The sequence below is a fragment of the Erythrobacter sp. RANMB8 genome, from assembly GCF_056848235.1.
Map to the genome: position 1 here is coordinate 54,959 of NZ_JBREHG010000013.1, position 43,941 is coordinate 98,899.

The window sequence follows — 43,941 nt, forward strand, 5'->3', positions numbered from 1 at the left end:
CGTGCTCAAGCCCGGTGCGCTGGGCGATGTGGTGCTGTGGGATGGCGACCCGCTGGAAGCCGGCTCGGTCCCGACGCGGGTCTATATCGGCGGGGTCCAGCAGGATCTCACCAATCACCAGACCCGCCTGCGCGATCGCTACAAGACGCTTGATGAAAGCGCCCGGCCCAAGGCGTACGACTGGTAATGCGACTGGCGAACAGGGCGGTTGCGGCCGCGCTCGCGGCTGCGATCATGTGCGCCGCCCACCCCGTTCTCGCGCAGGACGGGGCGGGCGGTGATGCGGCTGCGGGCAACGCGCAAGACCCGGCATGGCACGCGCAGCAGCAGATCTATCTGCTGGGACTGACGCCAGAGGATGGCTGGCATTTCGTGGAAGGCGGGGTGCGCTGGCGCTGGATCACATACCGTGCATCCGATCGCAAACCGACTGTCGCGGACCGCATCACCGTCCATTACGAGGGCAAACTGCTCGACGGGACGGTGTTCGACAGTTCCTATGCCCGCGGAACCCCGGCCACCTTCCCGCTCGGGCGGCTGGTCAGGGGCTGGCAGCTTGCCATCCCGAACATGGGTGTGGGTGAGACGATCGAGATCGCCATCCCCGCAGACATGGCTTACGGCCCGGTCGGGCGCGGGCCGATCCCGCCCAACGCAACGCTGGTTTTCAAGGTGGAACTGATCGCGATCGAAGGCTAGATTCAGCCCCGGTATCGGGGACGGATCGACCATGGACACTGCAATCTGGAACCTTGTCGCGGCCAATGTCGCCTTTGTCGGCACGCATTTCGCGATGTCGCACCCGCTCCGTGCAGCCATGGTCAAGGCCTTGGGCGCAGGCGGGTTTCAGGTGGCCTACAGCGTGGTCAGCTTCGCGACGCTCGGCTGGGTCTACTTCGCCTTTGTCGCTGCACCCCCTGCCGACCTTGGCGGTTCGGGCGAGATCGGCTGGATCATCGCCACGGCACTGACCCTGCCCGCCATGATCCTGCTCGCAGGCTCCTTCATGGGCAATCCCGCGCTGCCGACCCCGATGGCCGAAGCTCAGGCGCGCGCCGAGCCCAAGGGTGTGTTCCGCGTCACCCGGCACCCGATGATGTGGGCGATCGGGCTGTGGGCGGCCTCGCACCTCGTGCTGTTCTGGAGCACGCGGACGATGATCACCGCGCTCGCCATGGGCATCCTCGCGCTGGTGGGCGCGAAGATGCAGGACGCCAAGAAAGAAGTGCTGATGGGCGATGCCTGGGCCGAGTGGTCCGCCAAGACCTCCTACTGGCCGCGCTGGGGCAAGCTTGCAGCGGTGGGCGCCCTGCCGCTGCTGGCGGGCACCGCGCTGTGGCTGGCGGGAAGCTGGGTGCACCTGTGGCGGGCGGGGATCCCGGCGGGGGTGTTCCGGTGGATCGGGTAACTACTCCCCAGTAAACACCGCAGCGCGCTTTTCGATCAGGGCCATCACGCCTTCCGCATGATCGGCGGTGGTGTGCATCATCGCCTGCGTGTTGGCGGCGAGTTCCAGTGCGGTGTCGTAACTCGTCTGCTGGCCCTGCCGCAGCAGGTTCTTGGTGTGGCGCAGCGAATGCGGCGGGAGCAGGGCGATCTTTGCGGCGAGCGCCCGCGCTTCGTCCATCAGCGCATCGGCCGGAACCACGCGGCTGACGAGGCCCCAGTCCTTGGCCGTGGCGGCGTCGATCACGTCGCCGGTGTAGAACAGCTCGGCCGCCCGGCTCATCCCGATCACGCGGGGGAGGATCCAGGTGCCGCCATCGCCGGGGATGATTCCGAGCTTGAGGAAAGTCACCCCGAACTTCGCGCTTTCCGAAGCGATGCGGATATCGGCGAGGCAGGCAACATCGCACCCCAGGCCGATCGCCGGGCCGTTGACCGCCGCGATCACCGGCACGCGCAGGCCGTAAAGGGCGCGCAGCATCTGATGGATATTGTCGCGATACCCGTCCGAAATGGCCGGAGTGGTGCCGCCGAAGGTGCCGGTCTTGTCGCGCATCGCCTTGATATCGCCGCCCGCACTGAACGCCCGGCCCGCACCGGTCAGGATCACCACGCGGCACTCCATGTCGCGGTTGATGGCGTTGGCGACGGCCACAAACTCGTCCCCGTCGCCCGGCGCGCCGAGCGGGTTCATCGTATCGGCCCGATCAAGCGTGAGGATGGTGACGGGGCCTTCTTTGGCGATCTGGATCAGTGACATGGGGAACCTTGTGACAGTGACGGGGGTTATTAAGCTTGCGTATAGGCGGGCAGTGCCAAGGGCAAGGCGGCCCGCCACCCGTGTGCGCTAATGATAGGGGGCAAAGCGGAGAACGATATTGCCGAGCCTGTCCCTGTTTGCCACCTCCCCGCCGCTGCTGAGCGCGGCGCTATCCGTAACAACGCCGCTGCCGCCGTCCCCGCCGCCTGCCCTTGCGACAGTCGCGCCGGTGGCATGGAGCCTGACCCCGCAGGAAACCCCGCCCGAAGATTCCGGCCCGCCCGCAGACGATACGGGGGAAGGCAACGAGATCATCATCGAGGGCGAATATGGCCCGCCGGCCGGCGACCCGGTCGAGAAATTCAACGCCGAAAGCTATCGCATCACGCAGGCGGTCGATGCCGCGCTGGTCGAACCGGTGGCCTATGCCTATCGCGATGGCCTGCCGCGCCCGGTGCGTGATGGCCTCGGCAATGTGGTCAGGAACCTCGGCGAGCCGAGCAATGCGCTCAATTTCCTGCTGCAAGGCAAGGTCGGCAAGGCGTTCGAGACGCTGGGGCGGCTGGCGATCAATTCCACGCTGGGGATCGGCGGGCTGATCGACGTGGCGGGCAAGCCGGGGATCGGACTGCCGTACCGCCGCAACGGCTTTGCCAACACGATGGGCTTCTACGGCGTGGGCCCCGGGCCCTATCTCTATCTGCCGGTGACGGGCGCGACATCGGTGCGCGACATCATCGGCAGCACGCTGGATCAGGCGCTGCTGCCCTTTGCCGTGGGCAAGCCCTTCAACCAGCCCGAATATGCCGTGACCTATTTCGTGGTGAACGGGCTGGATGCGCGGCTGGAGGTCGATGCCGAACTGGCCGAGATCGAAGCCTCGGACGACCCCTATGGCATGCGGCGCGACACCTATCTCGCCCGCCGCAAGCGCGAAATCGCGGAGCTGAAGGGCGAACCGGTGCCTGACGACAATGCCACGGACGCAGAAACCGCGCCCGATGCACCGCCGCTGTCACTGATCGAGCAGGTCCAGCTGACCGCGCGGAAAGCCCCCGCGGCCCGCTAGATCAGGCGCGTGCTTCCTCGGCGTCGATTCCGGCGCTGTTGTGCTTCAGCGCCTTCAGCACCGTGTCGACGATCTGCGGCGCGTTGAGGCCGGCTTCGTCATACTGCTTCACCGGATCGTCGTGATCGATGAAGATATCGGGCAGGCGCAGCGTGCGCACCTTCAACCCGTTGTCGGTGAGGCCGGTGTCGCTGGCAAAGGTCAGCACATGCGCGCCGAGGCCGCCGATGGCGCCTTCCTCGACCGTGACGATAACCTCGTGGCTGCGCATCAGCCGGGCGATCAGCTCCTCGTCGAGCGGCTTGGCAAAGCGCAGGTCGGCGACCGTGGTGGAAAGCCCCTTGGCCTCCAGCGTGTCGGCGGCCTTGAGGGCTTCGGTGAGGCGTGCGCCCAGCGAAAGAATCGCGACCTTGCTGCCTTCGCGCACCAGCCGGCCCTTGCCGATTTCGAGCTTGACCGGGACTTCCGGCAGCGGAACCCCGGTGCCGTTGCCGCGCGGGTAGCGGAAGGCGATCGGGCCTTCGTCATATTCGGCAGCGGTGTAGGTCATGTGGACCAGCTCTGCCTCGTCGGCGGCGGCCATCACCACCATGTTGGGCAGGGTGGCGAGATAGGTGATGTCGAAGGAGCCGGCGTGCGTGGCCCCGTCCGCACCGACCAGCCCGGCGCGGTCGATGGCGAAGCGAACGGGCAGGTTCTGGATGCACACATCGTGCACCACCTGATCGTAAGCGCGCTGGAGGAAGGTGGAATAGATCGCGGCGAAGGGCCGCATGCCTTCCGCCGCTAGCCCCGCCGCAAAGGTCACCGCGTGCTGTTCGGCAATGCCGACATCGAAGGTGCGGGCGGGGTGCGCCTTGGCGAACTTGTCCACCCCGGTGCCCGAAGGCATGGCGGCGGTAATTGCGCAAATGCGGCTGTCGGTATCCGCCAGCTTGGCCAGCGTCAGGCCGAACACGTCCTGATAGGCGGGCGCGCTGGGCGCACTCTTGGCCTTCTCGCCCGTGACGACGTTGAACTTGGGCACGCCGTGATACTTGTCGGCGCTGTTTTCCGCCGGGGCGTAGCCCTTGCCCTTTTCGGTGACGACATGGATCAGCACCGGGCCTTCGCTGGTGTCGCGCACGTTTTCCAGCACGGGAAGCAGGTGATCGAGATTGTGCCCGTCAATCGGGCCGACGTAATAGAAGCCCAGCTCCTCGAACAGCGTCCCGCCGGTCACCATGCCGCGGGTGAACTCTTCCGCCTTGCCGATGGTGTCGTGCAGGCGGCGGCTCATCTTCTTGACCGCGCGGCTGGCGAGGCTGCGGATGCCGAGATATTCGCTCGACGACACCATGCGCGCCAGATAGGCCGAAAGCCCGCCGACCGGCGGCGCGATCGACATGTCGTTATCGTTGAGGATCACGATCAGCCGGTTGCCCGCCGCAGCCGCGTTGTTCATCGCCTCGTAGGCCATACCGGCGCTCATCGAGCCATCGCCGATCACCGCGATCCCGCGCCCCGGCTCGCCCTTCAGCTTGTTGGCGATGGCAAAGCCCAGCGCTGCCGAAATCGAGGTCGAGGAGTGCGCTGCGCCGAAGGGGTCATATTCGCTTTCGGACCGCTTGGTGAAGCCCGAAAGGCCGCCGCCTTGCCGCAGGGTGCGGATGCGGTCACGCCGTCCGGTGATGATCTTGTGCGGGTAGCACTGGTGCCCGACGTCCCACACCAGCTTGTCCTGCGGGGTGTTGAACACATAGTGGATCGCCACGGTCAGTTCGACCACGCCGAGACCCGATCCCAGATGCCCGCCCGACACGCTGACCGCGTCGATCATCTCGGCGCGCAATTCGTCGGCAAGCTGGCGGAGCTGTTCGGGCTTGAGGCGGCGCAGATCGTCGGGTGTGTTGACCAGATCCAGCAGAGGCGTGTGAGGCGGCGAATGAGGCGGTTGATTCATAACCTTCAGCCTTACACACCGAAATCCGGCCTGTCGATGTAAGGCTTGATCGACGTCAATGCGTGCCGATCAGGCGCAGCTCTTGCAGAGCCCCCGAATCTCCAGCACCGGACGCTGCGCCGTGAAGCTGCGGGCGGCGGCGATGGCGCGCACCGCGCGGCTCACATCCTCGTCATCGACATGGGCAGCCTCGCCGCATTCGTCGCAGACCAGGAAGATGCAGTCATGCGCGCAGCCGGGGTGGGTGTTGGCGAGATAGGCGTTGGCACTTTCGACGCGCATGGCGAGGTTGTTGGCCACAAACACATCGAGGATGCGGTAAACCGAATTGGGCGCCACCCGCTTGCCGCGCTTGGCCGAAAGATTGTCGGCAATGTCATAGGCGGAAACGGGACGATCATGTTCCGCCAGTTCGGTGAACACAGCCTCGCGCATCGATGTCCACTGCTCGCCCGCCGCGACCAGCGCCCGCGATGCTTCGGCGACCAGTTCTGCGCCGGTCAGCTCGTGATGCGGGCGCCCGTGCGCCTCTAGATGTGCTCTTTCTGGCATATTTGCAGATATAGCCGCGGTGTGGAGCGAAGTGAACCCGCCCTGATGCACAGCGCCAGACGGGTCGGGGCTGCTCCGCCTATCCGGCGTCGCGCAGAAAGCTCGCCCGGTACTGGTTGGGGAACATGGTCTTGAGCGCCTCGACCTTGGGCTTGTCCCAGCGCAGGATATATCCGTGGCGCGGGTTGTTGGCCATGAAGTCCTGATGATAGTCTTCGGCGGGGTAGAACGCCTTGTAGGCTTCGATCCGGGTGACGATCGGCTTCTTCCACAGCCCCGACTTTCCGAGCTGGGCGATGTAGGCCTTGGCGACGGCGGCCTGTTCGGCATTCATCGGCACGATCGCGCTGCGGTAATGCGCGCCGACATCCGGCCCCTGCCGGTTCTTGAGCGTGGGATCGGCCACTACCGAAAAGAAGATGCGCAGCAGCTGGTCGTAACGGATCACGGCGGGATCGTAGGTGATCTTCACGCTTTCGGCATGATCGGTCACGCCGGTGATGATCATGTCGTACTTTGCGCTCGCCGCATTGCCACCGTGGAAGCCCGACACCGCCGAAGTGACGCCCTTCACGTGGCTGAACACACCTTCCACGCCCCAGAAGCATCCGCCGGCGAAGATGGCGGTCTTGAGGCCCTTCGCCTCCTTTGCCACGCGGGTGGCGGCAGGGGCATTGACGGGCTCTTCCGCCGCGATGGCCGGGCCGGAGCAGGCCGAAAGGGCCAGCGATCCTGCCGCAAGCAGCAGGGCGATTGCGCGCATTACCTCGTTCCCTGATGTCCGATCACGAAGTCAGCCGAAAGGGGTGCGGCCTTTGCCATCGGCGCTGCCTGCGCCGGGGAAGACAGGTCTGCGCTCCAGTTCTCCGCATTGGCACCGGCCACAAGCAGGGTGCCGACGACAAAGCCGATACCGAAATTGCGGACGAGGTCTGACGAGAAAAGGCGCATCGGGTGGCTCGTGATTCGTTGGCTCCGCCTGTCCCTGCCCGCAGCCGGATTGCGACGGGATGAACATGGCGGTCGGGTGCAATTACTGTCGCCCACCGCGAATAGTTACGCAGCGCCTGATAAAAAGTTGCACAGGGCCAGCCCGCGAGCCAAGCCGTGCGCGGGGTGCGACAGAGCGAAATCCCGAAAGCAGCCCCAAGAAGGCAAGCCGAACGGGCCAAAGGCCCGCAAGGCCGACCGGCCGCCCGCAGCTGCTCGCGCGAAGCGCGAAACGCAGCGAGGACGAGGGCGCGGAGGCGCCCTCGCAAAACATATCAGTGCCGGAAATGCCGCATGCCGGTGAACACCATCGCGAGGCCCGCTTCATCAGCCGCCGCGATCACCTCGTCATCGCGGATCGAGCCGCCCGGCTGGATCACCGCTGTCGCGCCTGCTTCGGCAGCCGCCAGCAGACCATCGGCAAAGGGGAAGAACGCGTCGGAGGCGACCGCGCTGCCCGCCGTGCGCGGTGCGGCCCAGCCATAGGTTTCGGCAGCTTCCCTGGCCTTGATCGCGGCGATGCGGGCCGAATCGCGGCGGTTCATCTGACCGGCACCGATTCCGGCGGTCGCGCCGTCCTTGGCGTAGACGATGGCGTTGGATTTGACGTGGCGGGCCACCGTCCAGGCGAACAGGCAGTCCTTGAGTTCCTGCTCGGTGGGCGCACGCTTGGTCACCACCTTGAGGTCGCCGGCGGAAATCGCGCCATTGTCGCGCGACTGGATGAGGACGCCGCCAGCGATGGTCTTGAGCGCGAGGCCGCCCCGGCGCGGGTTCGGCAGTGCGCCGCATTCGAGCAGGCGCAGGTTCTTCTTCTTCGCGAAAATCTCGCGCGCTTCGGCGGAAACGCTGGGCGCGATCACCACTTCGGTGAAGATCGCCGAAATCGCCTCGGCGGTGGCGGCGTCGAGTTCGGTGTTGACCGCGATGATCCCGCCGAAGGCCGAAACAGAATCGCAGGCCAGCGCCGCTTCCCATGCGTCGAGCAGCGATTGTCCTTGCGCCACGCCGCAGGGGTTAGCGTGCTTGACGATCACCACCGCGGGCTCCTGCCCGGCAAATTCTGCCGCCAGTTCGAGCGCGGCATCGGCATCGTTGAGGTTGTTGTAGCTCAGCTCCTTGCCCTGCAACTGGCTGGCCTGCGGAACGCCCGCCGTGCCCGCCACCTGCGGGACATAGATCGCCGCCGACTGGTGCGGGTTTTCGCCATAGCGCAGCGTGTCGGCGCGCTTGAAGGCGAGGGGCAGGGTGTCGGGGAACAGCGTCGGTTCGTCCGAAGCAGCGGGCGAGAAGGCGAACCAGCTGGCAATCGCCGCATCATAGGCAGCGGTGCGGGCATAGGCCTTGCCCGCCATGCGGGTGCGGAAGGCCTGCGTGGTCGCGCCGCCATTGGCATCCATTTCCGCCACCAGCGTCGCATAATCGGCAGGATCGGTGAGTATGGTGACAAAGCCGTGGTTCTTGGCTGCCGAGCGCACCATCGAAGGGCCGCCGATGTCGATGTTCTCGATCACATCCTCGCGGCTCGCGCCCTTGGCCACGGTCGCTTCGAAGGGGTAGAGGTTGACCACCACCAGATCGATCGCGCCGATCCCGTGGGCCTCCATCGCAGCGACATGTTCGGGATTGTCGCGCAGCGCGAGCAGCCCGCCGTGGACTGTCGGGTGCAGGGTTTTCACCCGCCCGTCCATCATCTCGGGAAAGCCGGTGAGGTCGGAGACATCCTTCACGGCAAGGCCTGCATCGCGCAGGGCCTTGGCGGTGCCGCCGGTGCTGACCAGCTCGACGCCGCGTGCGGCCAGTTCGCGGCCCAGATCAGCCAAACCGCTCTTGTCGGACACTGACAGCAGCGCCCGCTTGATCACCTTGTCGTTCATGGCTGAAACCTACCCTGTTTTCCTCAGCAGCCAGGAGAATTGCCCCCCGCTGCGCAATGCCAGTCCCTCGATCACCAGCTGTTCGGTGGCGTGCGGGCGGCCATCGCCGTCGACCCACAGGCTATCCTCGGCAGACAGGGTGATTGCGTCGGCGCCCGCCCTATCGCCGCGCAGGCGGAATTGCCAGAGCCGACCGTCGGGCAGCAGCAGGCTTGCCCCGCGCCTGTCGCCCGAAAGCTGCACCTCGACCCCGCGTCCGAGGTGGAAGCGGATGGCGAAGGCGATCTTGCCGCGCTTGCCCTTGCTGGAGGTGGGGATCAGGATGTCCTCGCCCGCCAGTTCGGTGCCGTCGCCCGCCAGGGTGAGGATGCGCTGATGGGTCAGGCCGAAACGGCTGGCATAACCATCATGCGCGGCCTCGATCCGGGTGGCTTCACGCCCCCTTCCGGCCACCATGCGGCGTTCGACCGCGACGGTCTCCACCCCTTTGCCGAGCTTGCCGTGGAGCAGCACCGCGGTGGAATTGGCATTGTCGAGCACCAGTGTCGAGAAAGCCGCCGTGGCCCGCAGCCCCTGTCCGATCCGCGCCGGAACCTGTCCGCCGGCGAGCGCCGATCCGCCGCAATTGACGATCACCCGTTGCGGCCCGTCGGACAGTTCGAATGCCAGCGTCGATGCGCAGCCGACCCGTGCGTGGCGCGCCCGCGGCGGCGGGGCGGTGTCGAATTGCAGCAGCGTCTCGCCCGCCTTGACGCGGCTGTAACCCCAGCTTCCGGTCGTCACCAGCGGGCGGGTGCGCACGCCGGAGGCTTCGATCACGGCATTGACGCGGTCGGCAAGGATCGCGCCCTGCCCCTGCCAGTTGCCCAGCGCGCCATCGCCGTGGCGCAGCGCCAGCAGCGGCGGCACCAGCAGTTCGCGCATCACCGCAAGCGCAGGCGGCGGCGCGATCTCGACCGCCTGGTAGCAGGCCAGCACATCGGTCAGCAGCCGGATCGCATCAAGCTGCGCGGCCGGGCAGCGCGACAACACGCCGCCATCCTCGCCCACCATGTCGCCCAGCGCCTTGACCAGACCGGCCTCGCCATACAGCCGCCGCGGCTTGCCATTGGGCAGCAGCAGCCCTGCCGCAACGATCCCCGCCCATCCGGCGACCCCGGCAAACCCGGCCCCTTCACGCGGCGCCTTCTTGTCGAGCCATGCGGCGGTGTCCCCGATGGCGGCAAGCACCCGCGCCTTGAGGCTCTTGTCATGGCCGGCCAGCACCAGCGGCGCGTGCACCAGCCATGCGACCAGTCGCAGGCCGGTCAGCTCGACATCCCATGCCGCACCCTTGCCGGGTTCGCGATTGGCGTGGAGCCATTGTGCGGTGATCCGCTCCGCGACGGCAGAGCCATCGGCGCGCGGCGCGCTGGCGGCGAGATCGCCCAGCCAGCCGAAGGAATGCAACACCCGTTCGACCCCGGGCGCATGATGGGCGGCAGGGGCGAAGTCGATCCCGGCGATCGGCAGGCGGGCGCCGTGGATCAGAAAATGCCCCGCTCGCAAGGCCGTGCCTGCAGCCCGGTCGCCGCGATTGGGGCTCTCGACCGTCGCGAGCACCCGCAAGGGCGGCGGGCGTCGGAACGGGGTCGCCAGTGCGTTGCCCGGCACGCCGAGACGGTAGGCGAGCCGGATCAGCGCCTCGCCCGGGCCGCTGCGCATGGTGATGGCATCGCTCAGCGCCAGCGCGCGCGAGGGTTCTTCGGCAGCCGGTTCAGCGGCAGGTTCGGGCGCTGACAGGACACCCGCATCCGCCTCCGCGGCGAGCGCCAGTGCCGGGCTGCCCGCGACCCGCTCCACCAGCGCTTCGGCGCGGGCGGCGGCAGGGGTGCGCAGCAGCGTTGCCATCAGCCAGCCCCCTTCAGCGCGGCGATATTGGCGGCGTAGCAATCGGCCCCGCCCTTGAACGTCGCCGATCCTGCGACCAGCACATCGGCCCCCGCCTCCACGCACATCCGTGCGGTTTCGGGATTGACCCCGCCATCCACCTCAAGATGGATCGCCCGGCCCGAACGGGTGATCATCGAGCGGATGCGGGCGACCTTTTCCAGCTGCGAAGGGATGAAGCTCTGCCCGCCAAAACCGGGGTTCACACTCATCACCAGAATGAGATCGGCCATGTCCATGAGGTTGTCGAGCACCTCGACCGGCGTGCCGGGATTGATCACCACGCCGGCTTTCTTGCCCAGCGCCTTGATCGCCTGAAGCGTGCGGTGGATGTGCGGGCCGGCTTCGGGGTGGACAGTGATGATGTCGGCCCCGGCCTCGGCAAAGGCTTGCAGATAGGGATCGACCGGCGCAATCATCAGGTGCACGTCAAACGGCTTGGTTGTGTGCGGACGCAGCGCCTTGACCACATCGGGGCCGATGGTGATGTTGGGCACGAAATGCCCGTCCATCACATCGATATGGATCCAGTCCGCACCCGCCGCATCGACGGCGCGCACTTCCTCGCCCAGCCGGGCGAAGTCGGCAGAGAGGATCGAGGGGGAAATCAAAGGTGCAGGCATGGCGCGGCGCAGGCCCTTTCTGACGCTCGCCCAGCCATACGGGAGCTGCGAATCGGGGGACAAGCGCCAATCGCGCCTTTTCCACGGCGGCGATTCGCAGGCTTGCGACGAAGCGGGCGGCAATTAAGCCGCAATTCAGGCGGGCTTTGCGATAAGCAGCATCGAACCGACCGGCCCGACGCAACGCCAATTGCGACGCGACGCCCTCTCCCCTCCATTCCACGAGACGCCCATGACCTGCTTTCCCGCTCCCTTTCCCCCGCCTGACTGGCGGCGCACTGCCGGCAAGGCCATGCTGGTTGTGGCAGCCGCCGGACTTGCCTTTGGCGGTTCGCTCGCGGGCACAGCGCTCGCCGCGCAGAACTATACCTATGCCCGTTCCGGCCCCAACGACATGAGCCTGTGCGCCCCGGGCAAGGGCCCGGCTGTGCGGGTTGCGGTCAGCGGCATCAAGTCGTCGAGCGGCAATCTGTTCGTGCGCGCCTATCCTGCCAACAGCAGCGACTGGCTGAAATCGAAGCGTTACGTGATGCGGGTGGATGCCACCCCGCAGCCCGGTAATGTTGCGGTGTGCGTCCCGCTTCCTGCGACCGGCGATTATGCGATCGCGGTGCATCACGACGTGAATGGCAACCGCAAGTCCGATCTTTCGGACGGGGCGGGGATGTCGAACAATCCCGGGATCAAGAAGGTCCTCGGCCTCGTGCCGCGGCCGCCTTCGGTCGACAAGGTGCGTTTCAGTGCGGACAGCGGTGTGACGCGGATGTCGATTTCTATCCAGTATATGTGAAGCGTCAGGCACCGCCGCCCTGTGCGCGGCGGTGGCGGTAGAGATCCCAGAGCACCTGCGGCGCAGCCAGCAGCGGGAACCGTTCGCGGAAGGGCGTGAGTTTCACCGGCATCCCCGTGTGCCGCTCGATCTTCCATGCGGCATAGCGCGCCGCGCCTTCGAAGGTGGTGCTCGCCTTGACCAGCCGCAGCAGGTTGAGCGGCTTGCCCAGCCGGGCGCGGCGTTTCCACCATCCGAGGATGACGCCGCGCTGCCAGTGAGGCAGGTCGGGGGTCAGCCTGTCACCCTCCACGCTGACCGGGATGCCGCCCGCTTCCCACGCCAGCGGCAGCAGGCCGGCGAAATGATCGGCGTTGACGGCCAGAATGTCGTTCTCGCGCCCGCTTTTCTCGACCCGGAATTCGGCCCTGTAGGTGGCCTGAAACAGGGCGCGCCAGTATTCTTCTGCCGTGCCGCTGGCAGGGCCCAGTGCCGCAGCGAGGCGGGCCGCGGTGGTGGCAGCAGCGGCAATGGCGGCGATCACCTCGGTCCTTGCGGCATCATCCGCAGCCCAGATCAGCGCGCTCGGCTGCACGAAGCGCGCCCAGATGGTGGTGTCGGTGGTCTCGCCGCTGGCCGCGCGGGCGAAGGTCGCCAGCCGCATCGTCGCGACCTTGGCGCGCAGGGTCAGGCCATCATGCCCGCGTTCGTGATAGCTCACCGTCGGCCAGATCGCGGCTTCCCCGGTGCCGGGCAGCAGGATGTAGAAATCGAGCACCCCGTCCAATGATCCGGTGCGCAGGTTCGATCCGTAGAACAGCACCGCGCGCGCACCTGCCGCATCGGCCAGCGCCTTGGCAAATTCGGCCACGGCAGGTTGGGCGGGGACGGAAAGGCGCGTGCCGATCCGCTCTGCCAGCGCACCGGTGTGCGCGGTCATGGCGTGACGAATGCGAGCTCCGGCCCCTGCTCGATCCGGTAATCGCCCGGCGGGAAGGCCTCGCCATCAAGGATGAACTGGTCGTCGATCGACAGGCTGAACTGGCTCGCGGTCAGCTGATGGATCCCGCGTTCGCGCAGGCCGTTGCGCAGTTTGCCGAGCAGGATTGCGGGGATCAGCGCTGTGGTGCGGCGCGAAATCTGGTCGAGCGCGACGAGTTTCAGGCCGTGCCGCAGGGCGCCGAAGGGATTTATTCCCGCGGGCAGACGTTCCAGCGTGGACGCGAACAGCAGCTGCCGCATCGCCGGATCGCCATGTCCGCTGTGCGCCATCGGCGCATCCGCCGTGCCCAGCCCGATCTGCATGCGTGCGCCTTTGCGCCAGGGATTGGCGCGGCTGGCGAACAGCGACTGGAGCAGCGCCCATGCCGCGGTTACCGCCACCACCATGCTGTCGAATGCGCCAAGCTTGTGCGCGCTCTGCCCGGCCTGCGTCGCCTTGGTGAATGCCCCCGCGCCGAGGATAAAGCCGGCCACCTGCGAGACGCCCCGGTTCTGGGCGGCACTGTCGTTTGACGACACCACCATCGGGCGGCGCCAGGTGCGCCCGCCATGGTCGAGCGCATCGATCGCGTCCTGCAGGGTCCAGTCATCGGGAATGCCGAGATCGAAGGTCAGAGCGTTGGTCTTGCCCTTGGGGAGCACGGCGATTGCGGGCCATTCGTCCCCGAAGATCGCCTGTCCGCAGGTCAGCACATCGCGCACAGTGCCATCGCCGCCGTTGATCACCAGCAGATCGATGCCCTTGGCCGCGAAATCCGCGAGCGCCTCGGGCAGCTGGGCGCGGGCGCGGGGCTGGGCGATGTGGACATGCGGACACAGCCCGCAGTCGAAGTCGGCCCCGAGATTGCGGTGGCTGCGCGGATTGTAGATCACGCCGACGGTTGGCGCCTGACCGGCATCGCGCACGCGGCGCGATCCTGCGCGCGGCTTCGACGCAGGGTCGACCCGCGGAATCTGCGCGAATTCGTAGATCGGCGTTGCCATAATCGTCCTATACGGGCGGGGGGATTAACTTTCTACCGTCATCTTTACGCGGAAAAGTCATATTTCCGGACCCTGCACATCGGCACCCCTGCCGTCACGACAAGACCCGATGCGACGAAGCCCTGTCAGCAGGCGACGAACGCCCTGGATGGTGATGGCGGCGGCAGCACGAGGGGAAATGGCGCACCCGACAGGATTCGAACCTGTGACCTCTGCCTTCGGAGGGCAGCACTCTATCCAGCTGAGCTACGGGTGCATGGTGCCATGCGGTGCGCAGTATCATTGCGCTCCGGCGGGCGCTTAGCAAGTGTCTGGTGGCGGCGCCAGACAATTGTTCCGCCGGGCCGGGCCTCACCTTGCCGGCCGGGGCAGGCTTAACCAATCGGCAAGGAGCCGCGCATAGGCTCTCGCCAATGGCCACGCTTCCGCCCGAAATGATTCTGCCCGAGAGCCCCTCCGGTGCGCGCCCGCGGCGGTCGCATGATGCTCTGGCGCTTGCCTGGGATGCGCTCCACGGACAGGCGGCACAGCTCGCGCTGCTCGCCCGGATTGCGCCCGAGCCCGAGGCTACCGGCGAGGGGTTGATGGCTGCGCTTGCGAGGGCCGATGCGCGCCGTCATGCCCATGCCTTGCAGGCTGTCGAAGATATCTCGGCGATGCTTGCAAGCGGGCTGGAGGCACTTGCCACCCTGTCCCGCCGCGGGCAGGACACGGCCGCCCCGGCGCTGACGCTGTGGCGCGAATTCCATGCCGCCCGCAGTGCGGTGCTGGCGATGGCCGGAGCCGGCACCACGGCTTGACCGTGTTCGCATTATGTTCCAGATAATGCGCTATGACCGGCGCACTTCCCCCGTTTGATTCGGCCCTGTCTGATTCGGCCCTTTCTTATTCGCCTGCTCCCACGGCCCTTGCCGCAGGCGATGTCGCGCGCGGGATCGGGCGGCTGTTTGCGCGCAACGACATCTGGTGCCTGCCCGAAGTGCCAATCCGCAATGGCCGGCGCGCCGATCTGATGGGGATCGATGCCAAGGGGCTGGTGGTGATTGTCGAGATCAAGGTCGCCCGCGGCGATCTGCTGGGCGATGCCAAGTGGCCCGATTACCTCGATTTCTGCGACCGGTTCTACTGGGGCCTGCCGCCGGGGCTGGACCGTGCGCCGCTGGAGAGTGCGGCGTTCCGTCCCGAAACCTGCGGGGTGATTGTCGCGGATGGCTATGATGCCGAAATCCTGCGCCCCGCCGCGCTCGAACCGCTGGCGGCGGCGCGGCGCAAGGTGGAGGTCGAGCGGCTGGCGCGGATCGCGATGCGGCGGCACACCGCGCTGATCGATCCGCTGTGCGCGGCGCTGGATATGCAGGGCTGAGTTTGCCCTGTCGCAGGACCGGGATTTGCGGCATATCCTGCGGCCATGCTCCCCGCCGATACCCCCGTTCCGCTTGCGCTGCTGATCGTCAGCCTGGCTGTCACGCTGATCGTCGCCTTGCGCTATCTGCTGACCAGCGGGCTGTTCGCGCTGGTCACGGCGCGGATGCGGCCCGGACTTTATGAGGGGCGGGGCGCGCAGATCGGGCGCGAGGTGCGCTGGTCGCTGCTGTCGGCGGCAATCTACGGCGCGCCCGCCGGGATCGTGCTGTGGGGCTGGCGGCATCACGGTTGGACGCTGATCACGGCCGACTGGGCCGCGCTGCCGCTGTGGTATCATCCGCTGTCGTTGCTGATCTACCTGTTCGTGCAGGACACCTGTTTTTACTGGAGCCACCGCTGGATGCACCGGCCGAAATGGTTCCGGATCGCCCATGCGGTGCACCATGCCAGCCGTCCGCCGACCGCGTGGACCGCGATGAGCTTTCACCCCGTCGAGGCGGTGACCGGTGCGATCGTGATCCCGGTTCTGGTGTTTTTCGTGCCGATCCATCTGGCGATGCTGGGGCTGGTGCTGACCATCGCCACGGTGATGGGGGTCACCAATCACATGGGCTGGGAGATGTTTCCGCGCTGGCTTGTTCACTCGGCGTTGGGCAACTGGCTGATAACAGCCAGCCATCACGAACGGCACCACGAGGAATACCAATGCAATTTCGGGCTCTATTTCCGCGTGTGGGACAGGCTGTGCGGGACCGACAAGGGCCTGTCGCGCCGGATCGTGGCCGAGGCCGGGCACGCGGCAGAGGCGGCCGCTTCGTGAGGCTGGCGGCGCTGGCTCTGGCCGGTGCGGGCGGGTTTGCCGTAGCCGCCCCTGCAATGGCGGGCGATGTGGTGATCACCGTGACCGATCTCAGGAACAGCAAGGGCGTGGTGCGCGCCTGCATGACCACGCGTTCGGATATCTTTCCCAAATGCATCAAGGATACCGGCGCGCACCGCACGGTCGTGCCGGCGTCGGGCAAGGTCGAAATCCGCTTCACCGGCGTGAAGCCGGGCGATTATGCCATCGCGCTGCTGCATGACGAGAACGACAACGGCAAGGCCGATCGGGCGATGGGGATGATGCCCAAGGAAGGCTACGGATTTTCCCGCGATGCGCCGGTGAAGATGGCCCCGCCCAAGTTTGGCGATGCGGTGATGAAGCTGGGCGAGGGCACCACGCGCGTTACCATCAAGATGCGGTATTTCCTGTAACCGGGACGCTTTGCGCGCCCCTGGCAATTCCATCGCTCCTTTAACGTGATGTTTACCACGCCGCGCCACAACGGCTGCGTAAATGTTCACAAAGGGGCGGACGACAGCCATGGACACTCTGCGCGGCACCTTCGATCCGGATGATACGGCGGATCGGGGCTGGGACGCATCCGACGAGGACATTGCCGAGCCGGCAACCCGCCGCGATCTCCCGCCCGAAGCGATCGGGCAGGACGAGCGCCGGATGCAGGTGCGCGCCTACAACCACTGGGCGAGCCTGCTGGGCGAGCGGATGTTCCCCAATATCGAGGATCTCGAACCCGGCCAGCTGCATGATTTCGGGCCCAATTCGGTGCTGCTCGATTTCTCCTACGGGATCGAGGATCCGGTGGTGCGCTTCCTCGGCGAGAAGCTCGCGGACGAATGCAGCGATACCGGCCCGATTACCCGCCTTTCCGATGTGCCGCCGCGTTCGCTGCTGAGCCGCATCACCGATCATTACATGCAGATCCTCGCCAACCAGGCGCCGATCGGGTTCGAGGCCGAATTCGTCAATCACCGCGGCCAGGCGATCCTCTATCGCGGGATCCTGCTGCCCTATTCGAGCGACGACGAGACGATCGACTTCATCTATGGCGTGATCAACTGGAAGGAAATGGCCGACCAGATCACCGCCGACGAGCTGCTGCTCGAAATCGATCAGGCGCTGGAGCTGGGCGCAGACAGCGAAATCGAGGACGAACCCCGGCGCCGCGCCGCCGATCCGGTGACCGACTGGGCCGATTCTCCCGCGCACGAGGCCGGTGATACCCCGCTCGCGCCGGTCGTTGATCCGGTCGAGGATGCCTTCGCCAATGTCGCCCCGTTCGATGGCGGGCCGGACGAAGCCGATTCTTACGACGATCTGCCGCTGCCCGATTTCGGCCAGTATGCGCTCGACGATGATGACGAGGAATATGACGAGGACGAAGGCGAGGGCGACAGCCCCGGCTACAGCTTTGCCTCGCTCGCCGATTACATCGAAGCGCCGGTGAAGAAGGCGATCGACCTGTCGGACTATGTGCCGCTGCCCGAAAGCGCCTTCCCCGAAAGCCCCTACGCCGAAACCGATGCAGGCTTTGAAGCCGGTTTCGGTGACGAACCCGACGTGGCGCAGGATTATGCTCCGGTCGCGGTGCCGGTTGCGGCGGACTTCGCTGACGACAATTACGCCGAGGACAATTACGCCGGCGAAGATTATGCCAGCGAAGACGGGGCGTTCGACGATCTGCCCGAGGATGCCGGCCTTTATGATTGCCTCGCCTCGGCCCGCGAACTGGCGCGCAACGCCGACAGCACCGAGGACCGCAGCCGCAACGCGCTTTATGCCGCGGTCAGCCGCGCCTATGATTTCAGCCTCGCCGCGCAGGCCGCGCCCGACGATTATGCCGAACTGATCGCCGAAAGCGGGCTGACGGTGCAGGAACGCGCGCCGATGACCCCTGTGGTCAAGCTGGTGTTCGGGCATGATTACGACAAGACGCGGCTCACCGAATATGCCGCCGTGCTGACCCACGCCCACCGGCTGCGGCTGGAGCGCGGGAGCCTTGCCGGGTTCCTCGCCGCATACGAAGGCGGGGTGAAGGCGGTGGTCAAGGCCGAGCGCCGTCTGCGCCGCGAGGAACAGGGCAAGCCGGTTGAAGATCCCGCCGCCGTGCGCGAGGCGCTGGCGCAGCAGCTGCGTGCGCTGGATGCGATCATGCTGGAGGAACTCGACGGCGGCGATGCGGAATTCGCGCTGGTGCTGATCCGCCGTGACGAGATCGGCTGTGCGGAAATCCTCGCCGAAGTGCCCGAGGATGTCGCTCTGATCGAACGGGCGGCGAAACGCCTGTTCGGCTGACCGCCCGCACCTGCTTCAGTTTGCGTTCAGCCGCCAGTCCGGTAGGGTTGCGGCGATGCGTGGCCGCTTCCCTTTCCTTGCCAATCTGCTGGCGCTGCTGGCGACCGCCGCTTTCGTGGCGCAGCCGTTGGCCGCGCAATCGATCCTGCGCGATGCCGAAACCGAGCAATTGCTGCTCGATATGGCCGCCCCGCTGATCGAGGCGAGCGAGCTGGAGCCCGGCAATGTCGAGCTGGTGCTGATCAATGACGGATCGATCAACGCCTTCGTCGCGGGCGGGCAGGCGGTCTATGTCCACACCGGGCTGATCAACGAGGCGGAAACCGCCAACGAGGTGCAGGGCGTGCTCGCGCACGAGCTGGGCCACATCACCGCCGGGCACGTGATCCGCTTCAACGAACGCACCAAGGCGGCCAACGGCATCACCATCCTGTCGCTGCTGCTGGGCGTGGGTGCGGCGCTGGCGGGCGCGGGCGATGCCGCGATGGGCGCGATCATGGCCGGCCAGCAGGCCGCGCTCGGCAGCTTCCTGTCCTATAACCGCGATCAGGAGGCCGCCACCGATCTGGCCGGCGCGCGTTACCTGTCCGGCGCGGGGATCACCGGCAAGGGAATGCTCAAATTCTTCGAGCGCCTGCGCAATTTCGAGATCCGGCGCGGTTACAGCCAGGCCGATGATGCCGCCTATGGCCGCACCCACCCGCTTTCGGGTGACCGCATCCAGACCCTGCGCGGCCTGCTGGAACAGGACCCGGCGTGGGACGCGCCGCCCGATCCGGCCTTGCAGGAACGCTTCGTGCGGGCGCGGGCCAAGCTTTACGGCTATCTCGCCGAACCGCGCCGCACCTTTGCCTATTTCCCGGTGAGCGACACCAGCATCCCCGCGCGTTACGCCCGCGCCTATGCCTATCACAAGGAAGCGCGGGTCGACATGGCGCTGGCCGAGGCTGACGCGCTGCTCGCGGCGGAGCCTGAAAACCCCTATTTCCTCGAACTCAAGGGGCAGGTGCTGCTCGAATCCGGCCGCCCGAAGGAGGCGCTGGAGCCGCTGCGGCGGGCGACCGAACTGACCCGCTCGCATCCGCTGATCGCCGGAATGCTCGGCCACGCGCTGATCGCGACCGAGGATGACCGCAATTTTGCCGAGGCCGAAACCGTGCTGCGCGCCGCGGTGCAGCGCGACCGCTACAATCCCTTCGCGTGGTATCAGCTCGGCGTGGTCTATGCCGCGCGCGGCGATATTCCCCGCGCCCGGCTGGCGAGCGCCGAACAGCAGGTGATGAACCGGCTCTATCCGCAGGCGCTGGCCAATGCGCAGGCGGCCGAGGCCAGCCTGCCCTATGGTTCGCCCGACTGGATCCGCGCACAGGATGTTGCGCTGGAAGCCCGCGCCGAACTGGAACGGGTGCGCAACCGGCGCTAGGGTTGCAGGCGAACACCCATTGTTGACGGAAAACCCATGTCCTCCACACCGCCTCCTGTCGAAGCGCCTTCGACCCTGCGCCACACTCTGCTGACCGCGCTGCTGGCGCTGGTGTTCGGCTTTCTCGGCGCGGCGACGTGGTCCTATTCGGGGCTGGCGGACAACCGCACCCGCACCTTCCTGCTTTCCAACCCCGACATGCTGCCGCAGATGGTCGAGGCATACGAGATGCAGGAGGCCGAAAAGCGGCTGGCGGCGCTGGGGGACGATGTCTTCACGCCCTTTCCCGGCGCGGTGATCGGCAATCCGGCGGGCAGCAAGGTGCTGGTCGAATTCACCGATTACAATTGCCCCTATTGCGAGGCGAGCCTCAAGGATGTGAACCGGCTGGTGGCCGAAGACCCCGATCTGAAGGTCGTGATCCGCGAATGGCCGATCTTCGAAGGCAGCGATTCTGCCGCCCGCATGGCGCTGGCCGCCGGATTGCAGGGCAAGTATCGCGCTTTCCACGATGCGATGTTCGCCACCGGCGATGTCGCGGCGGCGGCGAAAGCGGCCGGGCTCGACATGGCGCGGGCCGAAACCGACGCGGCATCCGATGCGGTCTCGCAGGAAATCGCCCGCAATCTCGAACTGGCGCGTTCGCTGGGCTTTACCGGCACGCCGGCATGGATCGCCGGGCGCAAGCCGATTGGCGGGGCGGTGGGCTATGACCGGCTGAAGGAAGCGCTGGCGGGAGGCAACGACGGGTGATGCACCCGCTGGCAAGGATGCTTGGCGCGCTGCTGTGCGCTGTGCCGCTGCTGGCCCAGAGCGAACCTGCACCTATCGACTACGCCGCCGAACGCGCCGCGATCGGCCGGTTTCAGGATGCCGACCAGCGCTTGCAGGATGTGGGCTGGCAGCTGGCCCGCGGCAATGCCGGGATTTGCCCGCGCACCGTGCCTTCGGTCGGGCTGCAATTGCAGGACATGGCGAGTTATGGCGTCCCCGCGATTGCGCGGCGGGCGCTGGGGCTGACCGGCGATTTCGCGGTGCAGACCGCCGCCCGCGGATCGCCCGCGGCGCTGTCGGGCGCTTTCACCCGCAACCGCGAGATCACCGCGCTCGAACGCTTCGACCCCAATCTCTGGCCTGCGGGCAAGGCGATGGACTGGCAGCGGCTGGTCACCGCGCATGATCACATCGATGCGATGCTGGCCGAACATGGCGGCATCACCGTGGGCTTTGCCGATGGCAGCGCGGCGCGGCTGCAACCGGTGGAGGTCTGCGCCACGCGGTTCGAACTGATGGGGGCGGGCGACAAGGCGGTGGCCGATGGCAACCGCGTGGTGATCGGGATCGAATTTCCCGCCTTCGCCTATGACGAGCCGGTGTTCGCAGGCGTGGTCGCGCACGAGCTGGCGCACAACGTGCTGGGGCACGATGCATGGCTCGATGCCAACGGGCGCAGCCGCAAGCATGTGCGCCGCACCGAGCGCGAGGCTGACCGGCTGATGCCCTGGTTGCTCGCCAATGCGGGTTATGATCCCGCAGCGGCCCGAACCTTCATGACGCAGTGGGGATCGAAGCACGATGCCGGGCTGCTGATGGTGCGCAAGCATGACGGCTGGGACGAACGGGCCGAATTCATCGCCGCCGAACTGCCGTTGATCGCCAGCCTGATGGCGCGCGAGGGCCGCGCTGACTGGGCGGTGCATTTCCGCCGCGAGATCGATCCGGCGGGCGGGCTGGCAACGGCACGCAAGCGGTGATCCGTTCCGTGCCAGCGCCCGACACCGCAATTTGCGGTGCGGTTTGCGACGAAATGCGTTAGACGGGCCAATCTATGGCAGTGCTCCAGATCCAGGCAGCGCCGTTCTTCGCGAGCAAGAACCGGGCGTTCTGGAACCTCCAGCTGGCGGGCTGGGGCGCGGCTTTCCTGTTGCGCGCGGTATCCTCGCTGGCGAACAAGCAGCCGCTCGATCTGCTGGCGCTGATTCTGGTGACGACGATCACCGGCTTTTCGATCAGCCTGATCCTGTCGGTGATCTACCGCCAGCTGATCCGCCAGCAACCGCTGGTGACATGGGGGGTGACAGCGCTGGTGCTGTTCGTGGCGGTGGTGCTGCACGCCTCGATCGATGCCTGGGTGCAGGGCGTCTATTACGCTGCCAGCCGCGACACGACCTTCGCCCAGCGCGTGATCGGCCTGCTCTATCTGCCGCTCACCCTGCTCGGCGGGTGGAGCGCGCTCTATTACGCGATCAATTTCTTCCTGACGGTGGAACAGCAGGCTGACCGGCTGGAGCGGCTGGAGGCACAGGCCACCGCCGCGCAGCTCGCCATGCTGCGTTATCAGCTCAACCCGCATTTCCTGTTCAACACCCTGAATTCGATCAGCACGCTGGTGCTGCTCAAGCAGACCGAGCCGGCCAATGCGATGCTCACGCGCCTGTCGGGGTTCCTGCGCCACACGCTGATTGCCGAGCCGGGCAGCCAGGTCACGCTGGCGCAGGAGATCGAGACGCTGCAACTCTATCTCGACATCGAACGCATGCGCTTCGAGGAACGCCTGCGCACCCATTTCGAGATCGAGGACGCCGCGCTTCAGGCGCAATTGCCTGCGATGCTGCTGCAACCCCTGGTCGAAAACGCGATCAAGTATGCGGTCAGCCCGCAGGAGGAAGGGGCGCGCATCTCGCTTACGGCGCGGGTGATCGGCGGGCGGCTGCGGCTGACGGTCGAGGATACCGGGCCGGGGGTCGATGAACCGCTGCGGCTGGAGCAGCGCGATCCGGCCGAATTGCGCAAGCCGCCGGTGCCCGGCCGGCCGGTTTCGACCGGCGTCGGCCTTGCCAATATCCGCAACCGCCTTGCGCAAGCCTATGGCGACAACCATCTGTTCGAAACCCGATCGGAAGCCGGGGGCGGCTTTACGGTGCTGATCGAGATCCCGTTCACCCGGGCCGACATTGCCGAACCTGCCCCAGCATTGCTCCCCGCGGTCGCTGGCAAGGGTGGCGCTGCCGTCCCGCTTCCTGCCCCGCAAACCACAATCGGAACCCCTGCATGACCATCAGAACCATCCTTGTCGACGACGAGAAGCTCGCCATTCAGGGCCTGCAACTGCGGCTTGCCCCGTTCGAGGACGTCGAGATCATCGACACCTGCGCCAACGGGCGCGAGGCGATCCGCAAGATCAAGACCGAAAAGCCCGATCTGGTGTTCCTCGACATCCAGATGCCCGGCTTTGACGGCTTTTCCGTGGTCAAGGGGGTAATGGATATCGAACCCCCACTGTTCGTGTTCGTCACGGCTTACGAGGAACACGCGATCCGCGCCTTCGAGGCCAATGCCGTCAACTACCTGATGAAACCGGTCGACGAACAGAAGCTCGCCGACACCATCGAGCGCGTGCGCCAGCGCCTTGCCGAGAAGAAATCGGCCGAGGATGCCGGGCAGTTGCTCGATGTGCTCGCCGAAGTCGCGCCCGAACGCGCCGCCGATTTCGTCGAGACCACCACAGCAGCCGCCACCGAAAGCGCCGACCGCTTCGAAAAGCTGATCAACGTCAAGGACCGCGGCCAGATCTTCCGCGTCGAGGTCGATACGATCGAGCATATCGAGGCCGCGGGCGATTACATGATCATCTCCACCGGCGACAATTCGCTGGTGCTGCGCGAGACGATGAAGGATCTCGAACGCCGCCTCGACCCGCGCAAGTTCCAGCGCGTGCACCGCTCCACCATCGTCAACCTCGATCTGGTGCGGCAGGTAAAGCCCCACACCAATGGCGAATGCTTTCTGGTGCTGGAGAGCGGTTCGGAAGTGAAGGTGAGCCGCAGCTACCGGGATGTGGTGGCGCGCTTCGTGCATTGATATTCTTGTTGGCGAAGGCGCCTCCGCGCCTTCGTCCTCGCTAGTCGCGCAGCAAGCTGCGCCCGCTGCGGGCGGGCGGTCGCCCTTGCGGAGCCTGCGGCTCCGGTACCCCGTCCCCGTTCGTGTCGAGCGAAGTCGAGACACCTTTGCGCAGCCTCTCGACTTCGCTCGAGGCGAAAGGCTAGGGTAAGGGCATGACCACCTTCACCCTCCCCGGCTTCGACCTTGCCAAATTCATCCGCGAAACCCTTGCCGAAGACTTGGGCGAAGGGCTCCCCGGCGGCGGGCGGGATGTGACGTCGGAGAGCGTGATCCCCGCCGAGGCGCGGTTCACCGGGGTGATGGACAGCCGCGATGCCATCGTGGTGGCGGGCCTCCCGCTGGCCGAGGCCTTCTTCCGCCACCTCGATCCCGAATGCACCATCGAAACCCTCGTCCATGATGGCGACAAGGTGCCCGCGGGCACCGATCTGATGCGCATCGCAGGCAAGGCGCGGGCGTTGCTGACGGCGGAACGCTCTGCGCTCAATATCGTGCAGCACCTTTCGGGCATCGCCACGCTGACCCATGCCTATGTCACCGCGATGCGCGGGGATGGCGGCAATCCGGCCTGCACGCTGCTCGATACCCGCAAGACCATTCCTGGGCTCAGGTTCCTCGAAAAATACGCCACCCGACAGGGCGGCGCGCAGAACCACCGCATGGGGCTGTGGGATGCGGCGATGATCAAGGATAACCACGTGGCGGTCGCGGGCAGTGTCGGCGAGGCGGTGCGCCGCGCGCGCGAGGCAGGGGTCGCAAAGATTATCTGCGAGGTCGACAGCCTCGACCAGATCGAGCCCGCGCTTGAAGCCGGGGCCAGCCACCTGCTGCTCGACAATATGGATCCGGCCACGCTGGCGCAGGCGGTGGACATGGTCGCAGGCCGCGTGCCGACCGAGGCGAGCGGGGGCGTGAACCTTGATACCATCGCCGCCAAGGCTGCGAGCGGCGTCGATTACATCTCGGTCGGAAGACTGACCCAGAGCGCGCCTGCCGCCGACATCGGGCTGGATTTCACGCCGGCATGATCGCGCTGTCACGGCGGCGTCCGGCGAGTATCACGATCTTCGCGGTGCTGTTCCTTGCCGCGGCCGTGTGTTCCTGCATCGACGGGCTGGTGCGGATCCCGGTGGCGCTGAAATCGCAGAACACCTTTGCCTGGCTGACCCGCGATTTTCTGATCGTGTGGCACAGTGCATGGCTGTCGATCGCGGTGATTCCGGTTGCGATGGTATGGCTTTCGGCAGTGCGCTTCGCCCGCTGGCTGGTGGCAGGCGTTACGCTGTTCAAGCTGGCGGGCTTCCTGCTGATGCTGCCGGGCTTGCCGATGCTGCTGCGGATGCAACCGCTGTGGGTCGCCTCGCTCGCGCTGGGCGTGCCGGCGGCGGCGCTGCTGTTCACGCCCGCCAGCAACCGCTGGTTCGCACACGGGGGAGGGGAAGATGTTGCGGTGTTCGAATAAGGCTCTCGTCGCCCTGTCGCTGGTGCTGCCCGCCGCCGCCCCGACAACGGCGAGCGCGCAGGCCTACCAGTGCCGCGCGCCGCAGGTGAGCAGCGTCCCCGCGATTACCCCCGATGGCCCGCGCCGCAGCCTGCCGGTGACGGGCTATACCATGGCGCTCAGCTGGTCGCCGGAGTTCTGCAAGCCGCGCGCCGACCAGCGCAGCCATGCGGCGCAATGTTCGGGCAAGAACGGCAGCTTCGGCCTTGTCGTCCACGGGCTGTGGCCCGAAAGCGGTGCCAGCTGGCCGCAATGGTGCGGCGAGGGCGCGGCGCTGACCCCCGCGACCATCCGCGCCAATATGTGCATGATGCCGTCCGAACGCCTGATCGCCCGCCAATGGGCCAAGCACGGCAGCTGCATGGTGCGGCGGCCCGACGCCTATCTCAAGGTGACGCGCATCCTGTGGGATTCCTATCGCATCCCCGATTACGACCGCATCAGCCGCGAAGAAGGCCTGACCGCAGGCCGCATCCGCGCCGCCTTTGCCGATGCCAATCCCGGCATTCCCGCAAGCGCGATCGGGGTGAAGCTCAACAGCCGTGGCTGGCTGGAGGAAGTGCGCCTGTGCTACGCCAAGACCTTCCGCCCGACCCGTTGCAGCGCATCGCGGTTTGGCGCGAAGGACAGCGCGGCGGCGAAAATCTGGCGCGGGCTTTAACCCATCGCCTCCAGCACATCTTCCAGCCGCGCCGGATCGCCGAGCGCGATGACCGTGCCGTCGGACCCGGCGTCGAGCGGGTTGCCCTGCCAGTCGGCCATCATCCCGCCCGCACCCTCGACCACCGGCACCAGCGCGGCATAATCATAGAGCTTCAGCCCCGCCTCGATCACGACATCGATGTGCCCGCTGGCGACAAGGCCGTAATTGTAGCAGTCTCCGCCGAACACGATCTTCTTTTCGGCCACCTGCTTGGCGACCGACATGAAGGCGTCGGCTTCTTCATTGGTGAACAGATGCGGGCTGGTGGTGGCGAGCACCGCGTCGGCAAGCTCCTTGAGCGGGCGTGCGGCGGCGGGCTTGCCGTTGAACAGCGTCGGCTGGCCGATGCGCCCGACCCAGCGTTCGCCCGCCACCGGCTGGTCGATGATGCCGAGCACCGGCCAGCCATCCTGCAACAGCGCGATCAGCGTGCCGAAGATCGGGCGTCCGGCGATGAAGCTGGTGGTGCCGTCGATCGGATCGAGCACCCATTGCCGCCCGGCGCCTTCGTTGCGGGTGCCATATTCCTCGCCGATAATGCCGTCGGCGGGGAAGGTGTCCTCGATCAGTTTGCGCATCGCGGCCTCGGCAGCGCGGTCGGCCTCGGTAACGAAGGAGCGGTCGGCCTTGCGCTCGTGATCCCATTGCCCGCGAAACAGCGGACGGATCGCGGCACCGGCGGCATCGGCCAGCGCCAAAGCAAGGGCGAGGTCTTTATCGGTCATGCATAGGTTTCCAGATAAGTGCGCGGTATCGCCGGATCGGCAGCCATTACGAAAACAAACCCTGCGGCAAGAACGACACCCAGCGCCATGACGATCAGTGGCACCGTAGCGCTGCGGAACCGCCATGCCAAAGCGCACCCGCCGTGAACGAACAGCGCCGCCACGCCCATGAAGTAGTACGGGGCAAAAAACCCTGCGAGCCCTGCATGAAAACCGGCGGCGGCGAAGTGATAATTGGTGTCCAGCCCCATCACCACACGCCCGGCCAATACCGCCGCCACGTGGTTGAGGATGAACAGCACCAGCACCAAACCCGAACCCGCCTGCATCCATGCCAGCCACCCGCTCCGCTCTGTGCGGGTCCGCCAGATCATCGTCAGACCCGAACCGATCTGAAACGCAAGAGCAAGCATAAGCAGGGTCTCGGCGAGGAGATTGCGATAGATCGGCCGCAGCGCCTCCATCACTGCGATATGCGCGCTTTGGCCTGCGAACATGGCCACGTGATTGCCGAGATGCAGCAGCAGGAAAACGCCGATCAGCGCCCCGCTTGCAAGATGGAGGCTGCGCGTCTGCCGGTTACGGTCATCCGCGCCCGCCATTGCCCGCACCTCAATCGAACAGGCTCGACACCGAGCTTTCATCCGCAATCCGGCGGATGGCTTCGCCCACCAGCGGGGCGATGGGCAGGATGCGGATGCGGTCGGATGCTTCGGCGGCTTCGGTCGGGCGGATCGAATCGGTGATCACCAGTTCCTTGAGGCTCGATCCGTTGATCCGCGCCACCGCGCCGCCCGACAGCACGCCGTGGGTGATATAGGCAGCCACGCTCGCCGCGCCGCCTTCGAGCAGCGCTTCGGCGGCGTTGCACAGGGTGCCGCCCGAATCGACGATGTCGTCGATCAGGATGCAGTGGCGGCCCGAAACGTCGCCGATGATGTTCATCACCTCGCTCTCGCCCGGACGGTCACGGCGCTTGTCGACGATCGCCAGCGGGGCGTTGTCGAGCCGCTTGGCCAGCGCCCGCGCGCGCACCACGCCGCCCACGTCGGGGCTGACCACCATCAGCGCCTGATCGCCGTAGCGCGCCTGGATATCGGCGGCCATCACGGGAGCGGCATAGAGGTTGTCGGTCGGGATATCGAAGAAGCCCTGGATCTGCCCCGCGTGCAGGTCCACCGCCAGCATGCGGTCAGCGCCGGCTTCGGTGATCAGGTTCGCGACCAGCTTGGCCGAAATCGGCGTGCGCGGGCCTGGCTTGCGGTCCTGCCGGGCATAACCGAAATAGGGCACCACCGCGGTGATCCGCTTGGCCGAGGCGCGGCGCAGCGCATCAATGCAGATCAGCAGTTCCATCAGGTTGTCGTTCGCCGGGAAATTGGTCGGCTGGACGACGAACACATCCTCCCCGCGCACGTTTTCGTGGATTTCGACGAAGACTTCCTCGTCCGAAAACCGCCGCACGCTGGCGTCGGTCAGCGGGATTTCGAGATAGGCCGCAATGGCCCGGGCGAGCGGCAGGTTCGAATTGCCGGACATGATTTTCATGGTGTGCGAATCCCCGAGCGCGGATGGTTCGCCCCGCCTAGCGCGGCGTCATGGAAATGCAACGTGGCAGGCAGTCCTTGTCGTCATCTGCGCATCACCACGCCGCCCAGATCAGCCCCGCGCCGCCCGCGATGGAAAAGGGCGCGATCATCCGCACCAGCCGGGGCGGAATGCGCCTGGCCCAGAACACCGCATAGCCATTGTGCCATGCCAGCGGCACCACCATCAGCAGCAGCGACGAGCCGGCGATGAACCATCCGGCAAGCTCGAACAGCGCGGGCAGCTTTGCCACATCGGCGCGCACCAGCATGGCGGCTCCGGCAAGACAGCGCGGCACCTGTTCGGCGAGATTCACGCGGTGCGAGGTGGCGGTGAGGCTGAGGATATCCAGCGCCCGCCGGGGCCGCAGCGCCATCAGCGCGCCGACAGCAACCAGCCAGCCGCCCGCCGCAATCAGGATCAGCAGCGCGAGGGTCTGCAAGGGCCGCTCACGCGATCCGGTGTTCGCCCCTGATCCACCTGACAGTACCCGATGACGCGCGCATCACCACGCTTTCAGTGGTGAGGATCGTCTCGCCGGTCGGCTTGCGGCGGCGCTTCACCCCGTCGAGCAGCGAGCCGCTGGTCACACCGGTTGCCGCGAAAATGCAATCGCCCCTGGCGAGGTCTTCCAGCTTGTAGATCCGATTGAGGTCTTCGATCCCCCACTTGCGCGCGCGGGCCTTTTCATCCTCGTTGCGGAACACCAGCCGCCCGTTGAACTGCCCGCCGACACAGCGCAACGCCGCCGCTGCCAGCACGCCCTCGGGCGCGCCGCCCTGACCCATGTAGAGATCGATGGTGGTTTCCTCGTCGGTCACCGCGATCACGCCGGCCACGTCGCCATCGCCGATCAGCACCACCCCGCAGCCCAGCGCGCGCAGCTCGGCGATCAGTTCGGCATGGCGCGGGCGATCGAGCACGCAGACATTGATCTGCGAAGGATCGACACCTTTGGCCGCTGCCACCGCCTTGACGTTTTCGGTCGGCGATTTGGCGAGATCGATGATGCCTTCGGGATAGCCGGGGCCGACGGCGATCTTGTCCATATAGGTGTCGGGCGCGTTCAGCAGGCAGCCCTTTTCCGCCGCTGCCAGCACAGCGAGCGCATTCGGCCCGGCCTTGGCGGTGATGGTGGTGCCTTCCAGCGGATCGAGCGCGATGTCGATCTGCGGGCCTTTGCCCATGCCGACCTTCTCGCCGATATAGAGCATCGGCGCCTCGTCACGCTCGCCTTCGCCGATCACCACGGTGCCGTCGATATAGAGATTGTCGAACGCCTTGCGCATGGCTTCCACTGCGGCGGCATCGGCCGCCTTTTCGTCCCCGCGCCCGATCAGTTGCGCCGCGGCAATCGCTGCCGCTTCGGTCACGCGCACCATTTCCAGCACCAGCACGCGCTGGATGGCGTTGTCGCTGGTGGCTTGCCCGTCAGCGGCGAGGTCGGTATCGGTGGAGGAGTTCATGCGCAATTCAGCCCTTCTTCGCTCTGGTCACGACCAGACCACATTTCACCCCGGCGCTTAAACGGATGGAGACGGGTTTGTCGAGCAAAGCTGCACCCGCCAGGATCGCTTTCCGTAAGGTTATGCCCGCTGCTGCCGGGATTCTGGCATTGCTGGCCGCCCCCCCTGTGCTCGCGCAGGATGACACGGCGGCGACACCGCCTGCCGCCGCAGAGCCTGCTGCGCCCCCGCAGCCGCGCATCAACCTGATGGTCACCGTGCCCCGCGGCGAGGTCAATCAGGCCCAGGCCAAGGAATGTGTCGACCGCGCCGATGCCGGCACCATCAGCGGCGAGATCGTGGTGTGCCGCGAGGTCGGCAGCGATGGCACCGGCCTCACCGGCAATCGCGCCGAGACGCAGAAACGCTATGCGCAGGAAACCGCCTTCAAGGGCACGCCGCGCGCGCCGGACATGTTCGGCATTCCCGATAACGGTAAGGGCATCGGCTTTGGCGGTGTGCCGCCGCCAGCCCTGATGATCGATGTCGAGGCCCTGCCCAAGGCGCCAGCCGGTTCGGATGCCGACCGGATCGCGCGCGGATTGCCGCCGCTGGATGAAGGCCGCGAGCTGACCGAGGAAGAGGAAAAGGCGCGGCGCGAGGCGGCGGGGATCAAGACCACCGTGCCCCCGCGCGCAAAGAGGAAGGGCGATTAGGAGCGGACGCCCGTGTTCGCCCACCTGCTCGCAGCCTTGGCCTTGCTGGCAGCCGGCGCCCCGCCCGCACCCCCGGCCACGCGCCTGCCGCCGCGCCCCGCGGCCGGCGCAGCCGAGACGCCGCCCCCGCGCATTCCCATCGACCTTGGCCCCGACGCCCCGGAAAGCGGCCCGCCCGAACAGATCGACATCCTCGCCCCGCCACCTTCCACAGAGACCGCCAATGCGGCGGTCGTCAAGGAATGCGAAGACCAGCGCGAAGCGGGCGTGGTCGCGGGCGAGATCGTGGTGTGCCGGGCGCTGGAGATCGACACCAGCCAGCTTTACAGCGGCAGCCGCGAGGCGTGGCTCAAGGACTATGCCCGGCGCACGCAGGGTGCGAACACCATTCCGCCGCCCGATGTCGCGGGGGCGGGCATCTTTCGCGGGCCGCCGACGATCAGCGGGCTGTGCTTCATCGGGCCGTGCCCCAAGGATGCGGCGCTGATGGTCGATGTCGAAGCGATCCCGCCGCCGCCCGAAGGCTCCGATGCCGAACGCGTGGCGCAGGGCCTCGCCCCGCGCGAAGGCGATGATGCGCCGCTATCGGAGGATGACCGCCGCCGGGTCGAGGCCGAACTGGGCCTGCCGGGGGTTCCGTCTCCCGAGGAATGAGGTGCAATACTCCCCTCCCTTTGGGGAGGGGTTGGGGGTGGGGGTTCTACGCCCGCGATGGCCGAACACCCATCCCCAACCCCTTCCCTCAAGGGCAGGGGCCTCGACAGGGAATGACCGCAATCAGAGCGGCAGAATCGGCAGCACCAGCGGATCGCCGGAGAGGCTGTCCGATCCTTCGAGCAGCGCCAGTGCGCGGGCGATGCCGGCTTCCGGCCCTTCATGGGTCACCATCGCCACCATCACCTCGCCCGCATCATGGCCGCGGCCCTGCTGGATCAGGCTTTCGATCGAGACATTGCCATCGCGCATGGCGGCGGTGATTTCGGCGAGCACGCCGGGACGGTCCTTGACCATGAAGCGAAGATAGGTGCGCTCGGTGCGGTGGCCCGGTTCGGCCGGCGGCAGCGCGGCGAGCTGGGCCACGGGGATCGAGAAGGGCGCGCCCACTTCGTCCCGCGCAATGTCGATAAGGTCGGCCGCGACCGCGCTCGCTGTCGGCCCGTCGCCTGCGCCTGCGCCCTGAAACAGCAGACGGCCGGAGAAATTGCCTTCGGCCACCACCGCGTTGGTCGGGCCGTCGACCGCGCTCAGGGGGTGGCCTCTTGCGACAAGGCAGGGTCGCACGCGCTGGAGCAGGCGCGGGCCATCGGGGGTGTCCTCGACATCGGCCTCGCCGATCAGGCGGATGACAAAGCCGAGCGCGGCGGCCTGCGCGATATCGGCGGCGCGCACCTGCGTGATGCCGCTGACCCGCACGCCCGCGAAATCGACCCGTGTGCCGAACCCGATCGACGCGAGGATCGCCAGCTTGTGCGCGGCGTCCACACCCTCGATGTCGAAGGCCGGATCAGCCTCGGCAAAGCCCAGCCGCTGCGCTTCGGCCAGCACATCGGCGAAATCGGCGCCGGTGCGCTCCATGGTTGAAAGGATGTAATTGCAGGTGCCGTTGAGGATGCCGTAAACCTTGGTGAGCGCGTTGGCGCTGGTGCCTTCGCGCAGGCCCTTGATGACGGGGATCCCGCCCGCCACCGCGGCCTCGAACTTCAGCGGCACATTATGCGCCTCGGCGATTTCGGCGAGTTCCAGCCCGTGATGCGCGATCATCGCCTTGTTGGCCGTGACGAGGCCCTTGCCCGCAGACAGCGCCGCGCGCGAGCAGGCGAGGGCCGGGCCATCCGATCCGCCGACCAGTTCCACCACCACATCGACATCATCGCGCCGGGCGAGCGCGGTCATGTCGTCCTCCCAGGCGAAGCGGGTGATATCGACGCCGCGATCCTTGCCGCGGTCACGCGCGCTGACAGCGACCACCTCGATCCCGCGCCCGGCCCGCGCCGCGATCAGCGCCCGGTTGGTGTCGAGCAGCCGGATCACGCCCGCGCCGACAGTGCCGAGACCGGCGATGGCGATGCGCAGCGGCTGGGGTGCGGTGGTGGTCAAGCGGGCCTCCATGAATAACGGAGACGCCGCTTAACCCTCACCGCCGCGCGGTCAAGCCGCGAGCGATGCAGGGCGCCTCAGGTGATCCGCCGCTCGCACGGGCCGAGTTGCTGGATCACGAAGGCATAATCCCCCGCCGCCAGCCGCCGCGCCTCGGGCTCGCGCGCGAGGTTGGCGTTGCTAGGCAGCTGCGCGGGCAGGGCGCAGGCGAGCCGATACCAGCGCAGCGTCTGGGGGGCAGGCGGGCGCGCCGCCGAATCGATGATCTCGCCCCACGACACGCCCCACTGCGGGCGCTGCCCCGGCCGGCGCAGGATGGTGAGCGAGACCGGCGCGCGGTTTTCGGTGGCGAGGAAGATCTGCGTCTCCGATTCGCCGGTGAGCGTGCCCGCCACCGCCAGCGCATCGGATACGCCGGTGATGCGCGGCGGGACATCGGCGGCGTAAAGCTCGGTCAGGATCGGGCGCAGGCGTGCTTCGAGTTCAGGGGTGTAAGCCAGCTGCGCCGCCGGGCCGACCAGCCGCACCTCGCCCGCCCGGCCCGGCACCGCATCGGCAAACAGCAGAAATTCGCGCTTCTTCAGCTTGGGCACCTTGCCCTTCGCATCCAGCGGCACGTCGACCAGATAGGCCAGCGTCCCGCCCACCGAGCCGCGTCCCGCGATCAGGCCGAGGGTATCGGCCTGGATATAAAGTCTCGCGAATCCCGGCGCGAGACCCGGCGCGCGATCGGGTTTCAGGGTCGTCTGACGGCGAATCCGGGCGCGGATGACAAGGTCGGAGCCTTCCGAAAGCGTCGCAAGATCGGCATAGGTGGGCCCGTCATTTGTAACGATTGCAGTCGGCGCAGGGGCCTGTGCGTGGCCCGCAACAGGCATCACCGCAAGCCCGGCAAGCATCACTGCGCCAACCTTCATAGGTTTGAAAATTCTCGTTAATTCATCTTTAACCTGTGGCTTCATCGTGACCCTCGTCGAACACATCCGGCAGCATCCTATAGCAATGTCTGTTGCACATGACTCGCAGTGAATTGGCCCTGAACCGCAAAAGCGTTTGATCGGCTAGGGGATGCCCGTTAAAGCCCGAAACGCTGACTGCGCGGGATTGGGGACATTGCCGCACAGACAGCTCAGGTTGCGCTCCTGGCAAGTTGCCGGGAGTGTGCCGGTCGGGACAAGGTTCGGGCGACGTGCAGTTTCAGGCACCCGCCCGTTGTTCTTTCCCGGCGTGGGAGGACCGAAATGACCGGGATCCATTCACCGGCTGACAAGGCCGGGGGGTGGGGAGTGTGCCGATCGCATGATCGGCGAGTAATTGGAGAGAAAGCGCTGGATGTCCTACGCTAGCCAACAACAAGGATTGACCGGCCCCAAGCTTGTCGCCCTGATCATCGCGCTGTCGATTGTCGGGAGCGTCGGGGCAGGCATGGTCATCTTCCTCGCGGTTGACGCCGTGAAAGAGGTGATCGAACGGGTCACCACCGTCGAAGTGAAGGAGGAGGAGCCGCCGCCACCGCCGGACGAGCCGCCGCCGCCTGAAGACGTTCCGGAGCAGACCTCGCCCCCGCCGCCGGTTGCGCCGCCGCCGCCGTTTGACATCGCGCCCAATCCGCCGCCGATGGAAACGACGCCGAAGCCGCCGCCGCCGCAGCCGGTCAGTCCGCAGCCGAGCAACGCGAACCCTCCGGGACCGCCTGCGCCGCCCGCACAGCCTTCCAAGGCGCGCGGTGCCCGCACCAAGAATGAACGCAGCTGGGCTGCGCGCATTCAGGAAAACTACCCCGCCCGCGCCCTGCGCGAGGAAATCGAGGGGACTGTGGGTGTGCGCGTGTCCGTGACTCCCGATGGCCGTGCAACCGGCTGTTCGGTGACCGCATCGAGCGGCTCGGACATTCTGGATTCGGCGGCCTGTGCGGGGATGGAGCGTTATGCGCGCTTCGAACCGGCGCTGGATGATGCCGGCAACCCGACCACGGGCAGCTACACCACCCGCATCACGTATCGCTTGAACTGACGGACAATCCGGCGGGCGGGCCACGGAAATTCCGGGCCCCCTGTCATCAGGACAATTCTTTCAAAAGGACTTTTCGCAATGAACCTTTACCTTCTCGCCGCCGGCGCCGCCGGCGCCGCCGAAGCAGCCCCCGAAAACAAGTTCGGCTTCGTCGAAGCCATGAAGGAAGGCGGCCCGGTCGCCTGGACGATCCTTGCCATCATGGTCATCATGTCGGTCGGTTCGTTCTACATCATGTTCACCAAGCTGTTCGAACAGAACAAGGTGATGAAGCAGTACAACACCGTGCAGACCCAGTTCTGGCGTGCCGGCAGCCTCAAGGAAGGCGCCGCCAAGCTCGACAAGGACAGCGCATGGCGCCAGCTCGCCGACGACGCCGTCAAGGCCCAGGAAGATCACGGCAAGATGGTCGATGCGCTCGAATCGCATGACTACATGCACGGTTCGCTCCAGCGTTCGGAAGATTCGATCAACGCCGTGCTCAACGGCGGTCTGGCCTTCCTCGCCACCGTCGGCGCGACCGCTCCGTTCGTCGGTCTGCTCGGCACCGTGATCGGGATCTACCGCGCGCTGATCAACATCGGCATCGCCGGTTCGGCCTCGATCGACAAGGTCGCCGGCCCCGTCGGTGAAGCGCTGATCATGACCGCGATCGGTCTGCTCGTCGCTGTGCCTGCCGTGTTCGCGTTCAACTGGCTGCAGGGCCGCAACCGCAAGATCGCGGCGATGCTCAGCACCTTCTCGACCGATCTGCTGGCGTACATGAACTCGAACGGCGCGGTGAAGCCCGTGGTTCCGGCTGCGGCTCCGGCCAAGCCCGCCGCCAAGCCGGCTGCGCCCGCCGCCAAGGCCTGATCGCCATTGTCGCAAGCGGCGGGCGCGGTCACCATGATCGTCCCCGCCGCTGCTACCCGCCAGATCGCTGCCTTGCAGCGGTCCGGTCCGGGGAAAGTCTTCAGGTCAAATTTTTGACAGGCTAGGAATTCACAATGGCGATTTCTACAGGAGGCGGGGCCGATACCCCACTGTCCGACATCAACACCACGCCGCTGGTGGACGTGATGCTGGTGCTCCTGATCATCTTCCTCATCGCGGTTCCGGTGGCGATCCAGACGATCGAAAAGCTGGAAATTCCGGTGTTCGAATCGCGCGAATCGAAGGACAAGGTGGAAAACCTGCTGCTTACTGTCAGCACCACCGATGCTGCCGGTCGCAGCGCGGGCCAGCCGGGTTTCGAGGGCGCATCGCGCGCCGGGGAATGCCGGATCTACTTCAACAACATCACCCCGGTGACCTCTGCGGAACTGGAAAAGATGGCGTTCGAACGGCTTGATGCCATCGTCAAGCGTGCCGGCGGTGCCGAAGCGCTGATGGAGAACCCGGACGCAATCCCGCAGGTTCACATCCGCGGCGATGTCAACGCTCCGTGGAAGTGCGTGGCCGGTGCGATCTACAACGTCCAGCGGGCGGGCTATCCGATTGTCGGGTTCATTTCGAACCCGATCGATCCGAACGGCTGATTGTCCAGGTTTTTTGAGGAGTAACTGACATGGGTATGTCCGGAGGCAAGCTCGACGGCCAACCGATGATGGAAATGAACATGACGCCGCTGATCGACGTTCTGCTCGTTCTGCTGATCATGTTCATCATCACCATCCCGGTGGCGACCCACTCGGTCGACATCGACCTGCCGCAGCCGACCAATGCACCGCCGCCGCTGGTCGAACCGACCAAGAACAAGCTGGTGCTGACGCAGGACGACCAGATCCTGTGGAACGGCAATCCGATCACCGAAGACCAGCTGCGCGCCGGTCTGCAGGCCTCGCTCAACATGAACCCCGAGCCCGAACTCCAGTTCGAGCCCGAGGCGCTGGCGAGCTACAGCCTGTCGGCTCGCGTGCTGCAGGACATCAAGGAATCGGGCGTGACCAAGTTCGGGTTCGTCGGCAACGACAAGTACCGCGAATTCGGCAAGTGATGCAGGCGGGTTCTTGACCGGCCCTAGACCGGTCTAGACCCCTCCTAGCCTCGTCTTGACCTTTTCCAGAACGGGCGCTGCGAGCGATCGCGGCGCCCTTTTTGCGTGGAATTCCGGTGTGTTCGGGCGGAACAAGTGCTTCAGGGTCAGCAACACACCGACCCAATGTTTCACGTGAAACATTGTGCCGCTAATCGCCTTCCCGAAGCTCATCGGGCCGCATCGCCGCCGCAATCAGGCCTTCCGCTTCCAGCAGCAGTTCGTCGTCCACCGCCCCCTGCGGCACCGCCTCGCGCCCGATCATGGTCATCACCGGCACCGCCAGTGGGCTGACCCGTTCGAGGGTGACATGCACCAGTTCGCGCTCTGACCGTTCGAGCAGATCGGCGAGCCGCCCGACATCGGTCATCCGTGCCCGTGCATCGGCCCATGCGGCCTCGATAAGCACATGATCCGGCTCGTATTTCCGCAGCACATCGTAAATCAGATCGGTCGAGAAGGTGACCTGCTTGCCGGTCTTGCGCTGGCCCGGATGCTGGCGTTCGACCAGCCCGCTGATCACCGCCACCTCGCGAAAGGCGCGGCGCAGCAGGTGGCTTTCGGTCACCCAGTCGGTGAATTCATCCGTCAGAATATCGGGCGATAACAAGGGGGCAGGGTCGGTAACGGGTTTCAGCCCCCACACCGCAAGGCAATAGTCGTTCGCCACAAAGCCCCCCGGCAGCAGCCCCCGCTCCTCCATCCGCCGCGTGATCAGCATGCCGAGGCTCTGGTTCGCGTTCCAGCCCTCGAAAGTGTAATAGGCGGTGTAGTGCTTGCCCCCATGCGGGAAGCTTTCGACCAGCAGTTCCCCCGGCGCAGGCAGGCGGCTGCGCCAGTCCTGCATTTCCAGCCATTCGCGCACATCATCGGGAAAGCGCCCCCAGCCCGCACGGTCCGCCAGCATCGCCTGCACCCGCGTCGCCAGATGGGTGGTGAGCGGCAGGCGGAGGCCGCCATATGACGGAATTGTCGCGCTTTTTTTGGCAGCACGCACGGTCACGTCCATGTCCTTGACGCCTTCGACCTCCAGACTCATCCCGGCAAAGAAGAAGGTGTCGCCGGGAGAAAGCGAAGCTGCAAACCGCTCCTCGACCTTGCCGAGGCTGCGGCCGTTTCTGAAGCGAACGTTGAGCATCTCGCTATCGACGATGATCCCCGCATTCATCCGGTGCCGCTGCGCCTGATTGGGGTGGGCGAGGCGCCAGACGCCTGATTTGTCGCGCACAATCCGCTGGAACCGGTCATAGGCCTTGAGCGCATAGCCGCCGTTGGAGACGAACCCCAGCACGCGGGCAAAGGTCGCCTGATCGACCCAGCTGAAGGCGAGCGAAGACCGCACTTCGGCCAGCAATTCATCCTCGTGGAACGGCCCCGCACAGGCGCAGGCCATGATATGCTGGGCGAGCACATCGAGGCTGCCGGGCCGGAACGCCTCGCCATCGCGCTGGCCTTCGCCCACCGCGTCCCGCGCCGCCATGGCTTCGAGGAATTCGAAGCGGTTGCCCGGCACCAGCACCGCGCGGCTTGGCACATCGAGCCGGTGCCCCGCGCGCCCGATCCGCTGGAGCAGGCGCGAGGAGCCCTTGGGCGCACCCATCTGCACCACCAGATCAATGTCGCCCCAGTCGATGCCGAGATCGAGGCTCGCGGTGCACACCAGCGCCCGCAACTCCCCCCGTGCCATCGCCTCTTCGACCTTGCGCCGCGCCTCGACCGAAAGGCTGCCGTGGTGGATGCCGATGGGGAGGTGATCCTCGTTCGCCTCCCACAGGCACTGGAAGATGAACTCCGCGAGGAAGCGGGTGTTGGTGAAGACCAGCGTGGTGCGGTTGGCCTTGATCGCCTCGTAAAGCTGCGGAATCGCCCAGCGTCCGGCGTGCCCGCCCCACGGCACGCGCTCCTCGCGGGGCAGCAGGATTTCGACCTCCGGCTCGGCCCCTTCCTCCCCCAGCACCAGATCGGCGGCGGCAATCTCCCCGGTGTCGCCCGCCTGAGGGGCGAGCCATTCCTGAAAGTCGCGGGGGTTGGCGAGCGTCGCCGACAGCGCCACCCTTTGCGCCTGCGGGGCGAGCGAATGGAGCCGCGCCAGTGACAGCGCCAGCAGATCGCCGCGCTTGTCGGTGGCAAAGGCGTGCACCTCGTCGATCACGATGCGTTTCAGCCCGGCGAACAGATCGGCGCTTTCGGGGTAGGAGAGCAGCAGCGAGAGGCTCTCGGGTGTGGTCAGCAGGATATGCGGCGGGCGTTCGCGCTGGCGCTTCTTGCGGTCGGAAGGGGTGTCACCGCTGCGGGTTTCCACCCGGATCGGCAGGCCGATGTCCTCGATCGGGGTCAGCAGGTTGCGCTTCACATCCTGCGCCAGCGCCTTCAGCGGCGAGACGTAGAGGGTGTGCAGCCCCTCCGGCGGGGGCGCGCCTGCCGAGGGCGCGAAATCGCACAGCGTCGGCAGGAACCCTGCAAGCGTCTTGCCTGCGCCGGTATCGGCCACCAGCAACGCGTGGCGGCCTTCCCGCGCCTTGGCGAGCATGTCGTGCTGATGCCGCCGCACCCGCCACCCGCGCTGCGCAAACCACGCGGCAATTTCGGGCGGGAGGGGCGCGGCGGACTCCGGTGCGGTCACATCACTCGGCAGCGGGTGCTTCCGCCGCGGCTTCGGCAGCTTCCATGGCTTCCTGCGATGCTTCGGCCGTGGCGGAGAGGTTGGCCTCGATCTCCTCGACCGAATAGCCGGTCACTTCCGCCACCCTCGCCTTTTCCGCCGCGCTGAGATCGGCGAAGCTGCGCTTGGCGGGCAAATCGGCGGTGGCTTCGGCCATTTTCTGTTCGATCGATCCGATGGTGCCCATCATCGCCGGCATCGCCTCCATCGTCGCGCCAAGGATGCGCGGATCGCTCGACATGGAAAAGCTCTTGCGGGCAAAGCTGGCGCCGGTCTCGGTGGCGAAAAACGCCTCGATTTCGGTGAGTTCCTGCGCGGTGAAGTTGATCGCGTAAAGCTCGGACATGGCCTTGCGCATGACCGGCTCCATCGTATTCATCATCTCGGTCATCATGCCCGGGAACATCGCCATCTCGCGCTTCTGCCGTTCGGCCCAGGCGGGATCGAACAGCGAGGCAAGCTCTTCGGTCTGCTCGGTCGTCAGGTCGAGGCTGTAAGTCGAAAGCCCGGTGCCCGAAGCCAGCGTGGCGGTGGCGGGCGATCCGCCCATTTCCATGATCGGGCCGAGCATCTTGTCGAACATCGATCCCATCATCTCGCCCAGCGTGCCTTCGGGGATCAGCTGCCCGACAACGCGCTGCGCCTGCGGCAGGCGGGCTTCCTGTTCGGGGGTCAGCGGCTCGGCCTTGAACATCGCGCCGAACAGCGCCATCGCCTCGTCCATCCCGTTGCTGTCGGCGGGATTGCCATCACTTGCGAGATCCACGGCCTCCCCGCCCGCATCCTGCGCGGCGAGCGGCGGGGCGGCCAGCGTCAGGGCCGCAAGCCCGGCAGTGGCGGCGAAAATCCGGCGACGAATCATGACAGTGCTTCCCTTCGGTGAGGCGGCCTTAATGCCCCACGCTTTCGCCGCGCTCCAGCCCTGACAGGGCCAACTGCTCGTCAATCTGCGCGAGCAGGCGTTCCAGCCCTGCCTCCGTGTCGCTCTCCGCCCGCGCCACCAGCACATCCTGCGTGTTCGAGGCGCGCAGCAGCCACCAGCCGTCGGCGGTGTTCACCCGAACGCCATCGGTGGTGTTGACGCTTTCGACCGCAGGGCCGGGATTGGTTGTAAGCCGCCCGGCGATTTCCGCCATGGCAGCGAATTTGCGGGCCTCGTCGACCTGAAACCGCAGTTCGGGGGTGTTGAGCATCGGCGGGATCGCGCCGCGCAGCTCAGTCACTGATTTGCCCAGCCGCGCCGCCGCCGCCAGCAGGCGGACACCGGCATAAAGCGCGTCGTCATAGCCGTAGTAATCATCGGCAAAGAACACGTGGCCGCTCATCTCGCCCGCCAGCGGCGCGCCGGTTTCCTTCATTTTGGACTTGATCAGCGAATGGCCGGTCTTCCACATCAGCGGCTCCCCGCCGAGCTCCGCCACGCGGTCGAACAGCGCGCGGCTGGCCTTCACATCGGCGATAATCGTCGCATTCGGGCGGTTTTTCAGCAGATCCTCGGCGTAGATCATCAGCAGCTGATCGCCCCAGATCACGCGGCCCGTGCCGTCAATCGCCCCGATCCGGTCGCCATCCCCGTCAAAAGCCACTCCGAAATCGAGGCTCTTTGCCGCGACGAGGGCGCGCAAATCGGCGAGATTGGCCTCCACGGTCGGATCAGGATGGTGGTTTGGAAAATGTCCATCGACTTCGGTAAACAGCAGATGGTGTTCCCCCGGCAGACGGGCGGCCAGCGCTTCGAGCGCGGGGCCAGCAGCGCCGTTGCCGGCATCCCAGCCCACCCTGAGACCCTCCAGCGCCTTGGCATCGATCCCGGCCAGTCCTTCGAGCAGGCGCTCGACATACTCGCCCAGGATGTCGCGCGTGCTGACTTCGCCCGTGCCGCTGGCGAAGGCCCCGTCTCCTGACAGTTTCCCGAGCTTCTGGATATCGGCGCCGAAGAACGGCCGGCCAAGAAATACCATCTTGAAGCCGTTGTAATTGGGGGGATTGTGGCTGCCAGTTATCTGAATGCCGCCATCCACCTGTTCGGCTGACGCTTCGGCGTAATAGAGCATCGGGGTCGCCGCGAGGCCGATCCGCACCACATCGCACCCGCTGCCTGTCAGCCCTTCGACCAGCGCGTGTTCGAGCATGGGCGAGCTGACCCGCCCGTCATACCCCACTGCCACGGTCTTGCCGCCTGCCTCGCGCAGCAGCGTGCCGAACGCCCGCCCGATCGCCCGCGCATCATCCGCGCCCAGCGTTTCGCCGATGATGCCGCGAATGTCGTATTCGCGCAGCACGGTGGGATGGAAGTGGTGTTGCATGGGGACATTCTCCTCGGCAGCGGCGCCTTCAGCGACGCGGGCAGGTGGCGCAAGAACGCGATGGCCCCGGCCCGATTGATACATTCTTTCCAATGACCTGCCGCCGGATTGTGTCAATCCCGCGATGGCCCTCAGATGCCGTCAATATCCTGCGGCGCGGCGGGATCGGGCAGTTCGGCCAGCAGCAGATCGCGCGCGGCATTGGCTTCCTGCATCGCCGCGGTCGATCCGCCGCGGTCGGGGTGCACCAGCGCGGTCAGGCGGCGGTGTGCGGCGATCACTTCCTCGCGCCCGGCTCCGGAGCCCACGCCGAGCAGCTTGCGCGCCCGGAACAGCGCCTCGCTGCGGGCCGAGGCGGGGCGCAGGAAATCCCACGGCCACTTCCCGAAAGCCCAGCGGCAGAACAGGCACGCTGCGGCAATCAGGATGGCAGCACGGAGCATCAGGCGAGTTCCAGCCGGCCCTGTGCGGGGGTGAATTCCGGCAGTGCGAGCCCTTTGACCAGCGAGCGCAATTCCTGCCGCGCCACCAGATGGCTCGTGCCGAGTTCGCCCAGATGCCCCTTGTCGAGCAGCGTGAGGCCCGAGGGAAACAGCTCGCGGTAGATCACGCGTTCCGAAAGCCCCTGCATCACCCGGAACCCGACCCGCTTCGACATTTCTGCGAGGGCCTTCTGCAAGCGTGCCTGGTTCTTCGCCTCGACGTGGCCGGTGCGGTTGCGCACCACGATCCAGTCCATTTCCGGGCGCTGCTGTTCGATCGTCATGCGGCTGCGCTTCATCCGCGCTTCCCAGATCAGCTCGGCAAAGAACGACAGTTTGCGCACCTTGAAGGTTTCGGCGTCGACCTGCCCGATCAGGTCGAAATCGACGAAGCTGTCGTTCATCGGGGTGACCAGCGTATCGGCATGTTCCACGGCGATGCGCGCAAAGGGATCATCGCGCCCCGGATTGTCGATGATCAGGAAATCGCAATTGGCCTCCAGCCGCCGGATCATCGCGATCAGATCCCCGGTGTTTTCCCCGCGGAACACCTCGCAATCGGGGGTCGGCAGCGTCAGCCCGCGCTGTTCGAGCGTGCTCAACCGGTTTTCGATATAGCGGTGCGTTGTGCGCTGGCGCGGATCGAGATCGATCGAGGCCACCCGCGCGCCCAGATAGGACAGCGCCACCGCGACATGCACCGCCGTGGTCGACTTGCCGGTGCCGCCCTTCTCGTTCGCGAACACGATCCGGTGCGCCTGCCCGGGTCGCAGCTTGCGGCTGGCGAGCGGTTGATCGGACGAAGGGACGAGCGACATTGGTGGCAACTCTCGATCGGGAAAGGTCGGCGCGGCCGTGGTGCAGCCGCTTGATCAGGGGCGGGGTGCGCCGCTAGGGCGTCCCCTGCGGTTTACCGAGGGAGGCGCAGCGGTGCAAATTGTCAGAACGCCGGACATGTTGAGAACCGCCGTCGCGGACCTGCGCCAGGGCGGTGCGCGGATCGCGCTGGTGCCGACCATGGGCGCGCTGCACGAAGGTCACCTGACGCTGGTGCGCCGCGCCCGGGCCGAAGCCGATCACGTGGTCGCCTCGATCTTCGTCAATCCCAAGCAGTTCGGCCCGAACGAGGATCTCGATGCCTATCCGCGCCAGCTGGCCGAGGATGCGGCGATGCTGGAGGCCGAAGGCTGCGCGTTGCTGTGGGCGCCGACAGTCGAGGCGATGTATCCGGCAGGCTTTGCCACCAGCATCAGTGTGGCGGGCGTCAGCGAAGGGTTCTGCGGCGCGGCCCGTCCGGGGCATTTCGACGGCGTGGCGACGGTTGTCTGCAAGCTCTTCAACCAGGTGCAGCCCGACATGGCGTTCTTCGGGGAAAAGGATTTCCAGCAGCTCGCCGTGATCCGGACAATGGCCCGCGATCTCGATCTGACTCGACCTCATGTCGATGCCATCATCGGCGTGCCGACCGTGCGCGAGGCGGACGGATTGGCGATGAGCAGCCGCAACCGCTACCTCTCCCCTGAACAGCGCACCGCCGCTGCCGCGCTCCCCGCAGCCATGCGCAGCGCGATTGCCGCGATCGAGGGCGGCGGGAGCGTCGCTGGCGCATTGGCAGGGCTGGAGGAGAGCGTCCTTGCGGCAGGTTTCGCCAGCATCGATTATGCCGCGCTGGCGGATGCCCGATCGCTCGCCCCGCTAACCGCACTGGGCACTACGCCCGCACGCCTGCTGGTGGCGGCGCGCATCGGGGGAACGCGGCTGATCGACAATATGGCGGTCGGCAGCGCCGCGTAACAGTTGACGCGAACCCCCACGCGGTGGCATTGGCGCAGCCGGAGCCCGAGCGGGTATAGCTTAGTGGTAAAGCTCCAGCCTTCCAAGCTGGCTATGCGGGTTCGATTCCCGCTACCCGCTCCA

47 protein-coding genes and 2 tRNA genes (1 of these 49 running past the window's edge) are annotated in these 43,941 nt (G+C 66.4%); 26 read left to right on the plus strand and 23 right to left on the minus strand.

All coding sequences use genetic code 11. The features are described from left to right. The 3 genes in view from ACU0AG_RS13485 to ACU0AG_RS13495 are tightly spaced (at most 31 nt apart) and all read left to right on the plus strand, a layout consistent with a single transcriptional unit that may run on beyond the window. Positions 1-187, plus strand: partial view of an amidohydrolase family protein gene (locus ACU0AG_RS13485; RefSeq protein WP_482782795.1) — the 3' portion only. 1,124 nt of this gene lie to the left of the window's left edge; 187 of the gene's 1,311 nt are visible here — the last part of the coding sequence; its start codon lies off the left edge, out of view; the stop codon is at positions 185-187. Continuing rightward, a complete protein-coding gene (locus ACU0AG_RS13490) occupies positions 187-699 on the plus strand; it encodes an FKBP-type peptidyl-prolyl cis-trans isomerase (protein ID WP_482782796.1) in 513 nt (170 codons plus the stop codon). The genes ACU0AG_RS13485 and ACU0AG_RS13490 overlap by 1 nt, the downstream gene beginning before the upstream one ends. A 31-nt stretch (positions 700-730) precedes the next feature. After that, positions 731-1,408: an NnrU family protein gene (locus tag ACU0AG_RS13495; protein WP_482782797.1), complete on the plus strand. Its 678-nt coding sequence runs from the start codon at positions 731-733 to the stop codon at positions 1,406-1,408. Here ACU0AG_RS13495 and ACU0AG_RS13500 read toward each other — a convergent pair whose 3' ends face one another. Next, positions 1,409-2,206: a crotonase/enoyl-CoA hydratase family protein gene (locus ACU0AG_RS13500; RefSeq protein ID WP_482782798.1), complete on the minus strand. Its 798-nt coding sequence runs from the start codon at positions 2,204-2,206 to the stop codon at positions 1,409-1,411. It abuts the gene before it with no gap. A 118-nt stretch (positions 2,207-2,324) separates the two neighbouring features. On the opposite strand from ACU0AG_RS13500, the gene ACU0AG_RS13505 reads away from it, so the two are divergent. After that, positions 2,325-3,275, plus strand: a complete 951-nt coding sequence (locus tag ACU0AG_RS13505) for an MlaA family lipoprotein (RefSeq protein ID WP_482782799.1) — start codon at positions 2,325-2,327, stop codon at positions 3,273-3,275. Between the two features lies 1 nt (position 3,276). On the opposite strand, the gene dxs is transcribed toward ACU0AG_RS13505, so the two are convergent. From dxs to rpe, 7 genes are all read right to left on the minus strand, one after another. Further along, entirely contained in the window at positions 3,277-5,217 is a 1,941-nt protein-coding gene (dxs, locus tag ACU0AG_RS13510; protein WP_482782800.1) for a 1-deoxy-D-xylulose-5-phosphate synthase, read from the minus strand. Between the two features lie 69 nt (positions 5,218-5,286). Then, the gene (locus ACU0AG_RS13515; protein WP_482782801.1) at positions 5,287-5,769 is read right to left on the minus strand and encodes a Fur family transcriptional regulator; all 483 of its coding nucleotides are present in this window, start codon (positions 5,767-5,769) and stop codon (positions 5,287-5,289) included. 79 nt (positions 5,770-5,848) lie between these two features. After that, a complete protein-coding gene (gene msrA, locus ACU0AG_RS13520; RefSeq protein WP_482782802.1) occupies positions 5,849-6,532 on the minus strand; it encodes a peptide-methionine (S)-S-oxide reductase MsrA in 684 nt (227 codons plus the stop codon). Continuing rightward, positions 6,532-6,720, minus strand: coding sequence for a hypothetical protein (locus tag ACU0AG_RS13525; protein ID WP_482782803.1), 189 nt, complete (start codon positions 6,718-6,720; stop codon positions 6,532-6,534). Before ACU0AG_RS13525 ends, msrA begins: the two co-directional genes overlap by 1 nt. Positions 6,721-7,034: 314 nt before the next feature. After that, entirely contained in the window at positions 7,035-8,636 is a 1,602-nt protein-coding gene (gene purH, locus ACU0AG_RS13530; RefSeq protein ID WP_482782804.1) for a bifunctional phosphoribosylaminoimidazolecarboxamide formyltransferase/IMP cyclohydrolase, read from the minus strand. A 9-nt stretch (positions 8,637-8,645) separates the two neighbouring features. Next, positions 8,646-10,526, minus strand: coding sequence for a heparinase II/III family protein (locus tag ACU0AG_RS13535; RefSeq protein WP_482782805.1), 1,881 nt, complete (start codon positions 10,524-10,526; stop codon positions 8,646-8,648). Further along, entirely contained in the window at positions 10,526-11,188 is a 663-nt protein-coding gene (gene rpe, locus ACU0AG_RS13540; protein ID WP_482782806.1) for a ribulose-phosphate 3-epimerase, read from the minus strand. The genes ACU0AG_RS13535 and rpe overlap by 1 nt, the downstream gene beginning before the upstream one ends. Before the next feature lie 232 nt (positions 11,189-11,420). Between rpe and ACU0AG_RS13545 the strand changes: the two genes are divergently transcribed. Further along, entirely contained in the window at positions 11,421-11,978 is a 558-nt protein-coding gene (locus tag ACU0AG_RS13545; RefSeq protein ID WP_482782807.1) for a DUF2141 domain-containing protein, read from the plus strand. A gap of 4 nt (positions 11,979-11,982) precedes the next feature. Here ACU0AG_RS13545 and ACU0AG_RS13550 read toward each other — a convergent pair whose 3' ends face one another. From ACU0AG_RS13550 to ACU0AG_RS13560, 3 genes are all read right to left on the minus strand, one after another. Next, complete coding sequence (locus tag ACU0AG_RS13550; protein WP_482782808.1) at positions 11,983-12,897, minus strand: hypothetical protein; 915 nt, start codon at positions 12,895-12,897, stop codon at positions 11,983-11,985. Beyond that, a complete protein-coding gene (locus ACU0AG_RS13555; RefSeq protein WP_482782809.1) occupies positions 12,894-13,943 on the minus strand; it encodes a diacylglycerol/lipid kinase family protein in 1,050 nt (349 codons plus the stop codon). The genes ACU0AG_RS13550 and ACU0AG_RS13555 overlap by 4 nt, the downstream gene beginning before the upstream one ends. Before the next feature lie 179 nt (positions 13,944-14,122). Further along, positions 14,123-14,199, minus strand: a tRNA-Arg gene (locus ACU0AG_RS13560). A gap of 157 nt (positions 14,200-14,356) precedes the next feature. Here ACU0AG_RS13560 and ACU0AG_RS13565 point away from each other — a divergent pair. The 13 genes from ACU0AG_RS13565 (at position 14,357) to ACU0AG_RS13625 (ending at position 25,932) form a co-directional block, all read left to right on the plus strand. Beyond that, positions 14,357-14,743, plus strand: coding sequence for a hypothetical protein (locus ACU0AG_RS13565; RefSeq protein WP_482782810.1), 387 nt, complete (start codon positions 14,357-14,359; stop codon positions 14,741-14,743). Between the two features lie 32 nt (positions 14,744-14,775). Then, positions 14,776-15,306: an MmcB family DNA repair protein gene (locus ACU0AG_RS13570; protein ID WP_482782811.1), complete on the plus strand. Its 531-nt coding sequence runs from the start codon at positions 14,776-14,778 to the stop codon at positions 15,304-15,306. Between the two features lie 45 nt (positions 15,307-15,351). After that, on the plus strand, positions 15,352-16,128 hold the full coding sequence (locus tag ACU0AG_RS13575) for a sterol desaturase family protein (RefSeq protein WP_482782812.1): 777 nt from the start codon (positions 15,352-15,354) through the stop codon (positions 16,126-16,128). Then, positions 16,125-16,562, plus strand: coding sequence for a DUF2141 domain-containing protein (locus tag ACU0AG_RS13580; protein WP_482782813.1), 438 nt, complete (start codon positions 16,125-16,127; stop codon positions 16,560-16,562). The genes ACU0AG_RS13575 and ACU0AG_RS13580 overlap by 4 nt, the downstream gene beginning before the upstream one ends. A 109-nt stretch (positions 16,563-16,671) precedes the next feature. Then, complete coding sequence (locus ACU0AG_RS13585) at positions 16,672-18,444, plus strand: PAS domain-containing protein (RefSeq protein WP_482782814.1); 1,773 nt, start codon at positions 16,672-16,674, stop codon at positions 18,442-18,444. Between the two features lie 55 nt (positions 18,445-18,499). Continuing rightward, positions 18,500-19,867, plus strand: coding sequence for a M48 family metalloprotease (locus tag ACU0AG_RS13590; protein ID WP_482782815.1), 1,368 nt, complete (start codon positions 18,500-18,502; stop codon positions 19,865-19,867). A gap of 36 nt (positions 19,868-19,903) precedes the next feature. Beyond that, complete coding sequence (locus tag ACU0AG_RS13595; RefSeq protein ID WP_482782816.1) at positions 19,904-20,620, plus strand: DsbA family protein; 717 nt, start codon at positions 19,904-19,906, stop codon at positions 20,618-20,620. Further along, positions 20,620-21,621 carry a M48 family metalloprotease gene (locus ACU0AG_RS13600; protein ID WP_482782843.1) on the plus strand — a complete coding sequence of 334 codons (1,002 nt, stop codon included), beginning with the start codon at positions 20,620-20,622 and terminating at the stop codon, positions 21,619-21,621. Before ACU0AG_RS13595 ends, ACU0AG_RS13600 begins: the two co-directional genes overlap by 1 nt. Before the next feature lie 74 nt (positions 21,622-21,695). Beyond that, complete coding sequence (locus ACU0AG_RS13605; RefSeq protein WP_482782817.1) at positions 21,696-22,922, plus strand: sensor histidine kinase; 1,227 nt, start codon at positions 21,696-21,698, stop codon at positions 22,920-22,922. Then, positions 22,919-23,728 carry a LytR/AlgR family response regulator transcription factor gene (locus ACU0AG_RS13610; protein ID WP_482782818.1) on the plus strand — a complete coding sequence of 270 codons (810 nt, stop codon included), beginning with the start codon at positions 22,919-22,921 and terminating at the stop codon, positions 23,726-23,728. The genes ACU0AG_RS13605 and ACU0AG_RS13610 overlap by 4 nt, the downstream gene beginning before the upstream one ends. Before the next feature lie 194 nt (positions 23,729-23,922). Next, positions 23,923-24,798, plus strand: a complete 876-nt coding sequence (gene nadC, locus ACU0AG_RS13615) for a carboxylating nicotinate-nucleotide diphosphorylase (RefSeq protein WP_482782819.1) — start codon at positions 23,923-23,925, stop codon at positions 24,796-24,798. Continuing rightward, positions 24,795-25,232 carry a hypothetical protein gene (locus tag ACU0AG_RS13620; protein WP_482782820.1) on the plus strand — a complete coding sequence of 146 codons (438 nt, stop codon included), beginning with the start codon at positions 24,795-24,797 and terminating at the stop codon, positions 25,230-25,232. The genes nadC and ACU0AG_RS13620 overlap by 4 nt, the downstream gene beginning before the upstream one ends. After that, complete coding sequence (locus tag ACU0AG_RS13625; RefSeq protein WP_482782821.1) at positions 25,213-25,932, plus strand: ribonuclease T2 family protein; 720 nt, start codon at positions 25,213-25,215, stop codon at positions 25,930-25,932. The genes ACU0AG_RS13620 and ACU0AG_RS13625 overlap by 20 nt, the downstream gene beginning before the upstream one ends. On the opposite strand, the gene hisN is transcribed toward ACU0AG_RS13625, so the two are convergent. The 5 genes from hisN to glpX all read right to left on the minus strand — a co-directional run bounded on the left by hisN (position 25,929) and on the right by glpX (position 29,752). Further along, positions 25,929-26,699 (minus strand): histidinol-phosphatase, encoded by a 771-nt coding sequence (hisN, locus tag ACU0AG_RS13630; protein WP_482782822.1) that lies wholly within the window; start codon positions 26,697-26,699, stop codon positions 25,929-25,931. The genes ACU0AG_RS13625 and hisN overlap by 4 nt on opposite strands. Further along, positions 26,696-27,301 carry a hypothetical protein gene (locus ACU0AG_RS13635; protein ID WP_482782823.1) on the minus strand — a complete coding sequence of 202 codons (606 nt, stop codon included), beginning with the start codon at positions 27,299-27,301 and terminating at the stop codon, positions 26,696-26,698. Before ACU0AG_RS13635 ends, hisN begins: the two co-directional genes overlap by 4 nt. 10 nt (positions 27,302-27,311) lie before the next feature. Beyond that, a complete protein-coding gene (locus ACU0AG_RS13640; RefSeq protein WP_482782824.1) occupies positions 27,312-28,247 on the minus strand; it encodes a ribose-phosphate pyrophosphokinase in 936 nt (311 codons plus the stop codon). Between the two features lie 94 nt (positions 28,248-28,341). Then, a complete protein-coding gene (locus ACU0AG_RS13645) occupies positions 28,342-28,728 on the minus strand; it encodes a hypothetical protein (protein WP_482782825.1) in 387 nt (128 codons plus the stop codon). A gap of 7 nt (positions 28,729-28,735) precedes the next feature. Beyond that, the gene (gene glpX, locus ACU0AG_RS13650) at positions 28,736-29,752 is read right to left on the minus strand and encodes a class II fructose-bisphosphatase (protein ID WP_482782826.1); all 1,017 of its coding nucleotides are present in this window, start codon (positions 29,750-29,752) and stop codon (positions 28,736-28,738) included. Positions 29,753-29,874: 122 nt separating this feature from the next. On the opposite strand from glpX, the gene ACU0AG_RS13655 reads away from it, so the two are divergent. Together ACU0AG_RS13655 and ACU0AG_RS13660 are read left to right on the plus strand one after the other, a co-directional pair. Beyond that, complete coding sequence (locus tag ACU0AG_RS13655) at positions 29,875-30,447, plus strand: hypothetical protein (protein WP_482782827.1); 573 nt, start codon at positions 29,875-29,877, stop codon at positions 30,445-30,447. Between the two features lie 12 nt (positions 30,448-30,459). Next, positions 30,460-31,101, plus strand: a complete 642-nt coding sequence (locus ACU0AG_RS13660; RefSeq protein WP_482782828.1) for a hypothetical protein — start codon at positions 30,460-30,462, stop codon at positions 31,099-31,101. Between the two features lie 123 nt (positions 31,102-31,224). Here ACU0AG_RS13660 and ACU0AG_RS13665 read toward each other — a convergent pair whose 3' ends face one another. Both ACU0AG_RS13665 and ACU0AG_RS13670 read right to left on the minus strand, forming a co-directional pair. Next, a complete protein-coding gene (locus ACU0AG_RS13665; RefSeq protein WP_482782829.1) occupies positions 31,225-32,544 on the minus strand; it encodes a homoserine dehydrogenase in 1,320 nt (439 codons plus the stop codon). A gap of 77 nt (positions 32,545-32,621) precedes the next feature. Continuing rightward, positions 32,622-33,461, minus strand: coding sequence for a hypothetical protein (locus ACU0AG_RS13670; RefSeq protein ID WP_482782830.1), 840 nt, complete (start codon positions 33,459-33,461; stop codon positions 32,622-32,624). A 415-nt stretch (positions 33,462-33,876) separates the two neighbouring features. On the opposite strand from ACU0AG_RS13670, the gene ACU0AG_RS13675 reads away from it, so the two are divergent. From ACU0AG_RS13675 to ACU0AG_RS13690, 4 genes are all read left to right on the plus strand, one after another. Further along, complete coding sequence (locus tag ACU0AG_RS13675) at positions 33,877-34,557, plus strand: energy transducer TonB (protein ID WP_482782831.1); 681 nt, start codon at positions 33,877-33,879, stop codon at positions 34,555-34,557. 78 nt (positions 34,558-34,635) lie between these two features. Next, on the plus strand, positions 34,636-35,412 hold the full coding sequence (locus ACU0AG_RS13680; protein WP_482782832.1) for a MotA/TolQ/ExbB proton channel family protein: 777 nt from the start codon (positions 34,636-34,638) through the stop codon (positions 35,410-35,412). A gap of 134 nt (positions 35,413-35,546) precedes the next feature. Next, positions 35,547-36,077, plus strand: a complete 531-nt coding sequence (locus ACU0AG_RS13685) for an ExbD/TolR family protein (protein ID WP_482782833.1) — start codon at positions 35,547-35,549, stop codon at positions 36,075-36,077. Between the two features lie 29 nt (positions 36,078-36,106). Further along, a complete protein-coding gene (locus ACU0AG_RS13690; protein WP_482782834.1) occupies positions 36,107-36,535 on the plus strand; it encodes an ExbD/TolR family protein in 429 nt (142 codons plus the stop codon). A gap of 190 nt (positions 36,536-36,725) precedes the next feature. Here the strand turns inward: ACU0AG_RS13690 and ACU0AG_RS13695 are convergent, their stop codons facing one another. From ACU0AG_RS13695 to ACU0AG_RS13715, 5 genes are all read right to left on the minus strand, one after another. After that, complete coding sequence (locus tag ACU0AG_RS13695; RefSeq protein WP_482782835.1) at positions 36,726-39,197, minus strand: ligase-associated DNA damage response DEXH box helicase; 2,472 nt, start codon at positions 39,195-39,197, stop codon at positions 36,726-36,728. A gap of 1 nt (position 39,198) precedes the next feature. Further along, the gene (locus ACU0AG_RS13700; RefSeq protein ID WP_482782836.1) at positions 39,199-40,098 is read right to left on the minus strand and encodes a DUF2059 domain-containing protein; all 900 of its coding nucleotides are present in this window, start codon (positions 40,096-40,098) and stop codon (positions 39,199-39,201) included. A gap of 28 nt (positions 40,099-40,126) precedes the next feature. Beyond that, positions 40,127-41,542 carry a phosphoglucomutase/phosphomannomutase PgmG gene (pgmG, locus tag ACU0AG_RS13705; protein WP_482782837.1) on the minus strand — a complete coding sequence of 472 codons (1,416 nt, stop codon included), beginning with the start codon at positions 41,540-41,542 and terminating at the stop codon, positions 40,127-40,129. Positions 41,543-41,673: 131 nt separating this feature from the next. Beyond that, entirely contained in the window at positions 41,674-41,985 is a 312-nt protein-coding gene (locus tag ACU0AG_RS13710) for a J domain-containing protein (protein WP_482782838.1), read from the minus strand. Continuing rightward, positions 41,985-42,842: a division plane positioning ATPase MipZ gene (locus ACU0AG_RS13715; protein WP_482782839.1), complete on the minus strand. Its 858-nt coding sequence runs from the start codon at positions 42,840-42,842 to the stop codon at positions 41,985-41,987. The genes ACU0AG_RS13710 and ACU0AG_RS13715 overlap by 1 nt, the downstream gene beginning before the upstream one ends. Positions 42,843-42,954: 112 nt before the next feature. Here ACU0AG_RS13715 and panC point away from each other — a divergent pair, with 112 nt between their 5' ends. Then, positions 42,955-43,818, plus strand: coding sequence for a pantoate--beta-alanine ligase (panC, locus tag ACU0AG_RS13720; RefSeq protein WP_482782840.1), 864 nt, complete (start codon positions 42,955-42,957; stop codon positions 43,816-43,818). 49 nt (positions 43,819-43,867) lie between these two features. Continuing rightward, a tRNA-Gly gene (locus ACU0AG_RS13725) sits at positions 43,868-43,941 on the plus strand.

Bases quoted from the DNA above. Each gene is read 5' to 3' on its own strand.
- ACU0AG_RS13590 (WP_482782815.1), top strand. From the start codon at position 18,500: ATGCGTGGCCGCTTCCCTTTCCTTGCCAATCTGCTGGCGCTGCTGGCG.
- glpX (WP_482782826.1), bottom strand. From the start codon at position 29,752: ATGAACTCCTCCACCGATACCGACCTCGCCGCTGACGGGCAAGCCACC.
- ACU0AG_RS13490 (WP_482782796.1), top strand. From the start codon at position 187: ATGCGACTGGCGAACAGGGCGGTTGCGGCCGCGCTCGCGGCTGCGATC.
- ACU0AG_RS13610 (WP_482782818.1), top strand. From the start codon at position 22,919: ATGACCATCAGAACCATCCTTGTCGACGACGAGAAGCTCGCCATTCAG.
- ACU0AG_RS13685 (WP_482782833.1), top strand. From the start codon at position 35,547: ATGGCGATTTCTACAGGAGGCGGGGCCGATACCCCACTGTCCGACATC.
- ACU0AG_RS13670 (WP_482782830.1), bottom strand. From the start codon at position 33,461: ATGAAGGTTGGCGCAGTGATGCTTGCCGGGCTTGCGGTGATGCCTGTT.
- nadC (WP_482782819.1), top strand. From the start codon at position 23,923: ATGACCACCTTCACCCTCCCCGGCTTCGACCTTGCCAAATTCATCCGC.
- pgmG (WP_482782837.1), bottom strand. From the start codon at position 41,542: ATGCAACACCACTTCCATCCCACCGTGCTGCGCGAATACGACATTCGC.
- ACU0AG_RS13595 (WP_482782816.1), top strand. From the start codon at position 19,904: ATGTCCTCCACACCGCCTCCTGTCGAAGCGCCTTCGACCCTGCGCCAC.
- ACU0AG_RS13620 (WP_482782820.1), top strand. From the start codon at position 24,795: ATGATCGCGCTGTCACGGCGGCGTCCGGCGAGTATCACGATCTTCGCG.
- ACU0AG_RS13710 (WP_482782838.1), bottom strand. From the start codon at position 41,985: ATGCTCCGTGCTGCCATCCTGATTGCCGCAGCGTGCCTGTTCTGCCGC.
- rpe (WP_482782806.1), bottom strand. From the start codon at position 11,188: ATGCCTGCACCTTTGATTTCCCCCTCGATCCTCTCTGCCGACTTCGCC.
- ACU0AG_RS13605 (WP_482782817.1), top strand. From the start codon at position 21,696: ATGGCAGTGCTCCAGATCCAGGCAGCGCCGTTCTTCGCGAGCAAGAAC.
- ACU0AG_RS13535 (WP_482782805.1), bottom strand. From the start codon at position 10,526: ATGGCAACGCTGCTGCGCACCCCTGCCGCCGCCCGCGCCGAAGCGCTG.
- hisN (WP_482782822.1), bottom strand. From the start codon at position 26,699: ATGACCGATAAAGACCTCGCCCTTGCTTTGGCGCTGGCCGATGCCGCC.
- msrA (WP_482782802.1), bottom strand. From the start codon at position 6,532: ATGCGCGCAATCGCCCTGCTGCTTGCGGCAGGATCGCTGGCCCTTTCG.
- ACU0AG_RS13515 (WP_482782801.1), bottom strand. From the start codon at position 5,769: ATGCCAGAAAGAGCACATCTAGAGGCGCACGGGCGCCCGCATCACGAG.
- ACU0AG_RS13545 (WP_482782807.1), top strand. From the start codon at position 11,421: ATGACCTGCTTTCCCGCTCCCTTTCCCCCGCCTGACTGGCGGCGCACT.
- ACU0AG_RS13715 (WP_482782839.1), bottom strand. From the start codon at position 42,842: ATGTCGCTCGTCCCTTCGTCCGATCAACCGCTCGCCAGCCGCAAGCTG.
- ACU0AG_RS13575 (WP_482782812.1), top strand. From the start codon at position 15,352: ATGCTCCCCGCCGATACCCCCGTTCCGCTTGCGCTGCTGATCGTCAGC.
- ACU0AG_RS13625 (WP_482782821.1), top strand. From the start codon at position 25,213: ATGTTGCGGTGTTCGAATAAGGCTCTCGTCGCCCTGTCGCTGGTGCTG.
- ACU0AG_RS13565 (WP_482782810.1), top strand. From the start codon at position 14,357: ATGGCCACGCTTCCGCCCGAAATGATTCTGCCCGAGAGCCCCTCCGGT.
- ACU0AG_RS13675 (WP_482782831.1), top strand. From the start codon at position 33,877: ATGTCCTACGCTAGCCAACAACAAGGATTGACCGGCCCCAAGCTTGTC.
- ACU0AG_RS13655 (WP_482782827.1), top strand. From the start codon at position 29,875: ATGCCCGCTGCTGCCGGGATTCTGGCATTGCTGGCCGCCCCCCCTGTG.
- purH (WP_482782804.1), bottom strand. From the start codon at position 8,636: ATGAACGACAAGGTGATCAAGCGGGCGCTGCTGTCAGTGTCCGACAAG.
- ACU0AG_RS13500 (WP_482782798.1), bottom strand. From the start codon at position 2,206: ATGTCACTGATCCAGATCGCCAAAGAAGGCCCCGTCACCATCCTCACG.
- ACU0AG_RS13495 (WP_482782797.1), top strand. From the start codon at position 731: ATGGACACTGCAATCTGGAACCTTGTCGCGGCCAATGTCGCCTTTGTC.
- ACU0AG_RS13555 (WP_482782809.1), bottom strand. From the start codon at position 13,943: ATGGCAACGCCGATCTACGAATTCGCGCAGATTCCGCGGGTCGACCCT.
- ACU0AG_RS13635 (WP_482782823.1), bottom strand. From the start codon at position 27,301: ATGGCGGGCGCGGATGACCGTAACCGGCAGACGCGCAGCCTCCATCTT.
- ACU0AG_RS13690 (WP_482782834.1), top strand. From the start codon at position 36,107: ATGGGTATGTCCGGAGGCAAGCTCGACGGCCAACCGATGATGGAAATG.
- ACU0AG_RS13570 (WP_482782811.1), top strand. From the start codon at position 14,776: ATGACCGGCGCACTTCCCCCGTTTGATTCGGCCCTGTCTGATTCGGCC.
- ACU0AG_RS13525 (WP_482782803.1), bottom strand. From the start codon at position 6,720: ATGCGCCTTTTCTCGTCAGACCTCGTCCGCAATTTCGGTATCGGCTTT.
- ACU0AG_RS13585 (WP_482782814.1), top strand. From the start codon at position 16,672: ATGGACACTCTGCGCGGCACCTTCGATCCGGATGATACGGCGGATCGG.
- ACU0AG_RS13680 (WP_482782832.1), top strand. From the start codon at position 34,636: ATGAACCTTTACCTTCTCGCCGCCGGCGCCGCCGGCGCCGCCGAAGCA.
- ACU0AG_RS13700 (WP_482782836.1), bottom strand. From the start codon at position 40,098: ATGATTCGTCGCCGGATTTTCGCCGCCACTGCCGGGCTTGCGGCCCTG.
- ACU0AG_RS13640 (WP_482782824.1), bottom strand. From the start codon at position 28,247: ATGAAAATCATGTCCGGCAATTCGAACCTGCCGCTCGCCCGGGCCATT.
- dxs (WP_482782800.1), bottom strand. From the start codon at position 5,217: ATGAATCAACCGCCTCATTCGCCGCCTCACACGCCTCTGCTGGATCTG.
- ACU0AG_RS13550 (WP_482782808.1), bottom strand. From the start codon at position 12,897: ATGACCGCGCACACCGGTGCGCTGGCAGAGCGGATCGGCACGCGCCTT.
- ACU0AG_RS13600 (WP_482782843.1), top strand. From the start codon at position 20,620: ATGCACCCGCTGGCAAGGATGCTTGGCGCGCTGCTGTGCGCTGTGCCG.